The 51222-nt window shown below is 50.6% G+C and carries 54 protein-coding genes (1 of these 54 running past the window's edge); 37 read left to right on the top strand and 17 right to left on the bottom strand.

Annotated elements, in window-relative coordinates; all coding sequences use genetic code 11:
• Positions 1-1006: the 5' portion of an acyl-CoA dehydrogenase gene (locus COW20_04990; protein PIW49756.1), read on the bottom strand. 731 nt of this gene lie to the left of the window's left edge; 1006 of the gene's 1737 nt are visible here — the first part of the coding sequence; the start codon lies at positions 1004-1006; its stop codon lies off the left edge, out of view.
• Between the two features lie 219 nt (positions 1007-1225).
• Between COW20_04990 and COW20_04995 the strand changes: the two genes are divergently transcribed.
• The 6 genes from COW20_04995 to COW20_05020 all read left to right on the top strand — a co-directional run bounded on the left by COW20_04995 (position 1226) and on the right by COW20_05020 (position 8530).
• Positions 1226-1606: a glyoxalase gene (locus COW20_04995; protein PIW49757.1), complete on the top strand. Its 381-nt coding sequence runs from the start codon at positions 1226-1228 to the stop codon at positions 1604-1606.
• Between the two features lie 165 nt (positions 1607-1771).
• A complete protein-coding gene (locus COW20_05000; protein ID PIW49758.1) occupies positions 1772-3841 on the top strand; it encodes an oligopeptidase B in 2070 nt (689 codons plus the stop codon).
• Between the two features lie 3 nt (positions 3842-3844).
• Positions 3845-4657, top strand: coding sequence for a hypothetical protein (locus COW20_05005; protein ID PIW49759.1), 813 nt, complete (start codon positions 3845-3847; stop codon positions 4655-4657).
• Positions 4518-5576, top strand: a complete 1059-nt coding sequence (locus tag COW20_05010) for a hypothetical protein (GenBank protein PIW49760.1) — start codon at positions 4518-4520, stop codon at positions 5574-5576. The genes COW20_05005 and COW20_05010 overlap by 140 nt, the downstream gene beginning before the upstream one ends.
• 97 nt (positions 5577-5673) lie before the next feature.
• On the top strand, positions 5674-7485 hold the full coding sequence (locus tag COW20_05015; GenBank protein ID PIW49761.1) for a 2-oxoacid:acceptor oxidoreductase subunit alpha: 1812 nt from the start codon (positions 5674-5676) through the stop codon (positions 7483-7485).
• Positions 7478-8530: a 2-oxoglutarate ferredoxin oxidoreductase subunit beta gene (locus COW20_05020; protein PIW49762.1), complete on the top strand. Its 1053-nt coding sequence runs from the start codon at positions 7478-7480 to the stop codon at positions 8528-8530. The genes COW20_05015 and COW20_05020 overlap by 8 nt, the downstream gene beginning before the upstream one ends.
• Positions 8531-8612: 82 nt before the next feature.
• On the opposite strand, the gene COW20_05025 is transcribed toward COW20_05020, so the two are convergent.
• Positions 8613-9155, bottom strand: a complete 543-nt coding sequence (locus COW20_05025) for a hypothetical protein (GenBank protein ID PIW49763.1) — start codon at positions 9153-9155, stop codon at positions 8613-8615.
• Positions 9156-9370: 215 nt separating this feature from the next.
• On the opposite strand from COW20_05025, the gene COW20_05030 reads away from it, so the two are divergent.
• The 6 genes from COW20_05030 to COW20_05055 all read left to right on the top strand — a co-directional run bounded on the left by COW20_05030 (position 9371) and on the right by COW20_05055 (position 14480).
• Complete coding sequence (locus COW20_05030) at positions 9371-9892, top strand: hypothetical protein (GenBank protein ID PIW49764.1); 522 nt, start codon at positions 9371-9373, stop codon at positions 9890-9892.
• A complete protein-coding gene (locus tag COW20_05035; protein ID PIW49765.1) occupies positions 9876-10391 on the top strand; it encodes a hypothetical protein in 516 nt (171 codons plus the stop codon). The genes COW20_05030 and COW20_05035 overlap by 17 nt, the downstream gene beginning before the upstream one ends.
• Position 10392: 1 nt before the next feature.
• Positions 10393-11046, top strand: coding sequence for a DNA-binding response regulator (locus tag COW20_05040; protein PIW49766.1), 654 nt, complete (start codon positions 10393-10395; stop codon positions 11044-11046).
• On the top strand, positions 11039-12355 hold the full coding sequence (locus COW20_05045; GenBank protein ID PIW49767.1) for an ATP-binding protein: 1317 nt from the start codon (positions 11039-11041) through the stop codon (positions 12353-12355). Before COW20_05040 ends, COW20_05045 begins: the two co-directional genes overlap by 8 nt.
• A gap of 88 nt (positions 12356-12443) precedes the next feature.
• Entirely contained in the window at positions 12444-13553 is a 1110-nt protein-coding gene (locus COW20_05050) for a D-alanine--D-alanine ligase (protein PIW49768.1), read from the top strand.
• Between the two features lie 12 nt (positions 13554-13565).
• Positions 13566-14480 carry a hypothetical protein gene (locus COW20_05055; protein PIW49769.1) on the top strand — a complete coding sequence of 305 codons (915 nt, stop codon included), beginning with the start codon at positions 13566-13568 and terminating at the stop codon, positions 14478-14480.
• Here the strand turns inward: COW20_05055 and COW20_05060 are convergent.
• The 3 genes from COW20_05060 to COW20_05070 are packed head-to-tail and all read right to left on the bottom strand — an operon-like array spanning position 14477 to position 16189.
• On the bottom strand, positions 14477-15118 hold the full coding sequence (locus tag COW20_05060; GenBank protein PIW49770.1) for a DNA polymerase III subunit epsilon: 642 nt from the start codon (positions 15116-15118) through the stop codon (positions 14477-14479). The genes COW20_05055 and COW20_05060 overlap by 4 nt on opposite strands.
• Positions 15115-15555 (bottom strand): (2Fe-2S)-binding protein, encoded by a 441-nt coding sequence (locus tag COW20_05065; GenBank protein ID PIW49771.1) that lies wholly within the window; start codon positions 15553-15555, stop codon positions 15115-15117. The genes COW20_05060 and COW20_05065 overlap by 4 nt, the downstream gene beginning before the upstream one ends.
• On the bottom strand, positions 15548-16189 hold the full coding sequence (locus tag COW20_05070; protein PIW49772.1) for an SAM-dependent methyltransferase: 642 nt from the start codon (positions 16187-16189) through the stop codon (positions 15548-15550). Before COW20_05070 ends, COW20_05065 begins: the two co-directional genes overlap by 8 nt.
• Positions 16190-16335: 146 nt before the next feature.
• Between COW20_05070 and COW20_05075 the strand changes: the two genes are divergently transcribed.
• The 4 genes from COW20_05075 (at position 16336) to COW20_05090 (ending at position 19442) form a co-directional block, all read left to right on the top strand.
• Entirely contained in the window at positions 16336-17211 is an 876-nt protein-coding gene (locus tag COW20_05075) for a cyclopropane-fatty-acyl-phospholipid synthase (GenBank protein ID PIW49773.1), read from the top strand.
• Positions 17212-17286: 75 nt separating this feature from the next.
• The gene (locus COW20_05080) at positions 17287-18207 is read left to right on the top strand and encodes a hypothetical protein (GenBank protein ID PIW49774.1); all 921 of its coding nucleotides are present in this window, start codon (positions 17287-17289) and stop codon (positions 18205-18207) included.
• Between the two features lie 8 nt (positions 18208-18215).
• On the top strand, positions 18216-18563 hold the full coding sequence (locus COW20_05085) for a hypothetical protein (GenBank protein PIW49775.1): 348 nt from the start codon (positions 18216-18218) through the stop codon (positions 18561-18563).
• 15 nt (positions 18564-18578) lie between these two features.
• Positions 18579-19442, top strand: a complete 864-nt coding sequence (locus COW20_05090; protein ID PIW49776.1) for a hypothetical protein — start codon at positions 18579-18581, stop codon at positions 19440-19442.
• 8 nt (positions 19443-19450) lie between these two features.
• Here COW20_05090 and COW20_05095 read toward each other — a convergent pair whose 3' ends face one another.
• Positions 19451-20854, bottom strand: a complete 1404-nt coding sequence (locus tag COW20_05095; protein PIW49777.1) for a hypothetical protein — start codon at positions 20852-20854, stop codon at positions 19451-19453.
• A gap of 236 nt (positions 20855-21090) precedes the next feature.
• Between COW20_05095 and COW20_05100 the strand changes: the two genes are divergently transcribed.
• From COW20_05100 to COW20_05160, 13 genes are all read left to right on the top strand, one after another.
• Positions 21091-21888, top strand: coding sequence for a hypothetical protein (locus COW20_05100; protein ID PIW49778.1), 798 nt, complete (start codon positions 21091-21093; stop codon positions 21886-21888).
• Between the two features lie 120 nt (positions 21889-22008).
• A complete protein-coding gene (locus COW20_05105) occupies positions 22009-22266 on the top strand; it encodes a hypothetical protein (protein PIW49779.1) in 258 nt (85 codons plus the stop codon).
• The gene (locus COW20_05110) at positions 22263-22997 is read left to right on the top strand and encodes a F0F1 ATP synthase subunit A (GenBank protein PIW49780.1); all 735 of its coding nucleotides are present in this window, start codon (positions 22263-22265) and stop codon (positions 22995-22997) included. The genes COW20_05105 and COW20_05110 overlap by 4 nt, the downstream gene beginning before the upstream one ends.
• A gap of 12 nt (positions 22998-23009) precedes the next feature.
• Entirely contained in the window at positions 23010-23276 is a 267-nt protein-coding gene (atpE, locus tag COW20_05115) for an ATP synthase F0 subunit C (protein PIW49781.1), read from the top strand.
• 3 nt (positions 23277-23279) lie between these two features.
• Positions 23280-24032, top strand: coding sequence for a hypothetical protein (locus COW20_05120; protein ID PIW49782.1), 753 nt, complete (start codon positions 23280-23282; stop codon positions 24030-24032).
• On the top strand, positions 24019-25536 hold the full coding sequence (locus COW20_05125; GenBank protein ID PIW49783.1) for a F0F1 ATP synthase subunit alpha: 1518 nt from the start codon (positions 24019-24021) through the stop codon (positions 25534-25536). Before COW20_05120 ends, COW20_05125 begins: the two co-directional genes overlap by 14 nt.
• Positions 25520-26356 carry a hypothetical protein gene (locus tag COW20_05130; protein PIW49784.1) on the top strand — a complete coding sequence of 279 codons (837 nt, stop codon included), beginning with the start codon at positions 25520-25522 and terminating at the stop codon, positions 26354-26356. The genes COW20_05125 and COW20_05130 overlap by 17 nt, the downstream gene beginning before the upstream one ends.
• Positions 26353-27714 carry a F0F1 ATP synthase subunit beta gene (locus tag COW20_05135; GenBank protein ID PIW49785.1) on the top strand — a complete coding sequence of 454 codons (1362 nt, stop codon included), beginning with the start codon at positions 26353-26355 and terminating at the stop codon, positions 27712-27714. Before COW20_05130 ends, COW20_05135 begins: the two co-directional genes overlap by 4 nt.
• The gene (locus COW20_05140) at positions 27695-28108 is read left to right on the top strand and encodes a hypothetical protein (GenBank protein ID PIW49786.1); all 414 of its coding nucleotides are present in this window, start codon (positions 27695-27697) and stop codon (positions 28106-28108) included. Before COW20_05135 ends, COW20_05140 begins: the two co-directional genes overlap by 20 nt.
• Positions 28105-28413 carry a hypothetical protein gene (locus tag COW20_05145; protein ID PIW49787.1) on the top strand — a complete coding sequence of 103 codons (309 nt, stop codon included), beginning with the start codon at positions 28105-28107 and terminating at the stop codon, positions 28411-28413. The genes COW20_05140 and COW20_05145 overlap by 4 nt, the downstream gene beginning before the upstream one ends.
• A gap of 172 nt (positions 28414-28585) precedes the next feature.
• Positions 28586-29182 (top strand): hypothetical protein, encoded by a 597-nt coding sequence (locus COW20_05150; protein PIW49788.1) that lies wholly within the window; start codon positions 28586-28588, stop codon positions 29180-29182.
• Positions 29183-29302: 120 nt separating this feature from the next.
• Complete coding sequence (locus COW20_05155) at positions 29303-30796, top strand: hypothetical protein (GenBank protein PIW49789.1); 1494 nt, start codon at positions 29303-29305, stop codon at positions 30794-30796.
• Between the two features lie 147 nt (positions 30797-30943).
• Positions 30944-32929, top strand: coding sequence for a hypothetical protein (locus COW20_05160; GenBank protein ID PIW49790.1), 1986 nt, complete (start codon positions 30944-30946; stop codon positions 32927-32929).
• 32 nt (positions 32930-32961) lie between these two features.
• Here COW20_05160 and COW20_05165 read toward each other — a convergent pair whose 3' ends face one another.
• Both COW20_05165 and COW20_05170 read right to left on the bottom strand, forming a co-directional pair.
• Positions 32962-33795, bottom strand: a complete 834-nt coding sequence (locus COW20_05165) for a hypothetical protein (protein PIW49791.1) — start codon at positions 33793-33795, stop codon at positions 32962-32964.
• 817 nt (positions 33796-34612) lie between these two features.
• Complete coding sequence (locus tag COW20_05170; GenBank protein PIW49792.1) at positions 34613-34840, bottom strand: hypothetical protein; 228 nt, start codon at positions 34838-34840, stop codon at positions 34613-34615.
• Between the two features lie 474 nt (positions 34841-35314).
• Here COW20_05170 and COW20_05175 point away from each other — a divergent pair, with 474 nt between their 5' ends.
• From COW20_05175 to speD, 4 genes are all read left to right on the top strand, one after another.
• A complete protein-coding gene (locus COW20_05175; GenBank protein ID PIW49793.1) occupies positions 35315-37033 on the top strand; it encodes a hypothetical protein in 1719 nt (572 codons plus the stop codon).
• Positions 37030-38331: a hypothetical protein gene (locus COW20_05180; GenBank protein ID PIW49794.1), complete on the top strand. Its 1302-nt coding sequence runs from the start codon at positions 37030-37032 to the stop codon at positions 38329-38331. The genes COW20_05175 and COW20_05180 overlap by 4 nt, the downstream gene beginning before the upstream one ends.
• Before the next feature lie 126 nt (positions 38332-38457).
• Positions 38458-40290 carry an ABC transporter permease gene (locus COW20_05185; protein PIW49795.1) on the top strand — a complete coding sequence of 611 codons (1833 nt, stop codon included), beginning with the start codon at positions 38458-38460 and terminating at the stop codon, positions 40288-40290.
• Complete coding sequence (speD, locus tag COW20_05190; GenBank protein PIW49796.1) at positions 40287-41363, top strand: adenosylmethionine decarboxylase; 1077 nt, start codon at positions 40287-40289, stop codon at positions 41361-41363. Before COW20_05185 ends, speD begins: the two co-directional genes overlap by 4 nt.
• 1 nt (position 41364) lies before the next feature.
• Here speD and COW20_05195 read toward each other — a convergent pair whose 3' ends face one another.
• Positions 41365-42297, bottom strand: coding sequence for a hypothetical protein (locus COW20_05195; GenBank protein PIW49797.1), 933 nt, complete (start codon positions 42295-42297; stop codon positions 41365-41367).
• Here COW20_05195 and COW20_05200 point away from each other — a divergent pair.
• Positions 42296-43357 carry a hypothetical protein gene (locus COW20_05200; protein ID PIW49798.1) on the top strand — a complete coding sequence of 354 codons (1062 nt, stop codon included), beginning with the start codon at positions 42296-42298 and terminating at the stop codon, positions 43355-43357. The two genes, COW20_05195 and COW20_05200, sit on opposite strands and share 2 nt — an antisense overlap.
• A gap of 6 nt (positions 43358-43363) precedes the next feature.
• Complete coding sequence (locus tag COW20_05205; GenBank protein PIW49799.1) at positions 43364-43987, top strand: hypothetical protein; 624 nt, start codon at positions 43364-43366, stop codon at positions 43985-43987.
• Between the two features lie 9 nt (positions 43988-43996).
• On the opposite strand, the gene COW20_05210 is transcribed toward COW20_05205, so the two are convergent.
• The gene (locus COW20_05210; GenBank protein ID PIW49800.1) at positions 43997-45307 is read right to left on the bottom strand and encodes a Xaa-Pro aminopeptidase; all 1311 of its coding nucleotides are present in this window, start codon (positions 45305-45307) and stop codon (positions 43997-43999) included.
• Positions 45308-45319: 12 nt separating this feature from the next.
• Entirely contained in the window at positions 45320-45655 is a 336-nt protein-coding gene (locus COW20_05215; protein PIW49801.1) for a divalent-cation tolerance protein CutA, read from the bottom strand.
• A gap of 70 nt (positions 45656-45725) precedes the next feature.
• Here COW20_05215 and COW20_05220 point away from each other — a divergent pair, with 70 nt between their 5' ends.
• Both COW20_05220 and COW20_05225 read left to right on the top strand, forming a co-directional pair.
• Positions 45726-46658: a hypothetical protein gene (locus COW20_05220; protein PIW49802.1), complete on the top strand. Its 933-nt coding sequence runs from the start codon at positions 45726-45728 to the stop codon at positions 46656-46658.
• Between the two features lie 381 nt (positions 46659-47039).
• Complete coding sequence (locus COW20_05225; protein ID PIW49803.1) at positions 47040-47339, top strand: hypothetical protein; 300 nt, start codon at positions 47040-47042, stop codon at positions 47337-47339.
• Between the two features lie 62 nt (positions 47340-47401).
• Here COW20_05225 and COW20_05230 read toward each other — a convergent pair whose 3' ends face one another.
• The 6 genes from COW20_05230 to COW20_05255 form a co-directional block, all read right to left on the bottom strand.
• Positions 47402-48955, bottom strand: a complete 1554-nt coding sequence (locus COW20_05230; protein ID PIW49804.1) for a hypothetical protein — start codon at positions 48953-48955, stop codon at positions 47402-47404.
• Positions 48956-49402 (bottom strand): hypothetical protein, encoded by a 447-nt coding sequence (locus COW20_05235; GenBank protein PIW49805.1) that lies wholly within the window; start codon positions 49400-49402, stop codon positions 48956-48958. It abuts the gene before it with no gap.
• A gap of 115 nt (positions 49403-49517) precedes the next feature.
• Positions 49518-49997 carry an NUDIX hydrolase gene (locus COW20_05240; GenBank protein PIW49806.1) on the bottom strand — a complete coding sequence of 160 codons (480 nt, stop codon included), beginning with the start codon at positions 49995-49997 and terminating at the stop codon, positions 49518-49520.
• A gap of 11 nt (positions 49998-50008) precedes the next feature.
• On the bottom strand, positions 50009-50548 hold the full coding sequence (locus tag COW20_05245) for a bifunctional (p)ppGpp synthetase/guanosine-3',5'-bis(diphosphate) 3'-pyrophosphohydrolase (GenBank protein PIW49807.1): 540 nt from the start codon (positions 50546-50548) through the stop codon (positions 50009-50011).
• Between the two features lie 8 nt (positions 50549-50556).
• Positions 50557-51021, bottom strand: a complete 465-nt coding sequence (locus COW20_05250) for a hypothetical protein (GenBank protein ID PIW49808.1) — start codon at positions 51019-51021, stop codon at positions 50557-50559.
• A 9-nt stretch (positions 51022-51030) separates the two neighbouring features.
• A partial coding sequence (locus COW20_05255) for a hypothetical protein (GenBank protein ID PIW49809.1) occupies positions 51031-51222 on the bottom strand: 192 nt, incomplete at its 5' end.

Consider the following 51222-nt stretch of genomic DNA (forward strand, 5'->3'; position numbering starts at 1 on the left):
TGTCGACCAGACCGGCGGTCAGATAGCCGACGCACTGCATGCCATAGGCCAGCATCGACATATTGGCGATTTTTTCTTTGATCAGGTCAAACTGGCCGATATGTTTGCCGAACTGCTTGCGCTCATTGGCGTATTTGACGCTCATATCAATCAAGTGCTTGGCCACGCCAAAAGAGGCTGTAGAGGTGCTTAAACGGCCATTGTTGAGAATTTCCATGGCAACTTTGAAGCCTTTACCCACTTCACCGAGCACGTTTTCCACAGGCACTTTGACATTTTCAAAGAAGACCATGGTGGTGGAAGAACCCTTCCAGCCCATTTTCTGTTCTTCGGGGCCACTGCTGACACCGCCCAGATCACGGGTCACCATAAAGGCTGTGATTTTGTCCTGTTTCAGTCCGCCTTCTTCAACGGAGGTCTGGGCAAAAACCGTATAGAAATCGGCAAAACCACCGTTGGTGATAAATTGCTTTTCACCGTTGAGAATAAAATGACTGCCGTCTTCACTTAAAACGGCACGGGTGCGGATACTGGCGGCATCGGAACCGGAATTGGGTTCGGTCAGACAGAAGGCCGCAATCATTTCTCCGCTGGCCAGTTTGGGCAGATATTTCTTTTTCTGGGTTTCATTTCCAGCCAAGAGCAGGCCCTTCATGCCGATGCTTTGATGCCCCCCCACTGTGGCGGCTACGGCACTGCCTAAAACAGCCAGATCTTCAAGTACACGGGCATAGCCAGAAATACTCAGGCCAATGCCTTCATGCTCTTCTGGAATAATCAGGCCAAAAAGACCCAATTCTTTCATTTCTTCAAGCACTTCAGCTGGCAGTTTTTCGTCTTTGTCGATTTTATCGGGATTGATGCCTTTGCCAAAAGCTTTGATACTGGCGGAAATCATTTCAATGGTTTCCTGTTCTTCGGCCTTCATGCGTGGAAAAGGAAAGATAATTTCATCCAGCACATCGCCCATGAACAAATTACGGAGAAAGCCATTTTTGTCAGACATTGAAAATACCCTTTCAGATTAAGGTTGCGAGCCGGTGCTTAAACTTAAGAAAATAAAGGACAGAAATACATTTGTATGCACCGCGTCAATTATAAGCATAGCCAAGGATCCGCTCCTGCGTCAAGGCAAAATAAAGGATTCTGTTTTGAAGCTTTGACTGGCTGGTTTAGGTTTTGCGACGTATGCTGGAGCATTACCCCCTTTGAGGAAAGAAAATTCATGCAACCCTTATTTGTTCTGTATGTGGCCGATCAAGTGAAAAGCGCTGGTTTTTACCGGGTGGTTCTGGATTTGGAACCGTGTTTGGATGTGCCGGGAATGACCCAATTTGAACTCCATCAGGGCAGTCTTTTGGGACTGATGCCTGAAACTGGAATTCAACGGCTTTTAGGGGATCAAATTCCTGATTTGTCTTTGTTCAGGGGAGTGCCTCGGGCAGAACTGTATCTGAGAGTTGCCGAACCTCAGCGATATCATGCCCGGGTGCTTGCCCAGGGGGGGAAAGAGCTAAGCCCTCTGCAAAAGCGTGGCTGGGGAGACCTGGCTGCCTATAGTCAGGATTTGGATGGACATGTTCTGGCGTTTGCACGGTCTGTTTAAGAGTTGTGATCTCTGTACCCTTTGTGGTTTATTGAGTAGCGATCCCCTTGATTGAAAACCTATACTTTTCAGGACGTTTTAGACATGCAAACACCTCTTTTCCTGAATTCATTCAAACACCGCTTTCAGGTGTTTACCTGCACACTAATTACAGGAGCTCTGACAATGACCTTTTCCCTTCCTTCTGTACAGGCCGCCGCTCCTCCCCAGGCCCCTGTACACCCTCAAAAACTTGAAAAACATGGCGATGTCCGGGTGGATAATTATTATTGGTTACGCAATTATCCCCAAGACCCCGCCGTTTTGAAATACCTTCAGGCTGAAAATGCCTATACCGATGCCATGATGGCGGATACCGAGGCGCTTCAAGATAAGCTTTACTTGGAAATGGTGGGGCATATGGTCGAAAAAGACCGGAGTGTTCCCCACCAAAAGGGCGATTATTTTTACTATTCGCGGATTGACCCCGGTCAGAATTATCAGGTGTATTGCCGCCGCAAGGGCAGCATGCAAGGCCCTGAAGAAGTGCTGCTCGATCTGAATCTCGAAGCTACGGATCAGGACTTTATGGATCTGGGCATTTATGAAGTCAGCCCCGATCAACGCTATTTGGCCTATTCACTGGATACCACCGGTGCTGAATCTTTTACCCTACATATCAAGGATTTGCAGACCGGCCAGGTTTTATCGGAGCAAATCCCCCAGACCTATTACGCCGTTGAATGGGCTGCCGATAGCAAAACCCTGTTTTATAACGTGATTGACTCAGCCAATCGCCCCTACCGTTTGTATCGGCATACGGTTGGCAGTGAGCCGAATAAAGATCTGCTGGTCTTTGAAGAGCCTGATGAACGCTATAACGTAGAAATAAAAAAAACAGCCAGTGGCAAATATCTGATTCTGCAGATTGAAAGCCTGACCACGACTGAGTGTCTCTACCTGCCTGCCGATCAGCCCACGGCTGCCCCCGTGATGATTCAGGCCCGGCGAGAAGGAATCGAATACCATGTTCAGGACAGCGGCTCCCGTTTTTTGATCCATACCAATGATGGGGCTCTGAATTTTACGCTTAAGCAGGCCCCAATTCAAAGCCCCGATGCCAGCCACTGGCAGTCGTTGGTGGTTGAACGGCCCGACGCCAAATTGGAGCACCTCAAGGTTTTTGATCAGTGGCTGGCCATGATTTACCGCACCGATGCCCGCCAGGAAGTGCGCGTTCAGCATTTGATCACGGGCAAAACAGCCACTGTCGATTTTCCTGAACAGAATTTTTCAGTTTGGCCCAGCACCGATCAGGATTTCGCCAAAAATATTCTGCGGGTGAGCTATTCTTCGATGTTGACCCCCAAGTCAGTCTTTGACGTGCATCTTGAGAACCAAAGCCTTGAATTGCGCAAACAGACGTCTGTGCCCGGTTATGAACCCACCCGCTATGTCACTGAACGGATTTATGCCACCGCGCCCGATGGGGTCAAGGTGCCTGTCTCTTTGATCTATAAAAGAGGGCTGAAAAAGCAGGGCAAGAATCCCGCCCTGCTCTATAGCTATGGGGCCTATGGTTCCAGCACGGATACGGATTTTGATTCGGATCGGATTTCACTGCTGGAACGTGGCTTTGTTTTTGCGCTGGCGCATATCCGGGGTGGAGAAGACATGGGCCGCAAATGGTATTTGGAGGGCAAACTGCAAAAGAAACGCAATACCTTTAGCGATTTTGTTGCCAGTGCTGAGGCTTTGATTCAGGGGGGCTTTACCTCTCCCCAGCAGTTGGTGATTGAAGGGGGCAGTGCCGGGGGGCTCTTGATGGGCGCGGTCACCAATCTGCGCCCAGATTTGTTCAAGGGCGTGATTGCCGATGTGCCCTTTGTTGATGCCCTGACCACCATGCTTGATCCCGGCTTGCCCTTGACGGTGATTGAATACGATGAGTGGGGCAACCCCAATAAAAAACCGGATTATGACTATATCAAATCCTATTCCCCCTATGATAATCTGGCCGCCAAAGCCTATCCCAATATGCTGGTGCTGGCGGGTTTAAATGATCCCCGCGTCAAGTATTGGGAGCCCGCCAAATATGTTGCCAAAATGCGGGCCTTGAAAACTGATCAGAATCTTCTGATGCTGCAGACCCATATGAGTGCCGGTCATGGGGGCGCTTCAGGCCGCTATGATTTTCTCAAGGAAGTGGCTTTTAAATACGCCTTCTTCTGCAAAGTTTTGGGCATTCAGCATTAAGCCATGAGCGCCCCGATCCGCTTCAGTGATTCTGAGCAGCAGGCCGGGGCGCCTTTTCGTGCCCATACTGAACAGATGGTCAATGCCATGAACACTTGTGGCTGCGTGGTTTTAGAGAATTTTCTCCCCCGTGGTTTCGTGGATAAGCTGGCGAATGCTTTTTTTGAGCGGATCGCGGGTTGGGATGAAACCACCCTGATTCAAAAGGGCAAACCGGTCGGCGAGCGCCGTTTCATGTACCTTCAACCCTTGGCAGGGCCGTTTGCCGAACCCCGGCTGTATGCCAATGCTCTGGTTCTGCCGGCACTTCAAGCCCTTTTGGGGGAGCACTGTGTGATCAGCACGCTCAGTATTGTCATGGCCCTGCCTGGAGCGGGAGCCCAGCGCATGCACCGCGACAATGCCCTGCCCTTTGGCGAAGATCCGCTTTCAGGACAAGTGCCTCCTCTGGCGATCAATCTTGCGATTCCCCTGGTGGATTTGAATGAAACCACGGGAGCGACTGCGCAGCATTTGGGGTCTCACCGTAAAATCCGTCCCTCTTCAACCTTTGGCTTTGAAGATGCGCCCGTGGCGTATCTGCGCAAAGGTGATGCCTATTTAATGGATTACCGTCTGGTGCATGCGGGAACTCCCAATCGGGGAACCCTGCCCCGCCCGATCATTTATTTGATCTATGCCCGCCATTGGTATCTCGATGCCGAAAACCACCTCGATCAAAAGCAAAACTATCTGCTGGTTCCCGACAGCACCCTTCAGAAAGCCACCCCTGAACAGGCCCATCTGCTCAGCCGGGCCAGGCTACGCCAGCCTTAATTTCGCCCAGAAAGAAGTTCTTATGCCTTTGCCTGTGCTCTCTGTGATTATCTCGACCTCTGCCGGGCGACAGGACCATCTTGACCATTGTCTTCAAGCTTTGGCGCGGCAAACCCTTCAGAATTTTGAAGTTCTGGTGATGGACGATGGTTCTGAAGGCATGGCGACAAGGCTGAAAGCCTTTGAAGGGCTTTGGCCCCGCCTGGAATACCATCGCCGTGCTGTGGACTATAATCTTTCCCGTTCCCGCAATCGGGGAGCCGCTCTGGCCCAAGCCGATACCCTGGTCTTTGTGAATGGCGATGTGCTTTTAAACCCCCATGCGCTTGAAAACTATGCCCTCACACTTGAGCGTTTGCCCGAGGCGCTTTGCTGGGGATACGTGGGTTGCCGCAAAAGCGTGAGCGCAGCTTCACTTTGGTTTGAAGGGGTGGAGGTCAATTGGCTCGATTTTCGCTTTTTTCCGCTTTCTGAGAGCGAACTCTATCTGAACCCCGGTTTGAAATATGCGCCCCATACCTTGGCCAGTGGCCATCATTTTGCACTCCGACGTTCGAGTTGGCAGACTTTGGGCCCTTTAGACGAAAGTTTTCAGTTTTGGGGCGAAGAAGATGTCGAATACGCCCTGCGCGGATTGTTGGCCCAGAGGCCGATGGTATTTTTGGGCGATGCCTGGGCTGAGCATCAGGTACACGCCTATGGCGAAGTTTTTCATGTGCAGGCTCCCCAGGCGCTTGAGCAAAAAATCAATAAAATTATTGCCATGGAAAATCGCTTAAATCAAGCTCAAAAATCAATGAATGACCTGATTTATATCATTTTTGAACGTGAGCAGGCTGGCTTTTACAAGAGCCTGCAAAGCCATTATCTGTGGCAGAATCCCGATGCGATCATCCGTGAGATGGGGAAAATGCCTTAATATTACTTAATGAACGCCTGGATCTAAAAACTTGTCGCTATCCTCCGACGTATGGTCAACTGATATACACATTCTGCCCCTTTTTCGGAGTTTTTTAATGAATCCACAAATCAACGATGTCAATATTCAGATTGCCACCGTCAACGGAACAGGCAGTCAATCCGCCAATTTGATCCTGATGCGCTCGATTTTCAATATGGGAATTCCCGTCGCAGCCAAGAATCTTTTCCCTTCCAATATCGCTGGTTTGCCCACCTGGTACACGATCCGTGCCCACCACAAGGGCTATCAGGCCAGCAAACAAGACATTGACTTCATGGTGATCATGAATCCCGATACGGTTTACAGCGATATCCGTGGCCTGCGCCCCGGTGCTGTACTGATTCACGATGTCGGCATGAAACTTGACCATGCCCTGCGTGAAGACCATATCAACTACGGTATTCCCTTCAATACCCTGGTGAACCAGGCCACTGACAATGTCAAGCTCAAGAAAAAAGTGATCAATATGATCTATGTGGGGGTTCTGGCCCATCTGCTCGACCTGGATCCTGCCGCCGTTGACAAAGCGGTGCGTAAACAGTTTGGCAAGAAAGAAAAAGTAGTTGAACTCAATGCCCGCGCAATTGAAGTCGGCCGTGCCTGGGCCGCTGAAAATCTTGAGAAAAAAGATCCCTTCAAGCTTGAGGCCATGGACGCCACTTCTGATAAGATTCTGATTGAAGGCAATACCGCTTCTGCCCTGGGTGCGCTGATGGGTGGCTGTACTTTTCTTTCTTGGTACCCGATTACTCCTTCCAGCAGTGTTTGCGAAACCCTGATCAGCTATTTTGAAAAATACCGCAAAGACCCCGCCACAGGCGCCAACCTCTTTGCCTCTGTGCAGGCAGAAGATGAAATTGCCGCGATTGGCATGATTCTCGGCGCTGGTTGGGCCGGTGCCCGTTCCATGACCGCCACATCAGGCCCTGGCATTTCGCTGATGTCTGAACTGGCGGGCTATGGCTACTATACTGAAATTCCCGCCGTGATCGTTGATGTTCAGCGCATGGGCCCCAGCACAGGCTTGCCCACCCGCACCTCTCAAGGCGATTTGCTCTCGACCTATTATCTCTCCCATGGCGATACCCAGCACCCGCTGCTTTTCCCCAGCTCGATGGAAGAGTGCTATGAAATGGGACAGCAGTCCTTTGACCTGGCTGAGCAACTGCAAACTCCGGTTTTTGTGATGAGTGAGCTGGATTTGGGCATGAATACCTGGATGAGCAAACCCTTCAACTATCCCACCCAACCCTATGCCCGTGGCAAGGTCTTGGATGCCGAAGCCCTGAGCAAGGTTGCAGATTTTGGCCGTTATGCCGATGTGGATGGCGATGGGGTTCCCTATCGTACTCTGCCCGGCACGCGCCATGAAAAAGCCCCTTATTTTACCCGCGGATCGGGCCATGATGCCCAGGCCAGATACAGTGAAAAACCTGAAGACTGGCAAGCCGGTATGGAGCGCCTGCTGCGCAAGCTGGATACGGCACGTCAGTTGGTGCCTGCTCCCGTACTGAAATTGGCAGAGCAGCCTTCTGAAATGGGTTTGATCTACTACGGTTCTACCCGTTGGCCGCTGGAAGAAGCTCTGGATTTGCTCGCGGAACAAGGCATCAAGCCTGATTGTCTGCGAATTCGCGCTTTGCCCGCCCAGGCTGAAGTGGAAGAGTTTATCGCCAAACACCCCCATACCTATGTGGTGGAACAGAACCGCGATGGCCAGATGGCCCGGATTCTGGGCGCGACTTTCCCGGCCTTGGCCGCCCGCCTGCGTTCGATTTTACACTTCGACGGCTCTTTCCTGGATGCCCGTACGATTGTGTCTCAATTGCTGAAACTTGAAAAAGGAAGTGAACTGGCTCATGTCTGAAACAGTAACCCCCTCTAAACCCGCTCCCAAAACCAATCGCATCGGCTTGACCCGCGATGATTATAAGGGCGGCCCCACGACTCTTTGTCCGGGTTGTGGTCACAATGCCATTTCCAACCATATTATCCAGGCCGCTTATGAGGCCGGCGTAGATCCCTTTACCCTGGGTAAATTCAGTGGGATTGGCTGCTCCAGCAAAACCCCCGCTTATTTTATTTCCAAGGCCCATGCCTTTAACTCAGCCCATGGCCGCATGCCGTCAATTGCCACCGGCGCGCTCTTGGCCAATCACAAGCTGGTCGGCCTGGCTGTCAGCGGAGATGGCGATACTGCGAGTATCGGCATGGGGCAGTTTGCCCACTTGATCCGCCGCAACCTGGACATGGTGTATATCATTGAAAACAACGGCGTTTATGGTCTGACCAAAGGTCAGTTCTCTGCCACCGCTGATGAAGGCTCTGTGCTCAAAAAAGGCAGCGAAAATCCCTTTGAAGCGATTGACCTCTGTGGTCTGGCCGTGGAATTGGGCTGCGGCTTTGTTGCGCGTTCTTTCTCCGGCGATAAAAAGCAATTGGTGCCTTTGATTCAGGCCGCTTTCTCACACAAGGGAACCGCTGTGATTGACGTGATCAGCCCCTGTGTGACCTTCAATGACCATGAAGGTTCTACCCGCAGCTATGACTACGTCAAAGACCACGACAAACCTTTGCAGGAAATCGACTTTATTCCCTATTATGAAGAGATTCAGGTCGATTATGAAGCGGGCAATGTGATTGATGTCAAACTGCACGATGGTTCACATCTGGCCCTGAAAAAGCTCGATCGCGATTATGATCCCACCAGCAAGCTGGAAGCCCTGCGTCTGGTGCATGAATCCCGCGAAGACAAGCATCTGCTGACAGGCTTGATTTATCACAATCCGAACAAGCCCTCCTTTGAGCAGTTACTGAATCTGCCCGAAACCCCAATCTGGAGTTTGGGCGAAAGCGAACTGCGTCTGAGCGAAGAGCAGTTCAATGGCATTATGCAGAGCATGATGGGCTAAGTTTCAGCCTTTGCTGATAGCCCCAAGCCTTGGAAATTCTTCTCAGTGGAAGTTTTTTCAGGGCTTTGTTTTTTGAATTGACTTATTTTTTTTGACTGGCGTAGATAGCGATCCCTGCACCAATAGCAGCCCCAACACCGATGGCTGTAGCTGAAACGGCTGGGTATCCGAAAAATAGGGTAGAAGGCAATCCTGCCCAGGTGCTTTTGGCCGCAATCAGGGTACTGGCTGCAGAGGTCAGAATGCCAGCGGTTCCTCCACCAATCAAAGCCCCTCCCACTGTGTTTTTGATGGGTTTCAGATCTTCATGTTTTGTTTCTGCTTTAATCAGTCCGACACCAGCGCCAATGGCTGCCCCCAGTGCAAAACCTGCAGGGCTGGCTTCGATGGCTGGTCGCAGTTCTGCAGATGCTACAGCCTGCGCAAAGGTAGAGGCCATGCCACCGATCAACAGGCCATTGCCTGTTTTTGAAGTAAGATCTAGAATTTCAAGCTTATCTTCACGCGTTAAGCCTGTTTGGGGTGAGTCAGGATTTTTTTCTGTGGTTTTGGCGGGTGGTGTTTGTATGAGAGTGGCTTGTCTGTTTGTAAACACTTGAGGTTGAGTGGCTTGGATGCTGCTCATAAAAAAGTTCTCTCTTTATCTCGCTTTTGATACTGTTATTATGCGTGATTTGCTTCTGTTTTTGAATTAAGACTAGATAAGAATGAATTAATCATGAGTTAATTTTTGGTAATTTCAATGTTTTTGTAAAAACTATGGTCAATGTTTTCTGTTCAGGTTCAGTTCAGCTTGGTTCGCTAAGCTGAAAATACACAATCTGAAAGGAAGATTATTTTATGAGTGAAGCACAAATTCATCTGCTTTTGAACCACGTCCCGATTATGGGCAGCCTGATTGCCACGGCCATTCTGGCCTGGGGCATGATCCGCAAAAATGAAGAAATTATCCGTGTCAGTCTTTATCTTTTGATCGGCAGCGCCCTGGCGGCTTTGCCCGTTTATTTTTCTGGCGAAGGCGCAGAAGAAGCGGTTGAGCATTTGCCGGGTGTGGTAGAAAGCCTGATCGAAGATCACGAACACCTTGCCAAGGTTGCCATTTTTCTGATGGAAGGCTTGGGGTTGGGCGCAGCCGTTGCCCTGTATTTCTCGTTTCGCAAACAGGTTTTGCCCCTTGCAATTGCGGCCGGACTCCTGGTTGTGGGGCTGGTCAATGCCGGTGTTTTGGCCCAAACTGCCCATTTGGGGGGTATGATCCGTCACACTGAAATTCGTCAGGCAACCGGGCATAATACAGGTACTGTACAAACGGGCGGTGCTGAAACCCAAAAAGGAAACAAAGACAATGGCAGCGATGATTAATTCTTCCCCCATCAAGCGACTGGCCTTAAGCCTTGTGATCACCTTGCCGTTGCTACTGTTCGCTGGCGTCAGTGAAGCCAAAAAATCGCACAGTCCACCTTCTGTGAGCCTGCAAACCGCGCTTCAGAAATTTTTACAGGCGCACAAGGGCCGTTTGCTCAAGCTGGAGTATGAATCTGAAAACCAGGTGCCCTATTACCGGATTGAATTTCTCGATGGGCAGGGAGTGGTTCAACATGTTCGGGTTTGGGAAAAAGGCCAGCAGAATTTGACCCAGCCTGTCAAAGGGTTGCCCTCCCCTCCCGCCAATCTGCTCAGTTTGCCTCAGCTTTTGAACCGCACCTTTGGCAAGCAACCGGTTCGCCTGCTTGAAGCCAGCCTCAAGCCCCACAAAGCGGGTTTTCAATACAAGCTGGAATGGATCGACGCCCGTGGGATAGTCTGGGAAGGGCGTTTCGATGCCCGTACAGGCCGCCAGATTTCACGTAAACGGGATTGAGATGCGCCTGCTTTTGGTAGAGGACGACGCAGCGCTGGCCGAGGCGCTGCGTTCGGGCCTGGAACAGGCAGGCTATGCAGTGGATTGGTCAGAGCAAGCCCAGGATGCCGATTGGCTGGTGCGCCAGAATCTTTACGAGGCCGTGATTCTCGATTTGGGCTTGCCCGATCGCCCAGGCTTGGAGCTGCTCAAAGACTGGCGTCAGCGCAAACTGGATCTGCCTGTTTTGATCCTGACTGCGCGGGGGGCTTGGTTTGAAAAGGTTGAAGGCTTCAAAGCCGGGGCCGATGATTATCTTGCCAAACCCTTTCACAGTGAAGAACTTCTGGTCAGGCTTCAGGCTTTGATCCGGCGACATCACCGCCTGCCGCAGGGGCAGTTGCAGGTGGGCGATCTGGTTTTGGATGAGAACCGCCAGGAGGTCTGGCAGGCGGGTTCCCCGGTGGTTCTGACAGGACAGGAGTTTCGCCTGTTGCGGGTCTTGATGCTGCATCCGGGGCAAGTTCTCTCCAAACAGCAATTGGGAGAGCAGCTCTACGACTTTGATCAGGAAGTCGACAGCAATACCCTTGAGGTTTTTATTGCCCGTCTGCGTCAGAAAATTGGCCGTGAGCGGATTCAAACCCGTCGCGGACAGGGCTATCGCTTTGACTGAAACACGCGCTCCTCTCTCTCTGCACCAGCGTTTGGGACGGGGCTTTGCCCTGGCCTTGCTTTTGCTTTTGGGCTTGCAGTATTTGAGCGTGGAATGGGCCATGCGGCATTTAACCCAAAACTATTTGGTTTCGCGTTTGGAACACGATCAGGAAACGCTGCTGCTGGCCCTCGATTTTCAAGTGGGGGGTATTCTCCTATTGGATTCCAGTCGCGTCAGCCCGACCTTTCAACGCCCCTATTCGGGCCATTATTATCTGATTCAGTCACTCAGCTTGAGCCTGGCCTCACGTTCGTTTTGGAACCATCCGATCGAGCCGACCTGGCTGGAGGCCGGTGAAAGCCGCGTTTCCCGTTGGGCCGATGGGCCAGCGGGTCAACCGCTGTTGCTCTTGAGCCGGGGCTTTGAAAAACAGGGGCAACCTTTTACCCTGACGGTGGCTGAAGATCTCAGTCCCCTGGAGCGTCAACTTGCCCGTTTTCGTTGGCTCTACGCCAGTGTCTCTTTGGGCATGCTCTTGCTTTTATTGGCCCTGCAGCGCCTGCTGCTGCGCTTGGGTCTGCGCCCTTTGTCCCAATTGGAGCATGAAATTCAGGCGCTTGAAAAAGGCCAGGTTCAGCACCTGAGCGTGGGGGTGCCACGCGAACTCAGTTCCCTGGTGCTGGCTTTCAATCGCCTTTTGAAACAGATGCAGGCCCGTTTACAGCGTTCGCGTGAATCGCTGGGGGATCTTTCCCACGCCCTGAAACGCCCCCTGACTCGGATTTACCAATTGCTTGAAACCCGCCCCTGGCCTGAACTCGAACATGAAGCCCAGACGCTCCATCACCTGATTGAGCAGGAACTGCAACGGGCCCGTATGGCGGGGGCCAGTCCACCCGGACAGTCCCAGTCTCTGGCCGAGATCTTGGACGAGCTTCTGCCGGTTTTGAAAGCTCTCTATGCCGAACGAGAGCTGAGTTTTGTTGTCGATGTTCCAAGGGAGCTGCGGATAGGCATGGATCGCGAAGACCTGCTCGAATGTCTCGGAAACTTACTCGACAATGCCTGCAAATGGGCCCGCTCCCAGATCCAGGTGCTGGGGCAGATCCAGGCTGAAGGCTGGGTTTTGGAAATTTGCGATGATGGGCCCGGTTGCCCTTCCGAACAGTTGATGCAACTGACCCAGCGGGGGGTGCGGGCTGATGAGCAGACCCCTGGACATGGCCTGGGGCTGGCGATTGCACGTCGGATTGTCGAAAGTTACGGCGGGAAGCTGATGCTTGAAAATACGGCTCCCGGTTTTTGTGTGCGGATTGCCTGGGTTTAACTGCCCAGATGTGCCCTGCTCACCTCCAGGTCTGAAGCTCTGGGAGTACAATGATACAGACCTCAGCACCCAGAAAAGGATTCGTTTCATGACCCGCAAGATTCAGCTTGGTATTCTCTTTGGTGGCCGTTCGGCCGAACATGAAGTTTCACTTCAATCTGCCCGCAATATTATTGAGGCCCTCGACAAGGACAAATACGATCTCACTTTGATCGGCATTGACAAGCAGGGGGGCTGGTATCTGAATGAAACCTCCCGTTTCCTGCTTGAAGCCCAGCAGCCCGCGCTTTTGAAATTGAATGAAGCGGGGCCTGCCCTGGCGTTGGTTCCGGGGGCTGAAGGCCATCAATTGGTGCGCACGGGGGATATGAGCAGTTTACCCGCCCTGGATGTGGCTTTTCCTGTGCTGCATGGCACCTACGGTGAAGATGGTGCCGTTCAGGGTTTGCTGAAAATGGCAGGCATTCCCTGTGTGGGCAGCGGCATTCTGGGCTCTGCTGTGGGCATGGACAAAGATGTCATGAAACGCTTGCTGCGCGAAGCCGGTATTCCCACACCGCGTTTTTGTGTTTTACATGCTGCGCAGCGTGAACAGATTCAGCTGGAAGCCGTGCTGGAGGCTTTGGGTGGGTTCCCGCTCTTTGTCAAACCTGCCAATCTGGGCTCGTCGGTGGGCATTCACAAGGTGAAGTCAGCCGCTGACTGGGAGCCTGCCTTGGCAGATGCCTTCAGTTTCGATACCAAATTGGTGATTGAAGAGGGCTTAATCTGCCGTGAAATCGAATGCTCTGTTTTGGGCAATCAGCAGCCACGGGCTTCCTTGCCCGGAGAAGTGATTGTGCAAGCTGAATTTTACAGCTATGAAGCCAAATATATTTCTGAAGACGCCGCCCGGCTTGAAATTCCAGCCCGTTTGCCTGAAGCGCAGATTGCCGAAATTCAGGCCCTGGCGGTGCAAACTTTTCGGGTTCTGAACTGCGAAGGCCTGGCCCGTGTGGATTTTTTCCTGACCCCTGAAGGACAGGTCTATGTCAATGAAGTCAATACCCTGCCTGGTTTTACGCGAATCAGCATGTATCCCAAGCTTTGGGAAGCCAGTGGTCTCTCCTACCGCGAACTGCTGGATCAGCTGATTGCCCTGGCGCTGGAACGTGCGGCCCAGGAACGCAAACTGCGCACCAGCTATCTGGATTCATGAGGTTTTCGGTTGATGGGTGATTTTTACGCGCATTTATCGCAGGCTTTTGCCCTGCGGGGTGGGGAATTGCCCCCTCCCCCCCCGCCCGAGGAAACCGAAGCACCAGCGCAGAAATCCTCGCTGGAAAAAGAAGCCTTGGCCCGAGCTTTGTTTACAGGCTTTGAACTGCCGGCTTTTGCGCAGCAGTTAAGCCGCCTGCACGATGGCCTGCCCCTGCCCTCGATTTTTGCCTGGGATTTGCTTGCCGATGAAGAGATTCATCTTCAGGAACTAAACGCTCAGGAATTGCGCACCTACCGTGCCTTTCGACAGATCCTGGACAAAGGGCGGAAATCGGGGAAGTATTTGCAGGCCATGCGTGAGCTTTTGGTGACTTACCCCGATAAGCAGGAATTGGGCCTGCTGATTTCGCAATATCTGCGGGTTTGGCACCCTGACGAGCACAGTGCCTTTGTCGAAAGCCAATTGCAGCAAAACCCGCATTGGCGGATTTTAAAATACCTTTACGCGGGTTACCTCTTGTTGGAAATTTCGCAACCCGAAATCGACCCCGCAGCGCTCAAACAGCAATTTCTGAGCTTGATGGAAAATAAACTGGAATTGCATCAGCACCTGCCCTCGGATACCCTGCCCCTGGCCTGGGAAGTACTCGCTTTTTACCAGACCCAAGCGGCCTGGTATCTCTTGGGTGATTTTCAGTTGGAACGTGCGCTTTACGCCGTCAATGTCTGTTTTCAGGTCTCTCAGGAACTCTATCCAGAGGATCAGGAACAGGCCAATGAGGCCGAGGGGCTTTTACAGGCCTGGTTCACCCGCATGAATGAAACCCCCGATGCCACGGCGCGGGTGCGTGTTTTCTTGCGTCCCTTGATTCAGGCCCGCCTTGAACAGATTCGGGCCCGGCAGACTTCAGAAACTTCAGATTAAAACAGTCCCTTGGCAGCGTGGGCTTGCATCAAGCGCTTCAGCTGGCTGCGGTCTGTTTTGCTCAGGCGCTGAATCAGGTCAAAGCTGAGTTCCGTTTGCGGAAACTCATTTTCTAAACTGCGCATCATTTTGAGCCAAAGATGCGCGGTCATTTCGGCATCGGCCAGGGCCCGGTGAAAGGTACCCTCATGGGGCAATTGCAGAAAATCCACCAAACTTCCCAATTTGTGATTGGGGGCCTCAGGAAAAACGCGTCGGGCCAGGAGCATGCTGCAGGCAAAGGCATTGGGCAAAGGGCGTTTCAGGCGGGCCAGTTCTGCTTCCAGAAAACGCTGATCAAAAGACGCATTGTGGGCAATCAGCCCATCTGAACCTAAAAATTTGACAAAATCCAGCATGACCTGCTCTGGGGCCGGGGCTTCTTTGAGCATGGCATTGCTGATGCCGGTATAGTCTTCAATAAAACGTGAAATGCGAAAGCCTGGGTTGATCAAGCTTTGAAAGCGCTCCGCTATTTTGCCCTGGCGCAGGCGCACAGCCCCGATTTCAATTGCACGATCGCCTTGGGTGGGGGAAACGCCCGTGGTCTCAAAATCGAGAATCACGACCTGGTGGGTGGGGTGAAAATCGAGGTTCATATTTTTTCTGCTCTTGTTTTGAGGAGTTTGGCAATATTGCCCAAACAACAGGAGCCCTGCGGATTCTTGCGTTCGCAGTCACACCCGCCGGCTTGGGTCAAACTCAGAATTTGCTGCTGGAGTTCGGGGCCTTGCTGCTGAAAGTTGGCACGGCTCAATTCCAGACAATAGCAGGCCAGGGTCTGGGGGCTGGGATCTTTTTGAAAGACACGCTGGTGCAGATCAGCGCTTTGAAAAGTTTGCCGGGCATTGAAATAGACGCAGGGGCAGGTGGGCGTGCTGCAAAAATAAGCGGCTGCTTCCTGGGCAAGCCGGCCCAGGGCCTGGGGCAGTAACTGAGCATTCAGGGTTAGCAGAGAGACCCCTTTTCCCTTTTGCCCACAGCTTGGGCAGAGACGCTGGCTCTGCTGAACAGGGGCGCAGCAATTTTCAGACATGGTCTGAGACTCTTTGAAAACGGACATAGGTAAAGAGACGGGTATCCCCTGAGGGCATGGTATAGACCTCTTCACGCTGATCCAGGCCTTTAAATTCAGGGCCCAGCCATTGGGCCAGATCCGCTGCGCTGTACTGGCGAACGGGCAATCCACTGCATTTTTCAGCTGTACCGGGGGCAAAGCAGGCGAGTATCACAAATCCACCCGGTTTCAGCAGTTCTTTCAAGAGCTTGAGATAGGCGGCCCGCTCGGCTTCTTCGATCAGAAAATGCAAAACGGCCCGATCCTGCCAGAGATCGATTTGGTGCTGGTAAGGCGCCAGGGCCTGGCCTGAACGCAGATCTTCAACCACCCAGGTGACCTTTTGTGCGGTTGGCCCCAGACGTGCCTGCAATTGGCTCAGGGCCACAGGGCTCAAATCTGTGGCGATCAGCCCCTGATAACCTTGCGCCAAGAGGGCGTCGAGCAGGGTGCTGGTTCCCGCTCCAGCAATTAAGATACGGGCTTCGGCAGGCAATTGGCACTGGGCAATCAACTTCAGGCTGGTATCCGGGTGGGATTCATACCAGCCCAATTTTTCGCTGGCTTTGTTGGCATAGGTTTGATCCCAGTGGTCAACGCTGTTCTGGGGCATTGTATTTTTCTCCCAATCTCGTTTCAAGGGGCCACCCACCCTGAACAGGGGGGCGCTGCTCTGAGCCCGTTTCAACAATACACCCAAAATACGTTAAACTGAAGGCGATAGGGCCATGCTTTGGCAAAAAATAGAAAGAATCACGCTTGAAACAACAGGTAAACGGCGCGACAGTTTCAGAAATACAGGCGCACTATGATCTCAGCAATGCGTTCTACGCGCTTTGGCTGGATCAGCACTTGATTTATTCCGCTGCGCTTTGGGATGCCTCGCAAGCAGAGCAAACCCTGGAGCAGGCCCAGATGGCGAAATTGGACTACCATCTGCGGCAGCTTCGGTGTGAACAGGCTGAGCATGTTCTGGAGATTGGCTGTGGCTGGGGAGCGGGTTTGCAGGCCTTTCTTCGTTTTTCACAGATTCAGTCGGTGGTGGGCCTGACCCTGAGTCAGGCGCAGCAAACATATATTGAGCAATGGGCTTTGCCCCGTGCCTCGGTAGCGCTGATCTCTTGGGCAGATTATCTGCCGGCCCAACCCCTGGATGCCATTCTTTCGATCGGTGCGTTTGAGCATTTTGCCCGCCCTGGCCTGTCTTCGGCTGAAAAACAGGCGATTTATACCCGATTTTTTCAGACCTGTTCGGACTGGCTTAAACCAGGGGGCCGTCTGGCCCTGCAGACCATTGCCTATGGGGCGGTGGAGCCTGCTCTGCAGGCCAAGATTTCTGAGCTGAATCAGGGGGTTTTTCCGGGCTCTGAACTGCCGGTTTTGCGCGAGGTTTTGGCGGCGGCCGAACCCTCTCTTGAGCTGATTCAGCTTCGCAATGACCGTTTGGATTATGCAAAAACCTGTCAGCACTGGCGTTCCCGTCTCAGAGCTGCCAAAACCCGGATTGAGACTGAATACTGCCCCGAATGGTATAAAGCCTACCAGCACTATTTGATCGGTGCCGAAACCGGCTTTCGTTTGGGGCATCTGCACCTCTACCGGATCAGCTTTGAAAAGCCCAAACAGAAGTTTTAGAAGCAGGCGTTGGCAAGCTTTGGGTTTTCAATGGGATAATCAAGAATAATCAGATCTGAAAGAAAGCAGCTTTCTATGTACAAACCCTTTTTACTGGCTTCTTTGGCCTTATTTTTTTCACTTCCCGCCCTGGCCCAAGAACAGGTGGCGGTTTTGGATTTGCGTTCCAAGGGGAATATCAGCGGCGCGGATGCCAGTATTCTGACCGATCGGATTCGCAGTTTAATCGTGCAAAGCGGCCAGTATCAGGTCTTGGAACGTGAAAACATGGATCGAATTTTGCGTGAGCAGGGCTTTCAGAGTACCCAAAACTGTGAGAGCACCGATTGCTCACTTGAAATCGGCAAAATGCTGGCGGTTCGCCATTTGATTACCGGCAGCGCCAGCCGCTTGGGCAATTTATACAGCCTCAGTCTGCGCATTATCGATGTTCAAAAAGGCGCCATTCTGCGCGAAGAATACATGGATTGTCTCTGTCCGCTCGAAGACCTGATGACCCGTACGGCTCCTGCTTTGGTGGCGCAAACCCTGGGGCAGCAAACCCTTGCCAAACAACCTGAAAAGCAGCCCTCTTCGCTTTTGGCAGATCAGGCTGTGCCTGTGCGCCAGCGCTATCCCTGGCTGGTTTCGCTGGAGGGGGGCTGGCCCCGATATGCAGGACTCAATCTGCAGTATAATCTCAATCCTTCGTTTGCCTTGGGGGCGGTTGGGGGCGTTTTAACCGGGAATTATACGATCAATGGCTATTTCGGGGGAATGGCTCGTTATTATTTTAATCCCCAGGACTTTGCGGGTTTTGTCGATCTGATTGCTTTGGGAAATTTTCCCTCCCGGTTTGATTTTGCGGTGATTCCCCGTATTGGATTTGAATACCGCCAGACTGGCTCGGGTCTGAGTTTTGGCATGGCTTTGGGAATGCCGATCATGTTTCCCTATTTTGATATTGGCGGGATTACGAAGGTAGATGCCTCTGCGAATTTGGGTCTGGCCTTTTAGATTAAATCATGCCCTATTTACTTAAACTCTTGCTTTCAGCGGGGATGATTCTGCTGATTGCTGAAATATCGAAAAAATACCCCGGCCTGGGGGGCTTGATAGCCTCTCTGCCTTTGCTCTCGGTTTTGGGCATGACCTGGCTTTGGTTGGATACCCGAGATGCCGAGCTTTTGGCTTCGCATTCACTGGCGACCTTTTGGTTTGTGCTGCCCAGCCTGCCCATGTTTGTGGTCTTGCCCCTGCTTTTGCGTCGGGGGCTGCCTTTCTTTTTGTGCTTGTTCTTGAGCTGCCTGTTGACCATTGGCCTGTACCTGCTGATGATGCTGGCGTTGAAACGCTTCGGCGTTGCGCTTTAGGTCGAAATCTTTGCCATGAAGCAGCTTTGGGTCAGCCTGTGTTTTGCCTTCTTGCTCAGTCTGAGTCAGAGCGCATGGGCGCAGGTTTCAGAAGATGCTCTAACTGAGGTGGCTTTGGGGCGCTGCTTCAGCCGTTTGGAAGAAACTATTCCCATCCAGATTGAATTCCGCCATCCTGAGCGGGTGATTTATCCCGATTGGTTTAAAGCACCTTTCTTTGCCAAGTTTGAAACCCTGGACAGGGCCTCGGCTCTGCCTGTTTGTGAAGCCCTGCTGATATCTTTGGAAGCCTATCCTCCCAAGCTTTTGCGCCAAAATCTGAGAACCGTCGCGCTGTTTAAAAAACTGGTGTTTTACGAGCAAATTTACCGGGCCAGCTATCTCTATGATCCTGAACAAAAACGCGGAGATCTCATGATTGCGACCCTCTCCTTTCGCGAGGACCTGGATATTCCCCTTTGGGTGGTGGATTCTTTTCACCACGAATTCAGTTCGGTGCTGATCCAAAAGTATCCTTTTCCTGAAAAGGCCTGGAGAAAGGCCAACCCCTCTGATTTTCAATACACGCTTGAAGCTGAAGATTCGCCGGGGGTCGAGGCACTTAAAAAAGGGTTTGGCACAGCTGAAGAAGAAGCCCTTTTGGAAATGGGTTTTTTAAGCCAATACGCCACAGCTTCGTTTGAAGAAGATCTCAATTTTTACGCGGGCCAGCTGTTTTCTGTGCCCGCGCATTTGCTCGAACTGGCCCAGACCTATCCGGTGATTGGAAAAAAAGTGAAAATCCTGCTTCAGTTTTATCTTTCATTGGATGCAGAGTTTATCAAAACCGCTGTTTTTCAAAAATTTGCACAGGCGGGAATGCTTGAACAAGGGCTTTGAAGCTTAAATTACAAAGGATCCTGAGCTGGGTTGCGAATGGCCGCCATCAGCAAAATCAGGCCGGTGTCTTTGTCGGTCACAATAAAGGTGAAGGGAAAATAGGCATAATTTTCATTCATAATATATTCAGAAGCTGATTCCAAAGGTTCACTGGAAGGAAGAGGTTCCTGGCTGAGATCTAAATATGTTTTTGCCAACAATTGAACCCCTTTTTCATTTTTAATTTGAGGGTTGAGTTTTTCTAATAATGCCAGGGGAGAAAATTCAAACTCTGTCTTGAAGCGAGGATAGGTATGAATAAGCTCCCTCCGTTCAAAGGATTGACGAATTTTTTGCCAGTATTCATAATTCAGGGTTTGTTCTAAACTATAGACATTCTTTTTCCACTCGGTTGAAGAAGCCTCTAAAAAAATATTCTGATACATGCGATTTTCAGAGGGTATTGACACTCCTCTGATAAGACGATCAGAAGAGACCAGCCACTCATAGGTGCCGACAATGCCAACTTTAGGATGTGAAATCAACTCTCCACTGTTTAGTAAAAATGAATGCCTTCTCGGATCTTTGTCTTGACCTAAATAACCTGCATCCCATTGCACTTTAAACCCCAAGGCCTGAGCAAAGACCTCCTCCTGCTGAAAAGGAATCTGAGTAGGATTAAACGGCCCAGCATCCTGGGCAATCTTATTGAAGGAATTCTGGCATTGACTAGGGGTTCCACCCAAGGGAAAGAAACTGAAACCCATGCCCAACTCATATAAATAGGGAGGCTGAGGGAGGGGCTTTGGCTCTTGTTTGCAGAAAAGATGTAAATTAATCAATTTAAATTTTACAAGGTCCTGTAATTTCACTTTTTCTAGAACTGCTTGGAAATATTCTCCAATTTGCGCATCAGAAAAGTTTTGCCAGCCCATCAGTTTTGCCAGTTCACCCTTTTGCTCTGGTGAGGATTGCCCATAGAGATAGGCCACCAAAGCACTCACCCCCAAGGGGCTGAAAACCATATTTTGGGATTTATTTTCCTGAGCCAGTACCTGATAGGCCTTGAATCCAAATTGATTGATGGCATCCACCAGCGCCAAAGCGGGTGAAGGTACTGGCCGGGGCTGAAGCAGATAGGGGGTAGGAACTGGGTAAGCTGTGGGAGAAGGAGACTGCCCCAACCAGGGTGGCAGAGTAATCTGAATCACAGGTACACTGGCCCTGGGCAGCGGGGTCGCTGTAGGTTCGGACTGAGGGCTGGCCGAGGGCGAGGCTGATGCTTTGGGCTGAGGCTTAGGCGAAGCCACAACAGACTGCGTTTGCGGGGTCTGGCAACCTAGTAATAAAAGCGGTATAAACACCAAGACAAGGATGCATTTTGTAAGTTGAACTGCTCTTTGCTTGTCTTGCAAATATATTTTTTTCCTCAATTTTTTAGCTTGCTTTGAATTTGGTTATACCAGAAAAAAATTATTAATTCTATCCCCCAATGGGGGATTGACAAGCGCCTGTTTATTTCAATAATTTACAGAGGCAGGTTTTCTGTGAGCCGGGTTGTGTGCGCGTAGTCTGGATGGGGCTTGAAGAAAAGCCTTTCAGCGGCTAAGCTGAGGTATGCTCAGCGGATCTTGGCTTTGAAACAGGTGAGTGAAGGGGCGTTTGAGACGTGAAAAACCGTGTTATAAGAGGCTTCTCCAGACTGCTTTTGAGGACAGTTTGTCTGAGTTTGTTTTCAATCGCTTGGGTCTTTCCTGCTCAGGCCAATTGTTCCGATTCCGTGGGCAGGCTTGAAATTGCAGCCCCGATCATGACCCAGTGGATGGCCGAATTGAAATCCCGCTCAGATTGGGGCGTCCACAACCCTTATGATCGCCTTGAAAAAGACCGGATCTGGCTGAATGCGGCCTTTGATGAGCTGAGGCTGGCGCAGAAACAGGATGCCCTGGCTCTGCTTGCTCTCACTTCAGAGGCTTGGTGGGATTTGGTACAAAAATACCTGCCCGAATCTGAACGCGGTGACGAGCGGGTTGTAGAAATAGGCGCCTTGCATCCTTATGCGGTCTATGCCAGTGATGGGCGCTTGCTGGCTGCGGCCTATGATGGCTGCACCCGTGAAATCCTGCTGACCGAGCACCAGCGTTTTCAGTGGTACAGCAACCAATTCAAGCAGCCCCGTGAAGCACTTTACAATGGCGGCCAACCAGCCTGGCGCCAGAACCGGTTCCCCTTGGCACCGGCACAGGAAAAAGCTCTGCGTCAGCGTTTCTGGCGGGCTCTGGGTTACAGTCCGGCGAAAGAGGCTGCAGGTTGGTGGATTGCCTGGGTGCCTGAACGGGGCTGGTTTGAAATCAATCTGCCCAGTGCTCAGGATTTACCGCACCTCAAGAGCCGCTTTATCAACAAAGCACCCAAAACCTATCGCTATGTGGTGCTTGATAAAGCGGGCGAAAAACTTTGGCCCTGACTCAGACCTGTTTACCAGAAAAAGACAGGGTGATCTGGCCTTTGTCAATGATCTCTGTTCCCATCCTTTGCTGATCTGGGCGCAAGGCTTTTTGCCATTTTTTGTTTACAATAAAAGCAAATGCTAAATCTTAATTTGAGTGGCCTGCTTTTGGGTTTGCTCTGTGGACTCTTTTTTTTCTGGCATCTTTACCTGGAGAGCCAAAGCCGAATTCGTTCGCGTTTTCAATTCTGGCAAGGCTTTGGCTGGCGGGGAGCGATTTTGGTCTTGCCCGCCCTTTGGCTGGCGCGTTCGGCTCAGGCCTGGCCTCTGCTATTGTTTTTGCTTGGCTTTTATTTGGCCCGCATCTTGGCTTTTCGCAGGGTTTGTAAGCTATGAATATTCAGGAAGTGTTTCCTCAGGAGCTTTGGAATGGCGGCACGGTTCAATTCGGGCCTCTGCGTCTGGAGTTGGTGATCACCGATGTGGTTCCCACCACCCTGCTGATCTCTGTTTTACTGATCCTGGCTGCTTGGGGCCTTACCCGCCGACTTTCGCTTGAAAAACCAGGCCCCGCGCAATTGCTCGTGGAAACCTTGCTGGTTGCCATGGCCCGGACGGTGCGTGATTTTTCAGGCATGGCGATTCGCCCCTTTTTCGCCTTGGTGGCCACCCTTTGGATATTTATTGGGGCCGCGAATTTATTTGGCACCCTGCCCTTCTTTGGTACGCCCACCCGCGATCTGGGAACCGTGGTTGCACTGTCTACGATCAGCTTCGGTTCCAGTTATTATTTTGGTTTGCGTTTTCAGGGGCCTGCTTTTTTGAAACGCTTTTTGGAGCCCTACCCCTTTCTCCTGCCTTTGAATCTGATTGGCGAGTTGGGGCGCATTCTTTCGCTGACCTTTCGTCTCTTTGGCAATATGCTGGGTTGGGAGCTGATCATTGCGATCCTGGTGATGCTGACAGGGGTGCTGGTGCCCGTGCCGATGATGCTCTTTAATACGGTGGGCAATCTGATTCAGGCCTATCTCTTTGGTATTTTGAGTCTGGTGTATATTGTTTCGGGTTTGCAGATCGAAAATCTGCAGGCCCCTTTGAACGAAAAAGAAAATTGGTATGAAGACTGAAAAGGAGAGCTTATGGAACCCCTGGCCCTGATTGCTGCAGTTTCGATTTTTACGGCTGGCCTGACGATTGCGATCGGAGGCTATGGCTCCTCACGTGGGGAGGGAGAAGCCTTGGCCAAAGCGATTGAGGCGGTTTCGCGCCAGCCTGAATCGGCCAACGAAATTACCCGTTTGTTTTTTATTGGCGCGGCGATTGTTGAATCGGTCGCGATTTATGCGTTGGTGATAGCCCTGATCATTCTCTTTGCAAACCCTTTTCTGGGTTTGTTTGTGAAATAGCCTATGAGTTTTAATCCGCTGACCTTTCTGTTTGAACTGATCAACTTTCTGCTTTTGGTCTGGCTTTTGCGTAAATTGCTGTACAAACCCGTGATTCAGGTCTTGGCAGACCGCCGGCGCTTTATTCAGGAGCGCCTGGAGGCTGCGCGCGCCAAAGAAGTGGAGCTTGAAAAGCTTCAATCGGATTACCAGCATTTGCTGATTGAGCTGGATGAACAGCGTGAGCAGGCCATGACCCGGCTGCGTGGTGAATTGGAACAGGAGAAAGGGAATTTACAAAAAGCCCTGCAAGCGGATTTAGACAATGAAAAGCTCAGGGCCCGCAGTTTTATTGAAAATGAAAAACGCTCTTTGAATGAGGATATTCGCCAGGAAGCGATCCAGGCAGCCTTGCATTATACGATTCGATTTTTGCGTAAAATCAAAGATCCACTTTTGGAACAGAAATTGGTTTCTCTGGCATTAGAAACCGTAGAGAGCCTGGTCGAAAACCGTTATGAAGAATTCGCCGCTGAAATCCGTGAGCGGGGTGAAATTCAGGTTGAAACGGCGGTGAAGGTCGGGCATGCCCTGAGCACCGAAGTGATTCAGGCTTTGCAGAAGATTTTTGGCGAAGAATGTCCCATTGGCTTGCATTATAAGCCAGAACTGGAGGCGGGGGTGCGTATTTATCTGGGCTCGCATCTGGTAGACGCTTCTCTGCGTGGACATTTGGAAACCTGGGGCCAGGAGCTGGAGACCCATGTCAAAAACTGATTTCAGCCAGAAATTGCGCTCTCAGTACCAGGCTGCGGTGCAGTCCTCGTCGCTTGAGGTGCAGCAGGGGCAGCAGGGTTGGGTCGAGTCGGTGATGGGATCGGTGGTCACCATTTCGGGTTTGAAGCAGGCTCAGTATTATGAACTTCTGCGCTTTGAACACCAGGCGCGGGGAATGGTGGTGGATATCACGCCGACCCGGATCCGTGCTGTACTTTTAGAAAAAACGGTTTTTCCAAAGGTCCGTTCGGCGGTGACCTGCACCGGCCAACTGGTTTCTGTGCCGGTTTCAGAACAGATGCTGGGGCGTTTGCTGGATCCCTTGGGCAATGCCTTGGACGGGGGGCCCGCCTTGGTGTCTTCGCTTTATTATCCCGTTGAGCGCGATGCTTCTCCGATGTTTGAGCGGGAATTGGTTCAGGAACAGCTGTATACGGGCATCAAGGTCATTGATGCGCTCTTTCCGGTGGGCAAAGGCCAGCGCGAGCTGATTCTGGGCGACCCCGCCACAGGAAAAACCACCCTGGTTCTGGATACGATTTTAAATCAGCAGGGCAAAGACGTGATTTGTGTCTATGTGGCGATTGGTCAGAAAAAACAGGCGGTGCTGGATGTCTGGAATCAACTTCAGCGCAAGGGTGCGATGGATTATACGGTTTTGATCTGTGCGACGGCAGATGATTATGAGGGCACCCAGTTTATCGCGCCCTATGCCGGCACGGCTGTGGCTGAGTTTTTTCTCGATCGGGGCCAGGATGTTTTGATTGTGTATGATGACCTCAGCAAGCATGCCTATACCTGGCAGACGATTTCACTTTTGCTCAAACGTCCGCCGGGCCGTGAAGCCTTTCCAGGGGATATTTTTTATGTGCATTCACGTTTGCTTGAGCGGGCTTGTAACCTTGCCAATGGCGGCTCACTGACTGCGCTTCCGATTGTTGAAACCCAGGCTGGCCGGCTTTCTTCGTATATTCCCACCAATTTGATTTCGATTACCGATGGTCAAATCAATCTGGATACTGGGCTGTTTAATATCAACCAAAGGCCTGCGGTGGATATTGGGCGTTCTGTCTCACGGATTGGGGGCAAGGCTCAATTGCCTGCTTTTCGGAGTGTTGCCGAGCATTTGCGTTTGGACTACGCCCAGTTTTTAGAGTTGGAAGTCTTTACCCGTCTGGGGGTGCGGGTTATGGGGGAAACGGCTCAGATTCTTGAGCGTGGCCAGCGTTTGCGTGCCTTGCTCAAGCAGTCGAAACATGCGCCTTTGGCTTGGGAGGAACAAGTCTTGATTTTTTGGCTGCTCAATGCGGGGTTTTTGGATGCCCATGCAGTTGAACGGGTTTCAGAACTGAGTATGTCTTGGGTTGAAATGGTGCGGCAAAAGGATTCAGGAGCGCTTCAGACGCTTTTAGAGAGAAAAAACCTGAGTACAGAGCTTGAAGAGCAGCTTTTGGCATTGGCTCAGCGCTTTGAGGAAGGAGCCGCAGATGTCAGATACGCGTGAAATTGAAGGCCGGATTCGCGGTTATCAGGCGATCGGCAAGATTATCCTGTCGATGAAATCCTTGGCTTCTTTTAATTTGCAGCAGGCACAGGAGAGTATTCAGCAGATACGGGCCTATGAGTCTCAGATTTACCATGCACTTGGCGATTTTATGCGTTTGTTTCCCAGTCAGGTGACCCCTTTTCGGAAGGGGCGCAAACTGGTGATTGTGCTGGGTTCTGATCAGGGGCTTTGTGGGCAGTTTAATCAGTCGCTTTTGCATGCTGCGCAGGCTTCGTTGGCTGCTTCCGGGCCCGAGACTGGGTTTGTTTTGGCCGGACGGCGTTTGCAGGAAGATTTTCAGCCGGAACCCCTTTTGAAACTGTCTGCGCCCTCTGACTTACACAGTATTTATCATCGAACCAGTCAGATTTTGGGGTTTGTGCATCAGGCCTATGTGGAGGGCGCGTTTCAGCAGGTGGAGGTGATCTTTAACCGCTTTGAAGGACTGGGTGCTTACCATGTCCGTACCCATGCTCTTTTGCCTTTGCCGCAGGGTACCAGCAGCCGTCGATCTGTTTTAATCGATGTGGCCCCTGAGGTGCTCTTTGCCAGTCTCTTGAGTGAATATTTTTATATGGAGCTTCACCGGGCTTTTTTGGAGTCTTTTCTGTCTGAAAATGGGGTACGCCTGGTGAATATGAATCAGGCTTCGCATAATATTGAGCAGCGGATTGAATCCCTGGAAAATGAAAGCCATTTCGCGCGTCAAAACGAATTGACCGATGAGCTGAATGAAATCATGGGCTCCTATTCCGTGATTGTGGGAGAGGGGCAATGAGCGGGGTTATTCAGGCCATCAAAGAAAGCGTGGTCGAAGTCGTATTCAGCAGCGATATTCCTGAATACCAGGAGGTTTTAACCGTTACTGCCACGGGAACGGTGCTGGAAGTGGCCATTCTTAAAGATCAGCATACCTGTCTGTGTATTGTTTTGGGTAAAACCCTGGGGCTGGCAAGGGGAATGGGGGTTGAACGCAGTTTTCGGGGGCCCGTGGTTCGGGTCGGTGAGGCAGTCTTGGGGCGTGCGCTCAATGCCTTGGGGGAACCAATTGATCAACAGGGGGCTCTGGGAGCGGGGCCTGATTATCCGGTATATCGTTCTTCGCCCTTGATTGTGGATCAGAATCCTCGCAAGGTTTTACTGGAAACGGGGATTAAATTGATTGATCTCTTAACTCCCTTTGTTAAAGGGGGGAAAATTGGTCTTTTTGGCGGCGCTGGGGTTGGTAAAACCATTCTTTTGACCGAATTTGTCTATAAAATTATTACGGTTCAGAAGGGGGTTTCGATCTTTGCCGGGATTGGTGAACGGATTCGCGAAGCCCATGAACTGTGGCATGAACTCAAGCGCATGCAGGTGCTGGATAAATCCACTGTGATTCTGGGGCAGATGAACGAACCCCCCGGGGTGCGTTTTCGTGCAGTTTTTCCGGCGATTGCCATGGCTGAGTATTTTCGCGATGAAATGGGCACGGATGTGCTGCTGCTGATCGACAATATTTTTCGCTTTGCCCAGGCGGGTATGGAGGTCTCTACGCTTTTGGGACGTTTGCCTGCCCGGGCTGGGTATCAGCCCACCCTGAAGCAGGAACTGGCGATGGTCGAAGAGCGGATTACCTCGACTGAAAACGCTTCAATTACCTCTGTTCAGGCCATTTATGTCCCTGCAGATGATATCACCGATCCTGCCCCGGCTTCGGCCTTCAGCCATTTGGATACCGCGATTATTCTTTCACGTGAGCGGGCTTCCAAGGGTTTTTATCCCTCGATTGATCTGCTGGCTTCCAGCAGCAAACTGCTGGACCCCGATGTGGTGGGCCTTGAGCATTACCAGACGGCTTTAAATCTGCGTTTTCATTTGCAGCGCTATAAGGATTTGGAAGATGTGATTGCGATGTTGGGTCTCGAAGAATTGACGCCTTCAGATCGTTTGATTGTTGAACGTGCCCGAAAGCTTGAGCGTTTTTTAACCCAGCCTTTCTTTACCACTGAGGTTTTTACTGGGCGCAAAGGCCGCCATGTACCTCTGGCAGAGACAATACGGGGATGCAGTGAAATCATGGCTGGGGCATGGGATGCGGTGGATGAATCCCATTTTTACCTGATTGGGGGCGTCGATGAAATCGCTCGCGCTTGAATTATTAACCCCTGAACATCACTCACACTGGCAAGTTCGTTATCTCAGTCTGGATGACACCCTGGGACGGTTCGGAATTCAACCGGGTCATCAGCCTTTTCTGACCCCTCTGCAGCGTTCGGTTGGCTATTTTGAAGATATTGAGGGGGTTCGCCATTTTTTAGCCCATGACAGTGGCATTTTACGGGTAGAAATCGGTAGCCGTGTGTTTTTAATGGCCCGTGTCATTTTGATAGGCCCGTCTTTACAGGTTTTGGAACAGGAACTGGACGAGCGCATACGACAGGTTGAACTGGGCAGTGAGATGATGCGTGAAAATATTCACAATCTTCAGAAAACCTTATTAAAACAAATTCTTTCGCTGGATACCCACCTTCTGAAAGGCATTGTATGAATCCTTTTGAAGAGGAAGTCAAGTTCAAACTGAAGCAGCGGCAAAAACCACAAAGCCATCATCTCTGGGTGGCCTTGAGTCTGATTGGTTCTGTGGGCTGGTTGTTTATTTTGCCCACCGTGGGGGGAGCCTATCTGGGCTGGTGGCTGGACGGGCAATACCGTCACGGCCAACATTCCTGGACGCTGACCTGTCTTCTGCTGGGCCTGGGAGCAGGTGTTTATCTGCTTTACAGGCAGGTCTATCTGCCCAGCTTGAAAGCTGAACCCGATCAAAAAAAAGACAGAGATTCAGACGGGCTTTAAATAAGGCGCTGCAAACTTCCTATAAAGCGCCTTCATTCAACTAAAATTAAAATAAGTTTAAAATAAGGGAAATTAATGTTTAAAACAAACAGCTTGAGATTAAGGATGCCCTATAAATTCATTATCAAATTCAAGTGTTTTTAACCTGTAGTTTAAAAAGAGGGGTTTTGCAATGCAAATATCTGAAATGATTCGCCCGATTTATATGCCGACCAATACAGCTTTAATAGCCTCAGATACGGGCACGACTCCGCCTCCTGCAAGCCCCAATCCAACAGTGAATCCCTACAATACCCATGTTGATGGCCTGATTACCTCCACGATTTTTGGGGGCATTGCCGGAAAGAATATGGGCAAATTGGTTTTCAATAATGGCCAACCAGCAGGTTCTGGCCTGGATTCTGTTCTGAAAAATTCCTATCTTCGCCAGGCGGGCATCAGTGCGGGCATTGGCGCCGGTGTTTATGGGGGCATGTCTGTTCTGAAGCAGGGCATTGGCATGATGAGCGGCAAACAGGATGCCGCCGGTGCTGCCGCGAATATTATTACCGATACCCTGCGCGGGGGAGCTGCCGGTTTAGGCGCTTCTGCTGGCGGTGGTCTGACAGGCCTGGCCATGCGGGCCATGGGCATGACGGGAACCTTTGGCACGATTGTGACCTTTGTGGGCGGTGCGATTGGAGCCACCGTGGGGGGCAGTCTGCTCGAAGCCACAGGCGCACGTGAGGGTCTGATCAAAGCCTTTGGCTCAACCAAAGCTGCCGCCTGATTCTGTGAAAGTTTTTTCAGCCCCATACCCGGTATGGGGCTTTTCTCTTTTCCCGACAAATAAGTGTCTTTGTTACTCCTGCTACAGTCATTCAGGGCAGGCTGGCGTAAAATAAAGCCTATGCGAATTTTAGAATGGTTGACCGGTGCGCGCCGGGGTGAAATAGCCCAGACCCTATACAGTTTTCTGGCTTTGTTTTTTTTGCTGCTCTCTTATTATTTGGTCAAACCTCTGCGCAATTCTCAGTTTTTGAGCAGCTTTGATCCCAATATTCTGCCCTTGTTTTACCTGATTACCCCGATTATTTCGCTGATTGTGACCAAGATTTTTAACCATTTCTGCGATCGGATCCCCAAATACCGTCTGATGGTTTTGACGTATTTTCTGTTGATGGCCTGTAAATTGGTTTTCCTGGTCTATCTCCCCCTGGGGGGGAAAGTGGCAATGGTGATCTTTTATTTCTGGGCTTCAGTATATTTTCTGCTGGCGGTGGCCCTGCTCTGGAGCTGTATCAACACGATTTTTTCGCCCGATCAAGGCGAGCGCAGCTTTGGTTTTGTTGCCTTGGGAGGAACCATTGGCAATATCTTTGGGGCTGTGGTTTCGAGCTGGATTGCGCGCAGCCCCTTTAAGGACCAGGCGCTTTTGGTGGCTTCACTGGCCATGGGAGCTGCCTTGGGTTTGATTCTGCTGGCAATTAAAACCCGTGAAGCCAAACAGGATGCTGTGGAGCATGCCCCCGCACAAGACCAGGAGCTTTCACATCGTGTCTCTTCACGCGGATGGGCTGATTTGGGAGAATTGTGGATCAATCGCTATATTCGCGGCATTGCTGTGATGGTCTTTGCCTTGGCGCTTTTCAATACTGTGGTGGATTTTCAGAGCCAGAAAATGATCGATACCACCTATTCTGAATCCAATTACGCCAGGCATTTCGCTTGGCTGCAAAAGCCCCCTGCTGAAGGCCAGGCATTTTTACAAAATCTGCGCCAAATGCCGGTGAGCGAACAGCGACCTGCGATGCATAAATTCATGAGCAAGACGCCTGCTGATGCGCCCCGTTTTGAAAAAGCGTGGAAAGCCTATACCGATCAAAAAGAAACAGATATGCGCGATTTCTTTTCTCGCACCTATACGTATCAGGGGATTTTGGGAGCCTTTCTCTTGTTGGTAATTTCACGCCTGCTCTTTCGCCATGTGGGTTTGCGTTTCTCTACCCTGATTTTACCTGTCTTTTCTCTTTTGGTGGGTTTGGCCCTGTTTTTTCCCTTGGAAATTATGGTCTTGCAGGTTTTGATGGTGGTCGGCGGATCGCTCAATTATTCTCTGAACAATGCTACCAAGGAACTGCTCTATACCGTGACCTCTGAAGACGCGCGCTTTAAACTGAAACCCTTGATTGAAGGGCCGGTGATGCGTTTTGGAGACGTTTCTGCCTCCTTGATCAAATTGGTTTTGGGGTTTGTGCTGGTCAACCTGCTGAAAAGCCCAACACACTATGCAGATTGGTTGAGCCTGGTTCTGGCGCTGGGGGTGGTAGCTTTCTGGATGGTGACCATCAGCTATACGGGTGGGCACTATGATCAACTCAAACGCAAGAAGTCTTCAGAATAAAGACTGTCAAAGCTTTTTCGCTTCATTGCAAAAATTAATATTTTGAATACTTCCCATTCTTAAAATCAGCCTCTAAAATAGACAAGTTTTTTCTCAATTGATGAACTGACTGTGTTTATTTTGGTTGCTTGTGAATGGGGCGCGTTGATGGATTTTAACCAATTCTTAGAAACTGCTTTGCGTCTGCATCAACAGGGAAATCCTGCTGATGCAGAGCGTCTCTATCTCATGCTGCTTCAGCAGCATCCCGAACATGCTGATGTTTTACACCTTTTGGGTATGGCCCGGGCCATGCAAGGCGCTCTGGAGCAGGGCATTGCCGATCTTCAAGCCGCCATTCGTTTGAATCCCCAGGCCCCTTCTTATCACAACAACCTGGGCCAATTGCTGGAGCAGGCAGGCCAGAGAACAGCTGCGATTCTTCATTTGGAGCGGGCTTTGGCTTTGGATTCGGGTTATTTTGAGGCTGCCAATAATTTGGGCAATCTGCTCTTTCAAAATGGTGATTTGCAAGCTGCCAAGCGGGCGTATTTGAATGCTTTAAGCCTTTCGGCCCCCCCCGAACGGCGGGCGCAGTTGCAAATAAATCTGGCCCGGCTTTGCACCCAGGAGGGCAGTTTTGAACCGGTGGTGACGCTGTGTGCAGAGGTTTTGGCTCAGCTTCCCAATTTTCTACCGGCTTTGCACTTGCAACTCGATGCCCAGCTCAAACGCCCTGATTTCTTTGCCGCGATTGAGACCGCTGAACAGATCTGGCAGTTGGAGCCCCTGCCTGAAAACGGATTGCGTCTGCTCTCGCTTTTGCCCCCCCCGATTTTTCAGGACGCTGATGATCTGGCTTATTGGCGTTCGCGTTATCAGACGCTTTTAGATCAGCTTTCGGGGCCCTTGGCTTGGAGCGGCCGCCCCTTGCGGATCGACAATACGCCTTTTTATCTCAGTTATATGGGGCGCAATGATCGCGATCTGCTGACGCAATTGGCGACGATTTACCGCCAGATTCTGCCGGAACACCCGCCCCAGGGGCCGGTTAAAACCCAACTCAGCCCGCATCAAAAACGGATTGGCTTCTGTTCGCTGCATTTTTACAATCATTCAGTGACCCATTGTTTTGAGGGCTTGATTCAGGCCTGTGCAAGCCAGGCAGATTTTGAGGTTTATCTTTTCAGCATGGAAAGAGCTCAGCAGGATGCGCATACCGAAAGGCTGCGCTCAGGGGTGAAAGAATTCAGGGTTTTGCCCGATGACGAAGCGGCGGCCAGAGAAAGTATTGCCGCGGCTGAGCTGGATATTTTGATCTATCCAGATATTGGTATCGATACGTTTACCTGGATGCTGGCCTTTACCCGTCTGGCCCCTGTGCAGATGGTCCTGAGCGGGCATCCGGTGACGACGGGGATTCCCACCCTGGATTATTATCTTTCATCAGAACTTTTAGAAGGCCCAGAGGCTCAGGGCCATTACAGCGAAAAGCTGGTACAGCTCAAGCATATCCCCGTCAACTACAGCCTGCCTGCCTTGCCCGTCCCGTTTAAAAGCCGAAGCGAGGTCTTTGCCGAACTGAATCTGCCTGAAGATCAGCACCTGTATCTTTGCCCCATGATGCCGTTTAAATTTCACACAGATTTGGATGCCCTGTTTGCAGCCATTCTGGAAGGGGACCCCCAGGGCATGATTGGGATTTTTGATTATCCCCTCGCTTTTTTCTCTGAAAAACTTTTGCCCCGTCTTCAAGCGCATTTGGGCTCAGCGTTTCATCGTTTGAAAGTCTTGCCCTGGCTACCGCAGCCGCTTTTTCTCAATTTACTTGCCCATGTCGATGTTGCTTTGGATACGCCGCATTTTGGCGCAGGCAATACGGCTTATCTTTCATTGGGCCTGGGGACGCCGATGGTGACACTTCCCTCTCAGTATCTGCGCGGGCGTTCGACCCTGGCGCTTTATCAGCAAATGGGAATGACCGATTTGATTGCCCAGACCCCAGCTGACTATGTTCAGTTGGCCCTGCGCTTGGGGCAGGATCGTGATTTTCAGCTGCAGATGCGCCAGAAAATTACTGAGCGCAGTGACCTGATCTTTGGGCGCCAGGACGGGATTCTTGATCTGATTGAATTTCTCAGAAACCTGTGCTGAAGCTGTGTTTGAAAGTGCTGATGCCCTGGGCTTTAAAGCTCCAGCGGTAAGCTGCTCAGGCGTGGGTTTTCAGGGTAAGCCTGGGCATAAACCTTGCGCCAGAAGCTGTATTCTTCGGCTTGTTCAGTTTCGCAGGCCAAAAAGAGCAGGGCTTCGAGTACGGTGCTGCCCCAGGCATAGCAGGGGGCCGGTAAGTGGCGAAAGAGTTCCCAGGCGGCTAAAAAAGCGGCACGGGCAGCACGATCATTTTGAAGAATCAATTCGCTTTGGCCCCAATGGCGCAGGGCATGAAAGCGTTCAATCGGGTTGGGGTGCTCTAAATCCTGAGCCAATAAATGGCGGTAGGCCTTGACCTTTTGGGCTGAAAGTGGGGAAATTCGGGGGGCATGTGCCAGTTCGATATGATTCAGGGTTTGGTAGGGCAGTTGGCCACTGGGGTCCCAGGGAATTTCATGCACCCGGCCCAGATAAACCACTCCGCGGTGGTTGGGGAAAAGCACGGCTTTGCGACTGGGGGGCTGATCGGGGGCCTGTTGCCAGCGCAAGGCATAGATCGCGGGGGGCGCTTGCTTGAGAAAGGCTTGAAGAGCTTGGCTGCTTTCGGGTTCAAGCCATTCATCGGCGTCGATATTCAGAATCCAATCGCCTTGTGCGGCTTGCAGCACCTGGTTGCGGGTCTGGGCGAAGTGGCCTGACCAGGGGCGCTGCAGGATCTGGGCGTTGAAAGCGCTGGCGATTTGCAGGCTCTGATCGCTTGAACCGGTATCCAGCACAATGATTTCGCTGGCCAGGGTTTGCAGGCTTTCCAGGCAGCGGGGCAGGCTTTCGGCCTCATTTTTAATCATCAAACAGGCAGAGAGTGACATTGGGCTCACCTTTAAGCTTCTGCTTCTATTAAACCCCAAGTGCGGATTGTTTTAATAGAATCATTTATTGTTAAAAATTCTAAAGAATTAAGACAGTATTTTGAGTAAATACTTTTATTGTAAAGAAATAGGGTGAGTTAGTGCTTGATTTTGTTTGCGGCTTTTAGACTTTGATCTGCATGATTATGTATGACAAATGTATAAAGAAAATTCTACAAATACAATAATTTGTTGACAAAATCTTTAAAATCTTTTGCTAAACTATTGAGCAACCTACTTGATGCCTTGATGGAGTCTGACCTATGCCATACAATCGTTCTCGCCTCTCGCCTCTCGCCTCTCGCCTCTCGCCTCTCGCCTCTCGCCTCTCGCCTCTCGCCTCTCGCCTCTCGCCTCTGGGCGTGCTTTGCACTTAACCAAAGCGATTAAACCTTTTACGGCCAGTGTTCTGGCCAGTCTGATGCTTTTTTCTTGTATAGCTCAGACCCCCAGCTTGAACAGCTCAAGACCCCGACAAGGGATTCAAATCAAAAGTCAGGCGGCATCTGCCCATTCTTTGATTCCCACAAATACGGCCTTGGTCAAAGGCATTTCACCTGAAGTGTTTTCCCCAGCCGGTTTTCAGGCGCTTTCGGCCCCCCAGCCGATCAATTGCCCTTCAGATTATCAATACTATGGCTATGCTTGTGCACAAACGGGTCTGATTACGGCTTTAAATGTATCTCTGGGCTTCTTTTCTGTGCCTCCCCCCACACCAGCAGGTGACTCTCTTTCTTTGACTTCTTCGGGCCTCTATTCACGAATTGTTGAAGGCCAGTCAGGCTATTACTATGGTGTAAATGTGCTCGAAACAGGGGTCAATGCCCAGAATCAACCCATTGCAACCCGGCTGGCTCTCGGTCTGGGAGTAAATGCCTGGGATCTGGGCTTGCTTCATGGCGGTTTTAGTCGAAATGTTTCTGGTTCCATCGAACTGGTCAGCAGTGATGGCTTGAATTTTACGCTGGATACCAGTCGTTCCTGGCCTGCAGGGTTTGGCTTCCATTACCAATCAGACACCGATAAGCTGACCGATGGTGGTGAGGTTTGTGTTGAAGGCTCTTGGGGCATCAGCAATAACAGTATGTGGGTTAACTCTGCCAGTGGGGTTTGGAATCCTACTGAATCCAAAGCACAGTTTCAACTGAGTATTTCAGGCACGGCTCAAGGGGGAACCGCTGTTTTTGTCAGTGCTGATGGCAAGAACAGTTGCTCAAATTATGTCGCGGGAGGCCCCTCTACAGCGAGTATTTCACTCGAAGTATATTTACCTCCTCAGCCAGATCCCCAACCTACGCCCACTCCCACCTCTTCGCCCACGCCAATCCCTACCCCTGTTCCTACGCCTACGCCCTGTCCAGCGGGGCAGGTTTGTCCAACGCCGACGCCTTTACCGACCCCCTCCCCCAGCGCATCGGGTGGCAATGGAGATAATTGCGAAAATCAGCCTCCGATTCTCCCCAGTCAGTTGCAATCACTTATGCAGATCGGCAATCCTGTTTCTTTGAATTCTCAAGCTGTTCAAAATCTTGTCACGACTCAAAGCCAGCTCAAGACTTTGCAGAGCGAAATGCTGGCACAAGGACTTGCTGTGCCAGGAACATTCGTTCTTCAGGCAAAAAAGGAGACTGAAGCAAATAGCCTTCAAACCCGTTATCTGGCTTTACAGGCTCAAGCCCTGCTAGAACGTCAAGAGCTTGAAAATATGCTGGCCCAGCTCAATACCCAGCTTTCGTCTTTTCAAAGTGCTTATGCCAGCCTGAATCAAGCCTTGGTTTTACCTGCTGCCACCCCCAGCAGTTTAAAAGACTGGCAAACTGAAACCGAACAACGCCTGACGCAGATCCAGACCCTCAGCCAGGAACTGACCACACCTGCGATTTTGGCTGCGACAGAGCAATATGTGCAAATTCTGGATCTTGAACGTCAGTTAATCAGCGACCTGCTTTCAGCGTCACCCATTCTGAGCCGGGGGGATGCTTCCAATCAGGCTGCGCCAGTGCATGCACAACTCAAGCAGTTAAATGCACACATGCCCCAAGCCTGGTCTCAGGTTCAGCAGCAGTTTACGCAGACTGAGCAAAAAGTGAACCAGTTACTGCAGGCCCTGGATCTGCCTGCTGGCACAGACCTTCGGGCTTACGCGGATCAACAGGAAGCTCAGATTTTGGAAAGCATTGCTGAGGCAGAAGAGATTCTGGCGGGTTTAGAGGCTCAGTTGCAGTCTGATGCAGAGGGATTCAGCGTTCAGGCCAATAATAATCAGGCTCAGCAGAGAAATGCGCTACAAAAGGCCATGGCTGCTGTGGAAACGACGCTTACTGAGATGAAAGATGCAATCAGTCAAGGTGCTTTTTCAGGCGCAACAGCATTGGCGTCACGATTGAAAACTCAAATTGCCCAGCTTCAGACTTTGGCTCAGCAATATGGCCCCCAGGCATTGGCTCAGGTTCAGCAGTTTTATCAGAAGATGGATCAGATTTTTTGGTGGATGCCGGGTTGGCAGTTGTCTGCGCAGGTAAGAAATGCAATTTTTAAGGCTTGTGCAGTACCTTCAGGCAATGGGGGGACTACCATGAGTGATCAAGAGTTGATAAATTGTGGGAATAAAATGGTTGATGCTTTAAATCAAATGAGAGGAAGAACGGCAATAAAGGAACTTAAATTAGGTTTGAAAAAATTGAGAGATAAAGTTAAAGATTCTGGCATTAATAATTTAACAAATAATCCCGGTGATGATAGTGCTCGTCAATCGTTAGTGGGCTATATTTATCAGAGTAAAATTACCCTAATGAACAGAAATCAAGTTCCTGGGGCTGAAACACTTATTAATATTGAAAAAGTGTTCTACGATCAATACAAAAACTTTATTGCTGATATTGATTTGATTTATGGGCCGGAAACGAATGGTGTCGCTGTTGCTTTTGGTCAAGTCAAAACAGGTAACTTTCAAATTCCAAAAACCAATGGCTTTGAAAAATTTGAGAAACAAGCTGAAGAAACATTTACTGCAGCAAAAACAGTAAATCCAAAAGCTGCAAGAGCTAAATTTTACGTGGATCAAGCGGGGCCGTTTATAACTGAAATGCTAAGAAATAAAGCCATTATACACGGTGTTCCATTTGATCCAGCCTCAGATCTTCTGACTCCTGAAACATTGGGTATGAGTATGAACGATTGCGAATTACCCTCTCCATGAATATTCTGGATTTTATAGACAAACATCAGTTCACTCTGCCTGTGGTCTCAGATATTGCACTCTTTTACCCTTTGACTTGGGCGATAGTTGAACAGTATCGGGATAAGCTGGATTGGAATCTATTGTTATTGAATCCCCATCTGGATTGGGAGATAGATGAGCTGGAGCGCCAATATAAAAGCCTTAAGAAAACTCAGAAAATTGAGAGTATTTTTCGTTCTCTAAATGATAAATTAACCCATCTGCCTTGGTCAGAACGTTTGTATTTTCTTTTTGATCCAGAGCAACCTGATTTTCACCATTTTAGTAGCAATGAATATATAAATTGGACTGCTGAGCTGATTGAAAAGTATCGGGATAAATGGGACTGGCGTGAATTGAGTTTAAATGAAGGAATTCCTTTTTCGATTGAAATTCTCCAAAAATTTCAACATCTTTGGATTGGCGGATTGATAAGTCAAAATGATAAATTAAAATTTTCCATACCTTTGATTGAATTTTTTTATGATTTTGAAAACTTCTGGGTTTTTGATTTTTTAAGTTCTCAAGAAAATTTTGTTTCACACAAAGAGTTGTTAATCCATTATCGAGAACGGATCGATTGGGAGCAGGTTTGTAAATACTCTTCCATTTTTGCCGATCCTCTGCAAATTGAAGCCTTTCGTGATGTATTGGTGCCTGCTTCTCTGCTTATGAATCCGCATGTTCGCTCTTTGAGCAAAGCATTTATTTATCAGGTGCTTGAAGAAAAAAGGCAGAACAAAGCTCAAGAGCATTACTTCTGGCAAAACTTTTCAGAGAATGCTTGTTTTGCGTGCTTACTGGTATCGGCTCCAGATCTTCTGCATGATTTTGCAACTGAATTGAATTTTAAGGGCATAAGTTCTAATCGTTATCTCCCGAAGAATAACCCTCTGATTGAAACGTTCAGTTCGCGTTGGGACTGGCAGATTTTGAGTGGGCATGTGTTCTATGAGCAGCAGAACCAGACATATATTGGTTGGTCGATGGCACAGATTGAGCAGTTTTCCGATCGTTGGAATTGGGATGCTCTTTGTTCGGGAGCCTTTGTTGACTGGGAACTGCCAATGGTTATCAAGTACTTGGAACGCATGCCGAAGGGTCAGATTCTCAAGCATCCCAGGTTGGCCCTGAGTGAGGAATTAATGGATCTGTGGGATCGGTATTTTGATGAAATAGAATGGGATTCTCCTTCTTCCATGAGAGGCGCAACCAGTTTGCTCAGTGAAGATCAAATAGAGCAGATTTTACAAAACGCCCCAGATTTTTCGGCCTGAAGAACCTGAGCTGCCCTTTCAAATCTTTCAAAGGCGGGCCGCAATCCGGGACTTGGCCTTCAATCTGCTGATTTCACAGCTTTTGCCCCAAAGATTTTTTCTCAAACGATGCCTTCGACTTGAAACATGGCTTACAATACCCCCATGAACGCACTCTCAAAATTTACAAAAACTCTGACCGGAGCTTTTCGCTTCAGCTTGCCAGCTTTAAAGCTGGTCTGGCAGACGGCTCCCCTGCTGGCGGTGATGTACGGCCTGTGTACCCTGCTGGCGGGTTTGGTGCCTGCCGGTATTGCCTATACAGGCAAACTTCTGATCGACAGTGTTTTGGCTGCAGCCCAGCAGGGCAGCGAGGCAGCCCGCCAACAGGCTTTGTTTTTTGTGGCCCTCGAGGGCGGCCTGGTGATTACCCAGTTTGGCCTGCAAAAGGGCATTCAGATCTGTCAGTCTCTGCTGCGGGCTTTGCTGGGCCACAAGGTCAATGTACTGATCCTTGAAAAAGCCCTGCTGATGTCCTTGCCGCAGTTTGAAGACTCTGAATTTTACGACCGCCTGACCCGTGCCCGCCGCGAGGCTTCGAGCCGTCCCCTGGGCCTGATCAACCGGCTCTTTGGTTTGGTGCAGAACACCATTTCTCTGATCACCTATTGTGGTCTGCTTTTGGCGTTTTCACCCTGGGCCGTTTTGCTGCTGGCCCTGGCTGCGATTCCGGCCTTTATTGCCGAAACCAAGTTTTCGGGCGATGCCTTCAGGCTGTTTAGCTGGCGGGCTCCCGAAAGCCGTGAGCAGACCTATCTTGAAATGATGATCGCCCGTGAAGACTATGCCAAGGAAGTTCAGCTTTACCAATTGGGGCCGCTGTTTTTACAGCGTTACAAGGATATTTTTCAGAAAATCTTTGGCGAAGATCGGGCCTTGACCTGGAAGCGCAATATCTGGGGCTTTTTCTTGGGCGGCTTGAGCACCCTGGCGCTCTATGGGGCCTATGCCTGGACCGTCCTCGAAACCATTGCCGCGCATCTTTCCCTGGGAGAAATGACCATGTACCTGCTGGTCTTTAAACAGGGGCAAGCTGCCTTTGCCAGCAGTCTGAACGCCATTGGCGGCATGTTTGAAGACAATCTTTACCTGTCTACACTCTATGAATTTCTCGACCAGCCCACCCCAGGTTATACGGGCAAGGCCCAGGCGGGGCCCCTGCCCGGAGACGGGATTCGCTTTGAACAGGTCAGTTTTCGCTATCCTGGCGCAGACAAGCTGGCGCTTGAAGCCATTGACCTGCACCTCAAACCGGGACGCAAACTGGCGCTGGTAGGTGAAAACGGCTCAGGCAAAACCACCCTGATCAAATTGCTGACCCGGCTCTATGAGCCTGAAGGGGGGCGGATTCTGCTCGATGGTTTGGAGCTGAAAGACTGGGATATTCAGGCCCTGCGCGATCGTGTGGGCGTCATCTTTCAGGATTTTGTGCGCTACCAGATGGAATTGGGAGAAAATATCGGGGCGGGTGATTTGCAGGATTATTATAACGAAGCCCGCTGGGAAGAAGCAGGCGAAAAGGGCATGGTCACGTCTTTTCTCGACGAATTGCCCGAACGCTACCATACCCAATTGGGGCGCTGGTTTAAAAACGGGCGTGAGCTTTCGGGCGGACAATGGCAGCGCATTGCCCTGGCCCGTGCTTTTATGCGCCACCGCGCAGATATTCTGGTGCTGGATGAACCCACCTCGGCCATGGATGCCGAGGCCGAAGCCCTGATCTTTGAACGCTTTCGCGAGATTACCCAAAACCAGATGGCGATCGTGATTTCGCACCGTTTTTCCACCGTGCGCATGGCCGATGATATCGTCGTACTGGACAAGGGGCATATTATTGAGCGCGGCAGCCACAGCGAGCTGATGCAGCATGATGGGATTTACGCCCGTCTCTTCGCGCTTCAGGCCCAGGGGTATCTGTGAAAGCCTTTGGGGTTCAGCTGATTGCTGAATTCCTGGATTGCCAGCAATTTCAACTTTTGCAGCACCAAGACACGGTCAAAGCACTCTTGCGTGAAGGGCTGCCTGCCGCCGGTCTGGATTTGCGAGAGCTGGTGGCCCACCAGTTTGAGCCGGTGGGAGTGACCGCCGTGGCGATTATTGGGGAATCGCACGTGGCACTGCATACCTATCCTGAGACCCACCATCTGGCCGTGGATATTTTCACCTGCTCCCCTGGTTCGCCAGGCCCAGAACGTTTATTGGCCTGGTTAAAAGACCGTTTGCAACCCCAGCAGCTACGTCGGGCCGAGATTATTCGGGGCCAGAAGATTACCCTGCAAGAGCAGCATCTGCTGACCGATCTTTCCAAATCGGGGCATGACGTGCGTTACCATGTGCAGGCCACGCTTCTGCATCAGCGCACGGCCTGGCAGGAAATTCGCGTGATTGAAAACCCAAGTTTTGGGCGCATGCTGTTTCTCGATCAGGAACTGCAAATTGCCGAAAGCGATCGGGTGTATCACCAGGCCTTGGTCGAGCCTTTGCGGGGTCAGGCAGGTATTCGCCAGTTGGCGGTTTTAGGTGGGGGAGACGGTGGGGTGCTGCAGGAATGCTTCCGGCACCTGCCTGAGCTGGAGCGGGTCTATCTGCTCGAATTGGATCCGGCTGTGATTGAGGCCTCCCAGCGTTTTTTAAGCAAACTCTGTGGCCAGGCCTTTGCCGATCCCCGTTTGGAGCTTCGCCTGGGAGAAGTTCTGGCGCAATTGCCAGCACTGCCTGTGCTGGATGCTGTGGTTTCTGACCTGGGGCTCAGCCCTTGGCGGCACAGTGGGCATGCCCAGGAAATCTATCTTGTGCAATTATTGCAGGCTATTCGCAGCCATTTGCGCCCTGGGGGATTTTTGAGTTTACAGGTTGGGCCAGTTTCAGAAGCTCCTTTGCGCCACGCACTTGAAAAAAAATTAAGCGACCTCTTTCAAGAAGTCGCTTTTGAAGAGGGCTTTATTCCCTCATTTTGCGAGCCCTGGGTTTTCGCCCAGGGCCGTGTCCTTTAATTTATTGGTAGAGCCGGTATTCGTGTTGTGCGCCTGCCGTATTGCTTGAACCTTTGCTGCGCAGAACATCCAAAAAGAACTGTGTTGCTTCTCCCCGGCTTTGGCCAGGTTTCAGGCCACTGTGAATCAGTCTATAATCTGACATGGCATCACTGGTGCTGCCAGAACCTTCGGCCCGCAGCAGGCTGAGATAGGTGCGGGTTGCATAGCTGCGATCTTCGCCAGGCTTCAGACTGTTGTGAATCATCTGATATTCAGCTTGGACGTCGCTGGTGCTGCTTGAGCCTTCGGCCCGCAGCAGATCGAGAAAGGTTTGGGTTGCTGTTGCGCGGTTTTCACCTGGGAACAGAGAACGATCGATCAGCTGATAATCTGACATGGCATCGCTGGTGCTGCCCGAGCCTTCGGCCCGCAAGAGAGCGAGGTAGGATTGGCTTGCCTCAGTCAAGCTTTCGTAGGAGCGTTGACTGTTTTTGAGCATGTGAAGGGCAGATTCAGCATCGCTGCTATTGCCTTCGGCGCGCTTAAGCACCTGTAAAACCTGATAGGTTTCACGGGGAGAGGCAGCACCTGCATAGCTGGGTTGGGGCTGAAATTCAAGCGTTTGAACGGGAATGGCCTGGCCTGCGCTGATCTGGGTGGTGACGTTGAGTTGATCTCCTTCGGCAATATTGATGGTCAGATTGCCTTCGTTGTGGATGGTTATTTCCTGTTTGTTGGTATTGACATGAACCGTATTGCTGACGGTTGTTTGAACACTGGTTGGCATGGAACGGTTGGCGCGGATATCACCCATGGGAAAAAGCCTCTTTAGAAAAAGATAAATCAAAGTTATTATACCCATCTTTAAGTAGAATCTTGTGTGCAGATTTTGGGCTGTGCGTTTGCCTGGGTTTTGGGCATAATAGAAAAAAGCGTGGCAAGGGGTTTTCATGTTTCAAGTCAGTTTGAAGTTCAGGGGTCTCAAAAATCTGGGCAAAGGGCTTTTGAGCTTTGGTCTGGTTTGGGGCAGCACTTTTGCTGCCCAGGCCACATCAGTGCCCAAGCCCCTGCTGCCCGAGGGAGCCCGTGTTCAGCCTGATATTTCTGACCCACCGGCCTGGATTGCGCATTTGGCAGAAGCCGATTACCAACCTATTCAAAAAGCCTGTCAGCCTTTCTTCTTACCTGCTCAGGGCGTGCGGCGCGGTACCCTTCTGCTTTTTCATGGCTTTTCTGCCTGCCCACAGCAATTTTGGGGCTTGGCCCCACAGCTGGCGGCCCAAGGGTTTGCCGTTTATGCCCCTCTTTTGTCGGGGCATGGGCGCCAAGCGCAAGGTCAACCCGGTGCTTGGCAGGATACTTCAACGGAGCTTCCAGGTGAAAAGGATTGGCAGCGTTACCAGCGGCAGGCTCTGCAATTGGCTGAGCTCATGCCTTCTGAGGGCCTGCGTGTTGTTGGCGGGCTTTCTGTGGGGGCTGCTGTGGCTGCCAGTGCACTGATTCAAGCCCCCCAAAGCTTTGACCGGGGCATTCTCTTAACGACGCTCTTTGATGTCAATCGTCCCCAGAGCCAGATTTTACCCTTGTTCAGCTCGCTGGTGCCAGATTTTAATACGGATTGGGGGCCTAGTTGTGAACTGGAGCGAGAAGGTGGGCGTGGAGGCTATTGTCAGTTCCGCTTGCGTCATCTGCGTGCTGTGCAGCGTTTGGGCCAAGAGACCCTGGCTCAGCTGAATCAAATTCAGGTGCCCGTGCAGATTGTGGGAGTGGAAGACGATGGCACGGCCAGCAATTTTGCTCAGCTTGAAGCTCATCGGCGTTTGTCCCAGAGTCAGATTTGTTTTTTTCAAAAGGGGGCCAACCATTCTCTTTTTTCGCGTTATGACAGCCCACATGAAGATAAGTTCTGGCTTACTGCACTGGAGCGTATGACCGTGGCCTTTGTTCAAACGGGGCAGTATTTTCATGCCGAGGGTCAGCCTGAGGGGGAACCCCGCTGCTCCCTGGAATAAAGGGCGATGCCTTTTTTTAACTATTCGCTCAATGTTCTTGTTTTGCCGTTCTTGGCGATTTTATTTGGATTTGCCTTGATTCAGATTGATCGTGAAAAGCGTTTTTCAGCCCGAAATCGCAGGCTCATTTTATTCGCTTGGATCGTTTTTTTGGGCTTGATTGTGAGCTATAGTCTGAAAGCTGTTCAGACCCTGGATTTTTTCCGCAGCTTGAAGTCAGCGCAAGTAGAGAATATTAGCTTTTACGATGAAAGTCAGGATTATGCCCGCTGCCGTCCTGAACGGGGCAGTTTGCCTCCTGCCTGCAAGGTTTTGGAACTCACCGATCCCGTAGAGATTCAGGAATTGGTAATCACTTTCAAACAGGCCTTGCCCTATGCTCCCAACCACGAAAGCGCGCGTAAACGTTATTTGCTGCGCATCGGACTGAAATCAGGGGAGGCCCTTTGGCTGATTTTGGGAAAAGGCAACCGCCAGCGTTCCGATACGGCTTGGTTGGAATTTTATAGCCAGATTACCTCGGGTTGGGCTTATGGCGTTTATCTTGATGAGGCACTCTATCAGGTTTTGCTCAAACAGAACCGGCTACCGAAGTGGCAGCCGGTTTCAAAAACGCAGCCGGATAGTTGAGATACAGGCTTAATCCTGCATCAGGGCTTCGATCTGATCCACTTCCTTGACCACGCCAGCGGTCAGGTTGCGGTGACCGTCTTCGGTGACGAGGATATCGTCTTCGATGCGGATGCCAATATGCAGAAATTCATGGGGAATCTCTCCGGCCAGATGGGGCCCAAAATACAGGCCCGGCTCAACCGTCAGCACCATGCCGGGTTCCAGCTTGCGCCAATTGCCATCGGCGTCTTTGTAATCGCCCACGTCATGCACGTCGCCGCCCAGCCAATGGCCGGTTTTGTGCATATAAAACTTTTTATAGCTTTCCTGGGCGATCAACTGTTCGGGATCCCCTTCTAAGAGCCCCAATTCGACCAGACCTTCGGTCAGATGGCGCACGGCGGTGGTATGGGGATCCATAAAAGTATTGCCGGGTTTGACCATTTCAATTGCGGCTTTCTGGGCCTTGAGCACCAGTTCATAGACTTTGCGCTGCACAGGGCTGAATTTGCCGTTGATGGGAAAGGTACGGGTAATATCTGAATTATAGTAACGATATTCTGCGCCGGCATCGACCAGCAGCATTTCACCGTCACAGAGCTTCTGATTGTTTTCGATATAGTGCAGAATGGTGGCATTCAGCCCGCCGCCGACAATGCTGGGATAGCCGGCACGGGACTGCTGTTTGCCAAAGGTATAGTCAATCAGGGCCTGCACTTCGTATTCATACATTTCGGGTTTGACGGTTTTCATGACCTGGGTATGGGCCTCAACGGCAATATCTGCAGCCTTTTGCATCCATTCAATTTCGATCGGCTGTTTGTGCAGACGCATTTCATTGAGAATTTCACCGGGATCATGAACATGTCGGGGGGCAGACACACCGTTTCTGATCTGTTTGCGAACGGCATTCAATGCTTGCAGCACGGTTTTATCAAAGTTTTCATCGTGGCCCAGGGCATAGTAGAGATGCTCGGTATTGGCCATCAGTTCAGGCAGTTTGCTGTCCAGTTGGTCAATTGTATAGGCGGCTTGTGCGCCATAGACCTGGCGAATGCCATCGACCCCCTGGCGGAAACCATTCCAGATTTCTTTTTCAAGATCGCGGGGCAGCACGAACATGGTATAGGGGGTGGGGGAGTCGGGGGCCAGAACCAGTACGGCATCGTGCTCTGTAAAACCTGTTAAATAGCGCAGATAGCTGTTCTGGCGGTAAGGATAATGCACATCATGGCTATAGGTGGCTTGAGGTGCGCTGTTGATAATTACCACGCTTTTGGGGGGCAATTGGGCCAGCAGGCGTTTGCGGTTTTCACTGTGAAATTCCAGGTTCAACATGATCTTCTCCAATTATTCGTTTTCGGCAGGTTCTTCGGTTTGGGCCTGAATCCAATCCAGGTAGGCGGTTAAACCGCCCAGAATGGGCAGGGCGATGATTTCGGGCACTTCGTAGCTGTGCAGGGCCTGGACTCTTTGTGTGAGTTCAGGCAGGCATTTCTGGCGGGTTTTGATGATCAGCAGGTACTCTTCATCATTGCAGATTTGACCCATCCAGCGGTAGGTGGAATGCACAGGCCCAACCCGGTTGACACAGGCCGCCAGATTTTCCTGAACCAGGGCATCAGCCAGTTGCTGGGCCTGCTCCAGCGAACCAGCGGTGATATACACAACGCAGTATTCGGTCACGGCAATTCTCCTTCGCGTGGATCTGCCTCCATTCTAGCACTGCGGCTTGCGCGCGTGTTAAGCTGGAAAAATGATACAAAAAAAAGAATTCCCCCCTTTTCCTGAAGCTTTAGAACCTGAACTTGAACGGCTTTGTCGGGTTTTGGAAAACCCTGAAGCCTTTGATGTGGCCGACCCCTACTGGCCCAAATGGCAGGCCGTCTGGTGGCCGCTGGCTTTTCTGCTTGAAACAGGTCAGCTTAGCAGGCTTTCGCAGGCGGTTTTTGAACGCTTCGCGACCTTGATCGACCAGCATTATCTTCATCACTTTCCCCAGCTCGAAAGTGAGTTACCTGCCGGTTGTGACCCCTACCGTCAGATCATCTGCCATTGCGCTTTGGGCACCGCAATCCAGATCGTGCAGGCCGGGGGGCTCGATCCGTGGCGGATTTGGCCCTGGCTGAGTGAGTGGTTCAGCCATTACCAATTGCCTGATGGGGGCTATAACTGCGATGAACAGGTTTATACCCATTCCCAGCGCGCTTCGCTGGTTTCAACTTTGCCCATGCTCGAAGCCCTGCTGCTCAAACCAGAACGCAACGCGCAAGAAGAAACGCTTTTGAAAAAAGGCCTGGATTCTCTGCTGCGGCGCAAACTTTACCAAAGCTCACAGGGGGCCGTGATTGACCCGCTTTGGCTTCAGCCGCTTTTTCCACGTTTTTACCATTACGATCTGTTGCGGGCCCTGAAGTTTGTCTTGCGTTGGCATCAGCAGCAGGCAGCGCCTTTGCCTTTGGAAGTGTTGGAGCCAGCTTTGGTTCATTTACGTGCTGAAACAGGTTGCCCCACCCCACAGAGCTGGTATCCAGGGCAAGACAAAACCCTTGCTCTCAACGCCGAGGGAGCCTGGAAATTTGGGGCCCCCGTGACGCTTTTTCCGCTGCTGGCGGCCTTTCTTGAAGGGGGCTACGCGCAGGCTTGGATTGCATGGGAGTGGCAGGAAGTGGAGCGGTTACTGGGTTAAGGCGGTTTATTCGTTGAAGATGGGTATATCGTTTGTTTTCTAATTTTGATGGGGGTATTGGGGAATGAAATTCTCTTCTCAATTTTTGTTGGGGATAGTGGCTTTAAATTCTGTGTCTATGCCGGCCTGTTTGGGCGCAGAGTCTGCAAAAGGCCGTCAGTAAAGATCAACCGGAGCAAGTCATTGAATGGTTGAAAGAGCATCCTGAGGACCTGAATCGTTTTGTGATCTGGACAGGTCATTATTTCCCTTTACTGCACTGGGCTGTTTGGAGGGGCGATGTAAATTAGTTCAATTGCTGTTGCTGCAGGGGGCAAACCCCAATGATAAAGCAAGAATGAATGGGAATACAGCTCTCATCGAAGCCTCAGAGAAGGGGCCTTGGAGTTAGTAAAACTCTTGTTAGAGAAAGGGGCTAATCCCAGAGATAAAAACAATGATGGCTTTACTTCTTTGATGGCTGCTGCCTGTAGCGGAAATCTCGATATTGTCAAATTGCTGTTGGAGAAAGGAGCTCGTCTCAGTGATGTAAGTGATTCTGGATATACCTCTCTGATGTGGGCTGCCAGATTTGGTCATCTTGAGGTTGTGAAAGTTTTATTGGAAAAGGGGGCAGACAAAAATATTGAAGATAAAATAGGAAGAACAGCCCTGGGTTATGCTGAGTTCTCTTACAAGTAAAAAGCAATCGAGATTCTCAAATAATGCTTAAGTCAGAATTATCGTAAGCATTTTTCTCTATTTTATTTTTTAGCATTTAACAAATTTATGATAACTTTTTGTTGTGTTTGGATATTTTGAAGGCATTTTGTGATTGCTTGTGCGGGGTGGGGGTGGGTGTTTGTTAGTCCTTGCAGTTCTTGGGTTAGCCATTGAAGCCTTTCTTCCGCGCACATGAAGGCTGTTTTTCCATTTCTGTCTGGCATATCTGGTTTATAGCCTTTTTCAAGGAGAAAAACGACATTTTTCAAGCTGCCCTGTGAACATGCGCATTGTAAGAGTAGATCTGTGTACCTGTTTAAACTAGCGTTTTGTGTTAAATCTTGAGTTTTTTCAAAAAGATATTGCAAGACATCCACCCAATCATTATCAATGACTTGCCAAAAATACAATGCCCAATCAATGTTTTTCCATGAATGTTCAGCACTTACCAGAGCATCGGATAGGGTTGCACTGATCCCAAGTTTGGATAAATATTGAGCCATTTCGATATTTTTATTTGCCTGTGCAGAACGGAGTGCCAGATGTTTTTCCAGGGGGTCGAGAAAGTCGCATTGATCAGATACTTCAAATAAATAGTCTAAAATTCTCAGATTTTTTTTCTTGAGTGCACTCTTAAAAATGATTTTAGCCGAGTATTGATCCAGGTTTAACTGTGCGCCACGCTGAATCAGAAATTGAAAAAAATCATAGTGTCCTTCATTCAAGGCTATGATGGCAGAAGTCCAGCCTTCTCTATTAACATAATTTAACTCAATACCTTTTTCGACAAGATAATATGCAAGATCGAGACGATCAAATTCGATGGCTAGATCGAGGAGCGATTTGAGATTTTCTGAGCCTATTTTTGTGTTGAGTGGGATATCCTGGGGAACTTGACGAATGAATTCTTGTTTGGAAATTGAAGAAAAAATCTGGAATAACTGTTTCATCTTTTGTTCAAGTCTGTAGTTCTCCAAAATAAATTCAATCTCAGCATCTGTGGAATATTCAAGGGTATCTTGTATATAAAATTCCTGATCAAAATTTTCAATATAGATATCTTGTGGAAAAAGTATATGAAGGGTATCCCATTTATAATCAAACCAAATCAGTTCGGCACAATCCGAGAATACTTCAACAAAAAAGGTTTGAGCTTCAGAGTGACTTGTCAAAAAGTCGCTGAGTGAAGAAAGGGGGCATAAAAAAGAGAGGTTTCCCCATTTTTTCCCCACACTCATGGACGTATGAAAATAGTTAATGACCATTTGCGATTGATCTTTTTGTAACTCGATGCAGGAGGAGAGGCGTTTTTTACACTCGAGTTTGGCCTGAAATTCCTGGCTGATGGGTACAATAAGGCTCAGATTGTTTTTCAGGCATTCTGAATCGGACTCAGGATTTTTGAAGCCGTAAGCAAGATAAGCAGGCGTTTGGGTGGTCGCCATGACTCCGCTGATCTCTTTACAGGGCTCCCATACCCTTTGACTTTTGAACTGAGCCCGGGACTGCTCTGTCAGAACAGATAAAAGTTTTTGATAGACTTCATTGGCTTTGTTTGCGGCAAAGGCTATTTCCATGGCGTAATTCAGGCTCATTTATTTCCTCAAATCCAGCATGAAATGGTGGGAACTCAAGTCAAATTGGCCTTGAGCTTTTCCTGCTGCAGAACGCTTTCCCCGCCCAGGGCCTGAATCCATTTGAGTACATCGGCATAGGGAAAGTGCCGCGAAGTTTTCTTGGTGCAGATCGCCATTGAGCACGATTTCACCCTGGAGTCTGTTTTGAATATCTCTTTGCCCGGTTTGAAGCAATCCATTTTTATCTTCAAGCTGCAGATCGAGATTAGCCTGTGCATAGAGCTGGCTCATATCGAGTTTGGGGCGGGCTTTGTCCTCGGCTGCAGGGGCTGTGGTATGGATTTCGCAAGGCTGAAGCGTGCTGGGGTCGGCTTCACAGATCGGAGCTTCAACAGGTTCGGGCCGGCAGACCTGCTCTTTGGGCTGCAGGGGATTGAAAAAGGGGGAATCAATGGGCTGAACCATGGGCCTACTCCTTGCCGGAAAAACTGGGGATAGCGCTTTTATCTGCGGGGATTTGTTTGAACTTTCTGGTTTAAATCTGGATTTAAACAAAAATTGAGGTTTTGAGAAAAGGGTTTCAGGTTTTTTCGACAATATGATGCAGTCCACCATGATTTGCCATTAGCTCGCTGTACAAAAAACCAGGAAAGAGGGGCGCTTGGTCGAGGCTTTCGCAGGGCAGCCACTGAAAAAGATGCTCTTGATGGGCTTCTGCCCGCACAAAGCTGGGCTGGGTCAGCAGGGCATGTTCTGCTGGCAACTTCACCAGATAATAAAAACAGAGTTCATGGTAGCTTTCTTGAGAGACAGCTTCCGTAAAAAAGTTTTCATGCACCCAGCGCAGGTGGGCGCTGTATTCGCTCAGTTCCAGTTCTTCCTGAAGTTCTCTTTGCAGCGCTTCTAAGCTGGTTTCCTGCTGTTTGACCCGTCCCCCCGGCAGGTAGTAGTAGGGGGCCTCTGTTTCTTTCATGGCCAGAATCTGATTGGCATGCAGAATCACGGCGGCGACGCGGTAATTGAAGCGCCCCTGTGGGGTGAGAAAACTGAGATCGCTCATGTCAGTAAGCTTTAGAGATACTGCCCGTAGGCTTCAATTTTGTTTGCCAGACGTTGTGCCAGAAAAGTATTTGCGAAGCCCAATTCTGCAAGAATGATGCGGGCTTCGGCCTGGTATTTGGCGATCTTGGTATGGTCCCAGTGGCTGGGCGGTTTTTGCAGATTGGTAATGCGGTCGGCGAGTTTGACCATGGCGATTTCGGCCTGACCCGTGGCGCGGATCCGGGCCAGGGAATCCTGCATTTGTTCGGCCTTGGCCAGACTTTTGTCTTTGCTCAGGGCGCGTACCCCTTGGCTTACCGCTTGACCAAAACGTGCTTCAAGTGTGCTTTGTGGGGTATCGGTATCTTCCAGTACGTCATGCAAGAGTGCGCATTGCATTGCCAAGTTGACATCCCAATCGCCAGGGGCTTGGGCCCAGGCATGTAAAATTTCCATGGCCACCTGGGCCAGATGCACGGTGTAATTGGCGGGGCTGCTTGGCAGTTTTTGTTCGGCATGAGCTTCGCCTGCAAAACGCAAAGCGTTCTGATAATCTTCGGGATTCCACATCTGGAGTTTTAGGGCGCTTCGCTGGCAGCCTGAGCGGCTCCATAGGTCAGCAGGGCACCCAAGCCGCCGACAGCGGCGGCAGCCATGCCACCTTTGCCCAGATAGGCGGTGGCGGCAGCAGCACCAATCGAGAGCATGCCCCCTACCGCCGTGGTGGCGCGGGCATCGTCAGAAAGTGAACTGGAACTGAGTTGGCCGGCCAGAATGCCTGCTCCTGCGAGGGTGACTCCTGCCGTCAGACCCATCGTGGTTGCGGCTTTAAAACTGGTGATAATGCCGGCAGGAACGGCCAGACCAGCGAGGGCTTTGCCGCCATCCATCACATCGTCTTGCGCAGGGGGCGAAAGCGGGGCGGGCTGATAATGATCCTGGGGTAAAGCCGGCAAGGGTTTGGGCGCCACTCTGAGGCTGGATGCAGGGGCCGGCCGGGGCTCCAAGGGAGTAATGACCTGAATATTTGAATTGACCTGCATGGAAATACCTCATAAAGCTTTCATATCCATATTATCATGAAATTTATCTGAAAACTTGCGATTTTTCGCAATCTTAAGGTCGATTTTGGAATCCAGGAGGCTGTGGGGCTTGGTAGGTAGGTTGCCTGAACTGGTTTTGCGGGGCTTGGTAGCTGGGTTGCCTGAACTGGTTTTGCGGGGCTTGGTAGCTGGGTTGCCTGA

The organism is bacterium (Candidatus Blackallbacteria) CG13_big_fil_rev_8_21_14_2_50_49_14, assembly GCA_002783405.1.
Taxonomy (GTDB): domain Bacteria; phylum Cyanobacteriota; class Sericytochromatia; order UBA7694; family UBA7694.

Excerpts from the sequence above, each read along its gene's own strand:
- COW20_05245 (PIW49807.1), bottom strand. The coding sequence starts at position 50,548 with ATGTGGAATCCCGAAGATTATCAGAACGCTTTGCGTTTTGCAGGCGAA.
- COW20_05175 (PIW49793.1), top strand. The coding sequence starts at position 35,315 with ATGCAGATCGGCAATCCTGTTTCTTTGAATTCTCAAGCTGTTCAAAAT.
- COW20_05150 (PIW49788.1), top strand. The coding sequence starts at position 28,586 with ATGCAAATATCTGAAATGATTCGCCCGATTTATATGCCGACCAATACA.
- COW20_05080 (PIW49774.1), top strand. The coding sequence starts at position 17,287 with ATGTACAAACCCTTTTTACTGGCTTCTTTGGCCTTATTTTTTTCACTT.
- COW20_05125 (PIW49783.1), top strand. The coding sequence starts at position 24,019 with ATGTCAAAAACTGATTTCAGCCAGAAATTGCGCTCTCAGTACCAGGCT.
- COW20_04995 (PIW49757.1), top strand. The coding sequence starts at position 1,226 with ATGCAACCCTTATTTGTTCTGTATGTGGCCGATCAAGTGAAAAGCGCT.
- COW20_05250 (PIW49808.1), bottom strand. The coding sequence starts at position 51,021 with ATGCAGGTCAATTCAAATATTCAGGTCATTACTCCCTTGGAGCCCCGG.
- COW20_05105 (PIW49779.1), top strand. The coding sequence starts at position 22,009 with ATGCTAAATCTTAATTTGAGTGGCCTGCTTTTGGGTTTGCTCTGTGGA.
- COW20_05240 (PIW49806.1), bottom strand. The coding sequence starts at position 49,997 with ATGAGCGATCTCAGTTTTCTCACCCCACAGGGGCGCTTCAATTACCGC.
- COW20_05120 (PIW49782.1), top strand. The coding sequence starts at position 23,280 with ATGAGTTTTAATCCGCTGACCTTTCTGTTTGAACTGATCAACTTTCTG.
- COW20_05010 (PIW49760.1), top strand. The coding sequence starts at position 4,518 with ATGCCCGCCATTGGTATCTCGATGCCGAAAACCACCTCGATCAAAAGC.
- COW20_05180 (PIW49794.1), top strand. The coding sequence starts at position 37,030 with ATGAATATTCTGGATTTTATAGACAAACATCAGTTCACTCTGCCTGTG.
- COW20_05135 (PIW49785.1), top strand. The coding sequence starts at position 26,353 with ATGAGCGGGGTTATTCAGGCCATCAAAGAAAGCGTGGTCGAAGTCGTA.
- COW20_05030 (PIW49764.1), top strand. The coding sequence starts at position 9,371 with ATGAGTGAAGCACAAATTCATCTGCTTTTGAACCACGTCCCGATTATG.
- COW20_05160 (PIW49790.1), top strand. The coding sequence starts at position 30,944 with ATGGATTTTAACCAATTCTTAGAAACTGCTTTGCGTCTGCATCAACAG.
- COW20_05170 (PIW49792.1), bottom strand. The coding sequence starts at position 34,840 with ATGGAAGCCAAACCCTGCAGGCCAGGAACGACTGGTATCCAGCGTAAA.
- COW20_05200 (PIW49798.1), top strand. The coding sequence starts at position 42,296 with ATGTTTCAAGTCAGTTTGAAGTTCAGGGGTCTCAAAAATCTGGGCAAA.
- COW20_05050 (PIW49768.1), top strand. The coding sequence starts at position 12,444 with ATGACCCGCAAGATTCAGCTTGGTATTCTCTTTGGTGGCCGTTCGGCC.
- COW20_05085 (PIW49775.1), top strand. The coding sequence starts at position 18,216 with ATGCCCTATTTACTTAAACTCTTGCTTTCAGCGGGGATGATTCTGCTG.
- COW20_05000 (PIW49758.1), top strand. The coding sequence starts at position 1,772 with ATGACCTTTTCCCTTCCTTCTGTACAGGCCGCCGCTCCTCCCCAGGCC.
- COW20_05110 (PIW49780.1), top strand. The coding sequence starts at position 22,263 with ATGAATATTCAGGAAGTGTTTCCTCAGGAGCTTTGGAATGGCGGCACG.
- COW20_05060 (PIW49770.1), bottom strand. The coding sequence starts at position 15,118 with ATGAACCTCGATTTTCACCCCACCCACCAGGTCGTGATTCTCGATTTT.
- COW20_05025 (PIW49763.1), bottom strand. The coding sequence starts at position 9,155 with ATGAGCAGCATCCAAGCCACTCAACCTCAAGTGTTTACAAACAGACAA.
- COW20_05020 (PIW49762.1), top strand. The coding sequence starts at position 7,478 with ATGTCTGAAACAGTAACCCCCTCTAAACCCGCTCCCAAAACCAATCGC.
- COW20_05070 (PIW49772.1), bottom strand. The coding sequence starts at position 16,189 with ATGCCCCAGAACAGCGTTGACCACTGGGATCAAACCTATGCCAACAAA.
- COW20_05145 (PIW49787.1), top strand. The coding sequence starts at position 28,105 with ATGAATCCTTTTGAAGAGGAAGTCAAGTTCAAACTGAAGCAGCGGCAA.
- COW20_05155 (PIW49789.1), top strand. The coding sequence starts at position 29,303 with ATGCGAATTTTAGAATGGTTGACCGGTGCGCGCCGGGGTGAAATAGCC.
- COW20_05015 (PIW49761.1), top strand. The coding sequence starts at position 5,674 with ATGAATCCACAAATCAACGATGTCAATATTCAGATTGCCACCGTCAAC.
- COW20_05195 (PIW49797.1), bottom strand. The coding sequence starts at position 42,297 with ATGAAAACCCCTTGCCACGCTTTTTTCTATTATGCCCAAAACCCAGGC.
- COW20_05220 (PIW49802.1), top strand. The coding sequence starts at position 45,726 with ATGATACAAAAAAAAGAATTCCCCCCTTTTCCTGAAGCTTTAGAACCT.
- COW20_05140 (PIW49786.1), top strand. The coding sequence starts at position 27,695 with ATGAAATCGCTCGCGCTTGAATTATTAACCCCTGAACATCACTCACAC.
- COW20_05005 (PIW49759.1), top strand. The coding sequence starts at position 3,845 with ATGAGCGCCCCGATCCGCTTCAGTGATTCTGAGCAGCAGGCCGGGGCG.
- COW20_05210 (PIW49800.1), bottom strand. The coding sequence starts at position 45,307 with ATGTTGAACCTGGAATTTCACAGTGAAAACCGCAAACGCCTGCTGGCC.
- COW20_05230 (PIW49804.1), bottom strand. The coding sequence starts at position 48,955 with ATGAGCCTGAATTACGCCATGGAAATAGCCTTTGCCGCAAACAAAGCC.
- COW20_05165 (PIW49791.1), bottom strand. The coding sequence starts at position 33,795 with ATGTCACTCTCTGCCTGTTTGATGATTAAAAATGAGGCCGAAAGCCTG.
- atpE (PIW49781.1), top strand. The coding sequence starts at position 23,010 with ATGGAACCCCTGGCCCTGATTGCTGCAGTTTCGATTTTTACGGCTGGC.
- COW20_05040 (PIW49766.1), top strand. The coding sequence starts at position 10,393 with ATGCGCCTGCTTTTGGTAGAGGACGACGCAGCGCTGGCCGAGGCGCTG.
- COW20_05055 (PIW49769.1), top strand. The coding sequence starts at position 13,566 with ATGGGTGATTTTTACGCGCATTTATCGCAGGCTTTTGCCCTGCGGGGT.
- COW20_05205 (PIW49799.1), top strand. The coding sequence starts at position 43,364 with ATGCCTTTTTTTAACTATTCGCTCAATGTTCTTGTTTTGCCGTTCTTG.
- COW20_05090 (PIW49776.1), top strand. The coding sequence starts at position 18,579 with ATGAAGCAGCTTTGGGTCAGCCTGTGTTTTGCCTTCTTGCTCAGTCTG.
- COW20_05065 (PIW49771.1), bottom strand. The coding sequence starts at position 15,555 with ATGTCTGAAAATTGCTGCGCCCCTGTTCAGCAGAGCCAGCGTCTCTGC.
- COW20_05130 (PIW49784.1), top strand. The coding sequence starts at position 25,520 with ATGTCAGATACGCGTGAAATTGAAGGCCGGATTCGCGGTTATCAGGCG.
- COW20_05035 (PIW49765.1), top strand. The coding sequence starts at position 9,876 with ATGGCAGCGATGATTAATTCTTCCCCCATCAAGCGACTGGCCTTAAGC.
- COW20_05235 (PIW49805.1), bottom strand. The coding sequence starts at position 49,402 with ATGGTTCAGCCCATTGATTCCCCCTTTTTCAATCCCCTGCAGCCCAAA.
- COW20_05185 (PIW49795.1), top strand. The coding sequence starts at position 38,458 with ATGGCTTACAATACCCCCATGAACGCACTCTCAAAATTTACAAAAACT.